Raw genomic sequence first — 57,671 nt, forward strand, 5'->3', positions numbered from 1 at the left:
GAATCCACAATGCTCTAAATTCTGATTTTTTCTTCTTTCTGTCACGGTACGCGTATAATAAACCTTTCTCATACGTGTTTTTGGCAACCGTCCAGACATTCTTTCTTGCTCCAAAGTTTCCTCTGGTCTGTTTTAAAATCTTTTTCCTGCGTGCTCTCGAAGCAACGGCATTTTTAGCTCTTGGCATACTTTTTTGTTTTTTGAATGTTAGCGTTCCAATGGAAACTTCTATTTAAGCTTAACATTCTGGTTAATAACTGTTTAATTTTAAATAATCTTACATGCAAAGCATCTCTTTCACGCCCTTTACGTTCGCGGGAGCTACAATTGCCGTATGAGTAAGATTTCTCTTTCTTTTGGTACTTTTCTTCGTCAAAATATGACTCTTAAAAGCATGTTTTCTCTTAATCTTCCCCGTAGCGGTCAAAGTAAACCTTTTTTTCGCGCTACTTACGCTCTTCATCTTTGGCATCTGTTCTAATTTTAATTGTTTTCAGAAAAATATAATCATAAAATATCGATCAAAATTATTTTTTAGGAGCAATAACCACAATCATCTTTTTTCCTTCCAATTTCGGAGTCGACTCTACCTTTCCGTAATCATCCAGTTCGCTGATAAAACGCTCTAAAAGATCGGATCCCTGATCCTTGAACAAAATAGAACGTCCTTTAAAAAACACGTATGCTCTCACTTTCGCCCCCTCTTCCAAAAAACCTTTGGCGTGCTTTAATTTAAAGTTGAAATCATGCTCATCTGTTTGCGGTCCGAACCGAATCTCTTTTATTACCACTTTAACACTTTTAGCTTTGATCTCTTTCTGCTTCTTTTTTAACTGATACAGAAACTTGCTGTAATCAATCACCCGACATACAGGTGGATCCGCATTAGGAGAAATCTCTACCAGATCGACCCCCGCAGCCTCTGCTATCGCCAAAGCTTCTTTCAAGGGATAAACTCCTGGTTCTACGTTCTCTCCAACGACTCTCACAGAGGCAGCTCTGATCTGCTCGTTTATTCTGTGTTGTGGCTTGTCATTTTGACCTCTAAAGCCCCTACTTTCCATTGTTCGTGCTATAATTAATCCTCCTTTATTAGTAATTATAGATAGAGTCCAACTGGGATTCTACCTCTTTATTTATCATTGTCGCAAACTCTTCCGGCGTCATAGATCCTTTATCTCCCTCTCCCTGTCGTCTCACGGAAACCCTGTGGTCATTCATTTCCTGTTCCCCGACAATCAACATATACGGGATCTTTTTCAACTCGTTATCACGTATCTTCCGACCAATCTTTTCGTTACGATCGTCTAAGACGGTGCGAATATCGTAATTATTTAACAAATTCAAAACATTTTGAGCATATTCGTTGTATTTTTCACTGATCGGAAGAATAACAACCTGCTCCGGAGTCAGCCATAAGGGGAATTTTCCCATGGTATGCTCGATCAAAACGGCAACGAAGCGCTCCATGCTGCCGAAAGGTGCCCGATGAATCATAACGGGACGATGTTTTTGATTATCGGCTCCGGTATACTCCAGCTCGAAACGCTCCGGCAAATTGTAATCCACCTGAATCGTTCCCAATTGCCATTTCCGGCCAATAGCATCCTTTACCATAAAGTCCAGCTTCGGACCGTAAAAAGCAGCTTCTCCCAGCTCGACAGTAGTATTCAATCCTTTCTCCTCGGCAGCCTCTATAATAGCTCGCTCGGCCTTTTCCCAGTTCTCATCCGTTCCGATATATTTCTCTTTATTATTCGGATCCCGTAAAGAGATCTGTGCTGTATAATCTTTAAAATCAAGAGCTTTGAAAATAATAAAAATAATATCGATTACCTTTTTAAATTCATCTTTCAACTGATCCGGGGTACAGAACAAATGAGCATCGTCCTGCGTAAATCCGCGTACCCGCGTCAACCCGTGCAACTCCCCGCTCTGCTCGTAACGATATACCGTACCGAATTCGGCAAAACGAACCGGAAGATCTTTATAAGAACGAGGTTTAAATTTATAAATCTCACAATGATGAGGACAGTTCATCGGCTTCAGCATAAACTCCTCTCCCTCCTGCGGAGTGGTGATTACCTGAAAACTATCTTTTCCATATTTCTGGAAATGCCCGGAAGTCTTATACAAATTTACATTACCGATATGCGGAGTAATGACTTGCTCGTATCCATACTTTTTCTGGACTTTACGCAAGAAAGCCTCCAAACGATCCCGGAGCATCGCCCCTTTCGGCAACCACATGGGCAAACCGGAACCCACGGCCTGAGAAAAAGTAAACAACTCCATCTCTTTACCTATTTTCCGGTGATCCCGTAACTTAGCCTCCTCCATCATCTGCACCCACTCCTCCAACATCTTCTGTTTCGGGAAAGTGATTCCGTATACGCGGGTCAACATCTTGTTGTGTTCGTTCCCTCTCCAGTAAGCGCCGGCAACACTGGTTAACTTAATAGCTTTTATATAAGAAGTATTGGGCAGATGCGGGCCACGACATAAATCCGTAAAATCACCCTGACGATAATAGGTGATCGTACCATCCTCCAAGTCATTAATCAATTCCACTTTATAGGTTTCATCCAAAGATGAAAAATGATCCAACGCTTCCTGCTTACTAACATCTATCCTGCAATATTCTTCGTTCTTTCTCGCTAACTCCAACATCTTTTTCTCGATTGCCACAAGATCTTTTTCCTGGATGGACACCCCCTCACCCGGATCTACATCATAGTAAAAACCGTTTTCAATAGAAGGTCCTATCCCGAATTTTATACCCGGATAGAGTTCTTGCAAAGCTTCTGCCATAAGATGTGCAGACGAGTGCCAGAAAGCATGGCGTCCTTCCTCATCATCCCACGTATTTAGCTTAATCTCGGCATCTGTCGTAATTCCCCGCATCAGGTCCCACGTGACACCATTTACGGATATTGACAATACCTCCTTAGCCAACTTCGGGCTAATCGATTTCGCTATGTCCAAACCGGTAATCCCGGATTCAAACTCTTTTACATTCCCGTCAGGAAATTTAATCTTTACCATTTACGCTTTCTTTTAGTTACTACTAATGTAATTTACAATTTGCAAAGGTAGCAAAAACCATCGGAATAACAAAAGAAAAAGCCCACCAATAAACGATCTTTATCAACAAAATCAACATGAAATAAAGCTCATATCTCTCTCCCGTTTTCTCCCGTATCCGAATCCTTAACCTCCAAACGACAAATTCTTTTTAAACGAAGTCTCAATGAACGACGGAACCGATAGAAAAAAATCACGGATAGTCACATCCAATAGTAGAATCTACATACGTTATTTTTAAACGTTCATTCAATTGTATACAAAATATTCCACTTATCCAAAGGCCGGTAAAGACAACCCGCAAAAGAATCTGATAAGAAAAAATACATGATTACTCCTGAGCATGGAGTTTATTGAACAATATGGCTAAATTGGTATAAATGGTTGTGTTCTGCACGGTAATATGAGAAGGGACTTTTATACGGGCCGGAGTAAAATTCCAGATAGCTTTTATCCCCCATGCTACCATCAGATCAGCCACACCCTGGGCACATTCGGCAGGTACCGTAATAATTCCTATAGCCACGTTACATTCGGCAGGCATTCCGCGAAATTGATCGATATGATAAATTTCAATATCATTGATCTTGGTCCCGATTTTGGAACGATCCACATCAAATGCTTTTTCTATATTCAATCCGAAATTACGCAGTCCTTTATCCTGAAGTAATGCACTTCCCAAAGAACCTACTCCGACGAGAAAAGCGTTATTGATTTTATTGAACCCTAAGAAATCTTCTAAAATACAGACAAAATTATCCACCTCGTATCCTACCCTCGTCTTGCCCGATATTCCAGTATGAGACAAATCCTTGGTTACTTGTGTTGCATCTATCTCCATATATTCGGCAATTCGCGTTGAAGAAACATATTTTTCCCCCTGTTTTTGTAAAGTCTTCACAAAAGAAAGATAAGCCGGCATTCGCCTTAATACAGGAACTGGAACTATTTTATTATCACTACTCATAAAGTGTTCAATAATTTCTACAAAGGTACATCTTTTCGCGAATCATCAGCAAAAAATCATCTTATTTCTTTTTTAACATTCCATATTCGTTCCCTTTATCCCCACATTCCAGACATCATGCTTCTCCCGTAAATAACCCTATCTCTTAAAATTTAATAGGGAGCAAAAAATAGTATCACATTAAATTTCCGATTTCATATTCTCCCTTACCGCGATTATTGTTACTTTTGCACGCTCAAATAAAAAGATTTTGTATTTATCATGAATTACAAAGAAACATTAGAATGGCTTTTTGCACAACTACCGATGTACCAAAGAGAAGGAAAAGCTGCCTATAAAGCCAATTTAGATAACACGTTAAAGTTAGATCAACATTTTGACGCCCCTCATCGCCAATTCAAAACCATACACGTGGCAGGCACGAACGGTAAAGGTTCTGTCTCGCATATGTTGGCATCTATCCTCCAGGAAGCCGGATATAAAACGGGATTATATACCTCTCCACACTTGAAAGATTTCCGCGAGCGAATCAAAATCAACGGAAAAATGATCAGCGAAGAATACGTCGTGAATTTCGTAAAGAACAACAAGGATCTGTTTGCTGAAATAAAACCCTCGTTTTTTGAAATGACCGTTGCCATGGCATTCAAATACTTTGCAGACCAAAAAGTAGACATTGCCGTCATAGAAGTCGGTTTAGGCGGACGACTCGATTCCACGAATATCATTACACCTTTGGTTTCTGTCGTTACAAATATCTCTTTCGATCACATGGCTCTTCTTGGAGACACGCTCGAGAAAATAGCCCATGAGAAAGCCGGCGTTATAAAACCTCAAATTCCGGTAATCATCGGCACCCGGGACGCCGCAACGGATTTTGTTTTCAGGAATAAAGCTGACGAATGTCTCTCGCCGATCGAATTTGCTTCCGATAACTGGAAGATCGAACGGGACGCCATAAATACCTATACTCTCTACCGCCGGAACGGTATCGTATTCAACATCCAACCGGATTTGAAAGGATTTTATCAAAGAAAAAACATTCCGACCGTTTTAGAGACCGTTTTAGTACTAAAAGAACAAGGATTATCCCTCCCGGATCGTTCCATTCACGAGGGAATTGCCCACACGATACAAAATACCGGCTTATTGGGACGCTGGCAGGAATTAAAAGAACATCCGTATACGGTATGTGACACCGGACATAATATAGACGGGTTGACCGAAGTGGTAACCCAAATAAATGCTTGCAAATACGAAAAATTGCATTTTGTCATTGGTATGGTCAACGACAAGGATGTCGACAGCGTCTTGCATATCCTACCTAAAAACGCTATATATTACTTTTGTAAAGCATCCATACCAAGGGCTATGGATGAAAATATCTTAGCTGAAAAAGCCCGGTCCATCGGACTGACAGGAGAGACTTTTCCGACCGTCGAAGCCGCATATCAAGCCGCACAAAAAGCAGCTTCTCCCCGGGATATGATTTACATCGGAGGAAGTACTTTTGTCGTTGCCGAAATCGTATAAAAAAACATCCGGTACATACCGGATGCTTTTTCTTGTACTAAAGAATCAATTGTAAATATTTGTTTCAATCACTTTTTCTTTTCTACTTTTTCCGCTTTTTCCGCTTTAAAAACAGCAATTACATTTCCGTCGTTTTTCAGACTTAACTTGTCATTTTTAATCACAAAACGATTTGTTTCGTCCAGTATTTTAAAAAAGGTTACTTCGATATCCATATTCGGACAAGCCATCTTTGTCGCTCCCATCTGGCTGAAGGTCAATTTATCTTCCTCCGTAGTGTAGGTTCCGAAAAAACGGTTACATCCAGCTTGCCCCGCAACCTTTTTCCCCGCCTTCTCAAAAGTGATACTGACCTGTTGGTCGCTATCTTTCAATTTTACCTCTTTACCGTTTAAACTTTCGGCAATCCAATTCACTCCCGTTAATGGTAAATTCTCTTTGGCCGATTTACACGAAACACTCCCCAATACTACCAGACAAAAAAACAAGATTTGTTTCATATTTTCATTTCTCTATTGTTTGGATACTTAATTAACCTTTGATTAGTTTTTATATTCATACAAATAATATGCCAAAACGGCCAACAATACATTTAAAGGTTCGTTTCATAAAAACGACGAAAAAAAGCTCTCGAAAAAAAAGTAAATCATTGCAAGAATTAACGAGACAATTACGGATAAAATTCAATAATAGGTTATATATTTGCAGGTATTTTGAAAACGTTTGTTTAACGATAGATTAATAAATAATTATCTACATATCAAAAATATAAAAGAACAATGTCCAAGGTAATAAAACTGAAAAAAGGCCTTGATATCAAGTTAAACGGAGAAGCGGAAAAAACGGTGATTCCCGTGGAAGGATGTAATCTATACGCGGTAAAGCCTACTGATTTCCGAGCGCTTACTCCCAAACTAATGGTAAAAGCAGGCAATGAAGTAAAAGCAGGTGACGTATTATTCTCGGATAAATACAGACCTGAAGTCCAGTTTACGGCTCCGGTTAGCGGTATCGTGGATACTGTAAACAGAGGAGAAAGGAGAAAATTATTAGAGATTGTCATAAAAGCGGATGCCGAAATCAGTTACAAGGATTTTGGCAAGGCGGATGTGAACAAATTAAACCGGGAGGAAATTATTTCCAAATTGCTTGAAAGTGGTATATGGCCTATGATCAAACAACGTCCTTACGACGTAATTGCAAATCCGGAAAGCACACCGAAAGCCATTTTTGTCTCCGGCTTTGATTCGGCCCCATTAGCTCCTGATTATGAGATCACCTTACAGGGGGAAAAAGAAGCGCTACAGACCGGTATCGATTGTCTGAGAAAGCTTTGCAATAAGGAGGTCAATCTCAACCTCCGCGAAGGAACTCCTTCCGATTCTATCCTCACGAAACTGAAAAACGTCGAGATCAACTATTTTAGCGGTCCTCATCCTGCAGGAAACGTAGGCGTACAAATCCATCATTTAGATCCGATCAACAAAGGAGATATCGTATGGGTTGTCAACATCATGGATGTAGCTATCATAGGCCGGTTATTTCTAACAGGTCATTTCGATGCCCGTAAAATTATAGCTTTAGTAGGTTCTGAAGTGGAAAAGCCGGCATACTATAAAACAATACTCGGAGCAAACATCGGTTGCATCGTAAAGAACAAATTAAAAAACCGGGTACATCAACGAATCATTTCCGGTAATGTCCTCACGGGATATAAAGTAAGTCCGGAATCATTTTTAGGATACTATAATCATATGGTAACCGTTATTCCGGAAGGGGACGAATATGAATTCTTAGGCTGGGCTACCCCCGGATTCAACAAATTCTCCATGTCCAAAACCTTTCCCTCTTTCTTGTTTCCAAACAAGAAGTACACGTTGAACGCAAATTACCACGGGGAAGGGAGAGCTTTTGTTGTCACCGGGCAATACGAGAAGGTATTACCAATGGACATCTTGCCGGTCTACCTGCTAAAAGCTGTTTTAGCCGAAGATTTGGATAAGATGGAACAATTGGGTATGTATGAAATTGCACCAGAAGACCTGGCTCTTTGTGAATTTGTTTGTACGTCTAAAACTCCGGTACAACAAATCGTGGAACAAGGTATCGAACTGATGATGAAAGAACTGAGTTAATTGACGATTTAGATTTTAGATTCTGGAAATCATAAATCATAAATTCAAAACAATAGAAAATGAACTTTTTACGAAATTATTTAGATAAGCAAAAGCCTAAATTCGAGGAAGGAGGCAAGCTACACAAGCTGCATTCCGTTTTCACGGGTTTCGAGTCTTTTCTTTTTGTGCCTAATCGCACAACCACTTCAGGTAGCAATATCAGGGATGCCGTTGATTTAAAAAGAACCATGATTATTGTGGTCATGGCCCTGATTCCGGCTTTATTATTCGGCATTTATAATGTAGGTTATCAACACTTTAAAGCTGTTGGTTCATTAGCAGAAACCGGATTTTTTGAACTGTTTTTCTACGGCTTATGGAGAGTTCTTCCCATGATTATTGTCTCTTACGTGGTCGGATTGGGTATAGAATTCGCAGTAGCACAAATCAGAGGGCATGAAATCAACGAAGGGTTCCTTGTGTCCGGTCTGTTAATTCCGTTAATCATGCCGGTAAATGCTCCGCTATGGATGATTGCCGTATCTACGGCTTTTGCCGTCATCATAGGAAAAGAGATATTCGGAGGAACCGGTATGAACATTTGGAATCCGGCTCTATTGGCCCGGGCTTTCTTCTTTTTCTCCTATCCTTCTATGATTTCCGGTGATAAAGTATGGATTGCAGGAATGCCTGACGGTTTTTCACAGGCGACACCATTGGCCCAAGCAGCACAGGGTATCCCTATGACAGCCGACTTCAGTACCATGTTCTGGGGATTGATTCCCGGATCTGTCGGAGAGACCTCGACTTTCTGCATCTTACTCGGCGCCATTCTGTTGATCGCAACAGGAATAGGAAGCTGGAAAATCATGTTATCCACCTTTATCGGGGGATTCTGTATGGCTTACCTGTTAAACCTAACTTTACCTGCAACAAACCCGTATGCAGCCATAGACGCAATTGATCATTTGGTAATGGGTGGTTTTGCCTTCGGTGCCGTATTCATGGCTACAGATCCGGTAACTTCAGCTCAAACCGAAAAAGGAAAATGGATTTACGGATTTATTCTCGGAGTAATGGCGATCCTTATCAGAACCTTGAATCCCGGATATCCGGAAGGAATGATGTTAGCCATTTTGTTAATGAACACGTTCGCTCCGCTTATCGACTGGTTTGTTGTACAAGGCAACATTAAACGCCGATTGAAAAGGGCAAAAGTCATGGTAGATTGATCTAATTCTAAATCAAAGAGAGATGAATAAACAAGGAAATACATACACCTTTATATATTCCATTATACTGGTTGTTATTGTTGCCGTTCTGCTGTCCGTGATAGCTCTATGGTTACAACCTACTCAAAATGAAAATATAGAGAATGAAAAGAGACAGAACATATTACGTTCCGTAAATATTACTTCTACCCCGGAAAATTCCAAAGAATTGTTCGATAAATACATTACCAGACAATTTATCGTCAATTCGAAAGGTGAAGAAGTAGCGGGAAACGCCTTTACGGTAGATCTTAGCAAGGAAGTGAAAAAATCGTGTGAGGAGAGGCAGCTTCCGGTTTACGTGGCCAATATCGATGGTGTAACCAAATATATCTTACCGTTGCAAGGTACCGGACTATGGGGACCTATTTGGGGGTATATTTCTCTAAATGCAGACAAAAATACCGTTTACGGAACTGTTTTTGACCACAAAGGTGAAACTCCCGGTCTTGGAGCAGAAATCACCCAAGATCGCTTCCGGCGCCAATTTGACGGAAAAACGATTTTTAATAACGGTAATCTGGTCTCCATACTCGTGAAAAAAGGCGGCGGAGCTACCGGCCCGCATGAAGTGGATGCCATCTCCGGAGGAACCATTACCTCCAAAGGAGTCGAGAGCATGCTTAAAAATTACTTAACCTGTTACGAACCATTCTTAAAAAAATAATTCTGATGAGCGAAAAAGAAGCATTATTTTCAGCCAAGAACCTGCAATTATTGTTAGGTCCGTTGAGTAAGAATAACCCGATCCTCGTACAGGTTTTGGGTATATGTTCTGCTCTTGCTGTTACGGCAAAATTAGAACCGGCCATTGTTATGGCACTATCTGTAACTGCCGTGACCGCCTTCTCTAACGTGATTCTTTCGCTGTTGAGAAATACCATTCCGACCCGTATTCGTATTATCGTGCAGTTGGTTGTGGTCGCAGCTTTAGTAATCATTGTGGATCAAATATTAAAAGCCTATGCTTATGATGTAAGTAAACAATTATCCGTATTTGTCGGTTTAATTATTACAAACTGTATCATCATGGGGCGGATTGAAGCATTCGCATTAGGAAATAAGCCCTGGCCTTCCCTGCTCGACGGTATCGGCAATGGCTTGGGATACGGTATCATTCTGGTTATCGTGGCCTTTTTCCGGGAATTACTCGGTTCCGGAACGCTTTTCGGTGTGAAAATTGTACCGCAGGCATTTTACGATATGGGATACATGAATAACGGTTTGATGATCCTTCCTCCGATGGCTTTGATCATCGTGGGTATTATTATATGGATCCATCGTTCCAGAAACAAAGATTTAATCGAACAGAAGTAGTTAACCAAAAGATAAAATGAAGATATGGAAAACCTTTTAAATATATTCATTCGCTCTATATTCATCGACAACATGATATTCGCGTACTTCTTGGGTATGTGTTCTTATCTGGCCGTGTCGAAAACCGTTAAGACTTCTTTCGGTTTGGGTATAGCTGTCGTTTTCGTGTTACTGATTACCGTTCCGGTAAACTATTTGCTGGATAACTATGTGCTAAAAGCCGGAGCATTAACCTGGCTATTAGGGGAGAGTGCAGCCAGCATCGATCTCAGCTTCTTGAGTTTTATCATGTTTATCGCTGTCATTGCCGCTATGGTACAATTAGTAGAGATGGTCGTTGAAAAATTCGCACCGGCTTTATACAATCAATTGGGAATATTCTTACCGTTGATTGCCGTTAACTGTGCTATCATGGGTGCATCGTTATTTATGCAGGAAAGAGGCTATGCCAACGTGGCGGAAGCCACCGCATTCGGACTGGGTTCCGGTATCGGCTGGCTGCTCGCTATCGTGGGAATCGCCGCTATCCGTGAAAAACTAAAATACTCGAATATCCCCGCTCCCTTGCGAGGTATCGGCATCACGTTTATCGTGACGGGATTAATGGCTATTTCATTTATGAGTTTCTTGGGTATCAATCTGTAAAACAATTCAGTGATTTAGAGATTGCCGATTCGGAGATTATAATCACAGAATCAAAAATCACGGAATCACTTCATCAGTAAATCTAAAATTAGTAAGATGACATTATTAGTAATAAATACAGCTATCGTCACGGCAGGAGTAATCGTGTTCCTTATCGTAACACTCATTCTCGTGGGTATGCTCCTGTTTGCCAAGGCAAAACTAACTCCCAAGGGAGAAGTGAAGGTCAGCATTAACCAAGGCGAAAAAGAGATAACAACGGATCCGGGTTCGACCTTATTGGCTACTCTCGGAAATAATAAAATATTTCTTCCTTCGGCTTGCGGAGGAAAAGGTTCTTGCGGAATGTGCCGTTGCCAAGTAGAATCAGGAGCAGGTTCTATTCTTCCCACGGAAACAGGCTTTTTCTCTTATAAACAGCAACACGACAACTGGCGCTTGGCATGTCAGGTTAAAGTAAAAGAAAATATCGAAATGAAAATTCCCGAGTCCGTATTGGGAATCAAAAAATGGGAATGCGAGGTCGTTTCCAATAACAACATTTCAACCTTCCTGAAAGAGTTCGTGGTGAAGTTACCGGAAGGAGAAACGTTAAAATTCAAATCAGGTGGATATATTCAAATAGATGTACCGGCTATCGACGTTGATTTCAAAGATATCGAAATAAGCGAAAAATACCGGGCAGATTGGGAGCGCATGAAGATGTTCGATCTGAAAATGCACAATCCGGAAGCCACTTACAGAGCCTACTCCATGGCCAACCACCCGGCTGAAGGGAACATTATCATGTTGAATATCCGTATCGCCACTCCCCCATTCGATAAGGCAATCGGTGGGTTTGCCCATGTAAACCCGGGTATATGCTCATCTTATATCTTCACTCGTAAACCGGGCGATAAAGTGACCATTTCCGGACCTTACGGAGAATTCTTCCTGCGGGATACCAATAACGAGATGATGTTTATCGGTGGAGGTGCCGGTATGGCCCCGATGCGTTCACACATCTTCAATTTATTTAAAACCATGCATACGAAACGGAAAGTAACCTTTTGGTATGGTGCCCGTGCTTTACAGGAAGCTCCTTACGTGGATCAATTCAACAAGATACAGGAAGAAAACCCGAACTTCCATTGGACCTTGGCTCTCGACAAACCGGATCCGGAAGCTGATGCGGCAGGAGTTGCTTACAAGCCGGGATTCGTACACCAGGTAATCTACGAGCAATACCTCAAAAATCATGAGAATCCGGAGGATATCGAATACTATTTGTGCGGACCTCCTATGATGATTCAGGCCGTCACCAAAATGTTATATGACTTAGGTGTTCCCGATGAAAATGTCATGTACGACAATTTCGGAGGATAAAGCCATAAAAAAGCCCTTGTTTCCAAGGGCTTTTTTCATTATCAATTATTGCGTTTATTTCAATTGTTTGTAATTGACCGCATAAAGGATGATAAAGAGTAAGGTAAAAAAACCGGAAGTAACGAAAGAGACCCAAACAAGCATCGAAAACCCGGCATAATAAGGAAGTACAAACAGGGCTAAAATCTGAGCCGCCGTATAAATATAAAATCCGACCCGCTTCAAATTAAACATAAAAATAGCCCCTATCAAACTAAATAAAGACAAAAATAAACCTGATAGATTGATGGCAGTCGCATGCATGTCCGTCACCTGCATAAGATCCATGCTCGAATTCATCCATGCTTTTAAAAAGCCGGAATCCGAACTTCCGGCACTTTGATACAACTGCTGCATTTCTACAGTAGAATTCTGAAGTTCTGCTGTAAATAGCCCTATCAAATTACTCAAAATACCCCAACCGCTTCCGATAAAAGTCAGGATACAAAGTACCAGTAAAAAAGTAGAACGTTTCGGTTTACTCGATTCAAAAGGATTTTCCATAGTATTCAAAATTAAATTTGAAATCAAATATACAAAATATTAGAATTATTTTACCATATATTTATAATTTGCATAATACATCAAAACAAAAGCGGCATTCACCAATAAACCTAATACATTATAAATAAGAAATACAGATACAAATTGTACTGTCGTGTAAACAAAAAAACCGAATTTATCCAATCGCCACATCCGATACGCCCCGTAAAGAGAAGCTCCGCTTAACACGAGAGAAATAAAAGAAGCCATCATTACAGTTTGTCCGGAAAGATACTCCCGAGGAACCATCCCGTTCATCCAAAACAATTGTTCTATATAACCGGACATCAACAGGCTCGCGAAGCTGATTAAAAGAGTAAATCCGCTTCCGATAAAGGTCAAAATACAAAGTACTGTTAGAAAAGCAGGCCTTTTCAATTCCCGACTTCCTCCACGTATATCCGCCCCACGATTCTGCCCTGTTTTCGTTAATTCGTATACTTCTTCAGAAGAAGCTCCGTCGGACAATTCTTTTTCTTCTCTCTTCATCATTTTCTTTTTATATTTCAACTTTCTTATTCCTTACGAATCTACAGGAGAAAGGGTTTTTAGGATTAAAAAAAAACTTGAAATACTTTGTTTACAACGAGTATTAATATAATTTTGGCAAAGATTTTAGAACGTCTATATATTAAAAATCTAAATAATGAAAAGAGATACGCAAATTTTTGACCTTATTGATAAGGAGTGTCAACGTCAAAAACAGGGGTTGGAATTAATAGCCTCTGAGAACTTCGTAAGTGAGCAAGTAATGCAAGCAATGGGTTCCTGTTTAACCAACAAATATGCCGAAGGTTATCCCGGAGCTCGTTATTACGGAGGGTGCCAAATTGTTGACCAGACAGAACAGTTAGCTATTGATCGCGCATGCCAATTATTTGGTGCCGAATTCGCCAACGTACAACCGCACTCGGGAGCACAAGCCAACGCGGCCGTGTTCTTCGCCTGCATGAAACCGGGAGATACGTTCTTAGGATTAGACCTGGCACACGGAGGTCACCTTTCTCATGGCTCACCTGTGAATCTTTCCGGAATCAACTACCATCCGGTAGCTTACCACGTGAAAGAGGAAACCGGTATGGTGGATTACGATGAAATGGAACAATTAGCCATCGAACACAAGCCTAAAATGATCGTATCCGGAGCATCCGCTTATTCCCGGGACTGGGATTACAAACGCATGCGGGAGATTGCTGATAAAGTAGGTGCCCTCTTAATGTGTGATATGTCTCATCCGGCCGGTCTGATCGCCAAAGGATTGTTGAACAACCCGATGGATTATTGTCATATCGTGACCACCACGACCCATAAAACACTTCGCGGTCCCCGCGGCGGTATGATCCTTCTTCCTAAAGATTTCCCAAATCCATGGGGATTGAAAACGCCTAAGGGAGAAATCAAAATGATGTCACAGGTAATCAATTTTGCCGTATTCCCGGGACAACAAGGAGGACCGCTTGAACACGTAATTGCCGCTAAAGCCGTTGCTTTCGGAGAAGCATTATCCAAAGAGTATACCAACTATGCCAAACAAATGTTAGCCAACTCCAAAGCCATGGCAAAAGCTTTCATGGACAAAGGGTACAAAGTTATCTCCGGAGGTACAGACAATCACTCCATGCTAATTGACCTGAGAACCAAATTCCCGGATTTAACCGGTAAAAAGGCCGAAAATACATTGGTATTGGCAGACATCACTATCAACAAAAATATGGTACCGTTCGATACGCGTACTCCGTTCTCCACTTCCGGTTTGCGGGTAGGTACTCCTGCCATCACAACTCGTGGTTTGAAAGAAGAGCACATGCCAATCATCGTAGACATGATCGACCGGGTATTAAGCAATGTCGATAATGCCGACGTAATTGCACAAGTAAGAAAAGAGGTAAACGCCATGATGAGCGACAGACCGATGTTCGCTTGGTAATGATCGAAATACGAATAAAAAAAGCTGCTTTTGAAGCAGCTTTTTTTATTCGTATTTTTGACAACCGGGACAATAATATATACTACCTCCCATATAATTTTCTTTCAATATCATCTCTCCACAAGACAAACAACGACTTCCCAGCGTCGCTTTCGATAAATGGGGAATATACCCTCCCGGTTTTCCGAATAAATCGGTTTCGGTATTTCTACCCCCCAAACAATACATCTCTCTCAATACCAACTTAATCGCATCAAACAATCTCTCTTTTTGCCCAAAAGATAAAGAAGAGACCTTACTTCTCGGATGGATCCTTGCGTGATACAGGATATCCTGCAATACCCCGTTTCCCAAGCCGGGAATCATCTGCTCGGTTGCCAAAAAAGCTTTAATACTCTTTTTTTCCTGCTCTTTCCCTTTAAACAACCCCATAAAATAAGATATATCGAAAGCATCCGTCATTACTTGAGGTTTATATTTTGCGCTCTCGTAATAAGGTTTTAAAGAACCCTCAAAATCTCCGGTCGGAAAACACCAGATTCCACCGTACATCCGGACAGAAGCAACAAGACAACTCTGATCTTCAAAACCAACCAACAACTGATGTTTAGCAGGAAGTTTCTCTTCCGGCCCATAATAACGGAGATTTACGCCATCCGTATATACCAAACGAACTTCTTCAGCATCTATTTCAACCATCCCCCCGTGAGCACATGCCCTTTTCAAGATTTTACCGGACAAACGCTTTTCATATTCATCCGTATCTCCATAAAAAAAAGTAAACCGATGCGGTGTATTTTTCACGATTACATCCGTAACTCGCTTTCCTTTGATCGTTCGGTTTAATTGTTCGGCTAAACACAAAGCTTCCGGAGCCTCTATCATTCTATTTTATCATTTAAAGTTTCAAATCAAAACTACAAAAGGAACTATGACCACTATTCTTCTGTTTTGTCGCAAGATATCTACTGAAAACAAATCAGATCCTCAGTCGAAATATTCGTGGGTAAAAATTTGGTAGCATCCCCTCCGTTCATGATGATATCCCGCACAATGGTCGAACTGATAAAGGTATGTTCCGGGGAGGTTAACAAGAATACAGTCTCAACGGAAGAGTCCATTGCCTTATTGATCTGTCCGACAGCCCTTTCATATTCGAAATCAGCTGCTGTTCTCAAGCCTCGAATAATAAAACCGGCTTCTATCCGGTTACAATAATCAACTGTCAAACCGGAATAACTTTCCACCTGAACCCGTTCTATATCCTTAAATACTTTCTGTATAATAGCAATACGAGTATCTATATCCAAAAATTCTCTCTTAACAGCATTGATACCGACAGCCACAATAATACGATCAAATATCTTCAATCCTCTTTTTACAATCTCCTCGTGTCCCACGGTAAAAGGATCGAACGAGCCTGGAAATACGGCAATTTTTTCCATTACAATTCATTTATGATTAAAAAATAAACCCTAATTTTCTCATTTGCACGCACATACAATACGATACATAAGCAACTTCCCCCACATGTTACAAATTAAAACTATTTTTCTGAATTAACAAAGAAATTGTTATTATTTCTCCTTGATTTCATTGAAAATTATTAGGATAAAAAAATAACTTTAGATATATTTGTGAAATAGAAAAATACAACACATAACAATTAATTCTTATAAAACATGGCACAAAAATTACTAATCAGAGATTTAACTCTTAGAGATGGTCAACAATCTGCTTTTGCGACACGAATGAAACAAGAGCAGGTAGACCGGGTATTACCTTATTACAAAGATGCAAACTTCTATGCAATGGAAGTTTGGGGGGGTGCCGTTCCCGACTCTGTAATGCGTTATTTGAATGAAAATCCTTGGGACCGTTTGGAAAAAATCAAAGCCGGTATCGGAGATGTTTCAAAATTGACCGCCTTATCCAGAGGCCGTAATCTTTTCGGTTATGCTCCATATACGGATGAAATTATCGAAGGTTTCTGTAAAGATGCTATCGAATCAGGGCTTGGAATCATGCGTATATTTGATGCATTGAATGACGTCAATAATGTAAAATCAACCATCAAATACGTAAAGAAATACGGTGGTATCGCCGACTGTGCTGTTTGTTACACTATCGATCCGAAATATCCGAAACTTAGTTTAATGGATAAATTAAAAGGGAAGAAAAATCCGGAACCGGTATTCACCAACACTTATTTTTTTAACAAAGCCAAAGAGATGGAAGCTCTCGGGGCAGATATGATCACCATCAAAGATATGAGTGGTTTGATCAACCCGGCCCGGATTGCAGAATTGATTCCATTGTTTAAACAAAATCTGAAAATTCCCGTAGATTTCCATACTCATTGTACTCCCGGATATGGTTTAGGAGCCGTATTAATGGCTATCATCAAAGGAGTCGATATTGTAGATACCAATATATGGAACTTCGCGGGAGGTCCTGCCGCTCCGGCTATCGAATTGATTTACATCTTCTGCCAAAAATTAGGTATTGAAATGGATGTAAACATGGAGGCCGTAGCCAAAATCAATAAAGAACTTTATACGATTCGTAAGGAACTGGAAGCTTTTGATGCCGTTAAGCAATTCCCGAATCCGTTCAATCCGCTCACGGACAAATTACCCGCGGAAGTGGATAAAGAGTTTGATAAGGCCATTGAAGCTGCAAAACGCAATGACGAAGAGGCATTGTTAAATGCTTGTCATGCCATTGAGGCCTATTTCAATTTTCCGAAACCGAACGAATTGGTTAAGAAAGCAGAGGTCCCCGGAGGTATGTACACCAATATGGTTGCTCAATTGAAACAATTAAATGCCATGGATATATTGGAAGATGCCATGAAGTTGATCCCGACGGTGCGCTTAGCTGCCGGTCTTCCTCCTTTGGTTACCCCCACGAGCCAAATTGTCGGGGCACAAGCTGTAAACTGTGCTTTGGATATCAAACACGGCAAACCCATGTATTCTAATGTTTCCAATCAATTCGTCGCTCTTGTTAAGGGGGAATATGGAAAAACTCCGGTTCCCGTTGATCCGGAATTCCGGCTGAAAATTGCCGGAACGCGAGAAGAAACGCCGTATGATACCTCAAAATACCAAATGCAAGAGAATCCCGTGTTAACGGAGTTCGGAGGTGTCAAATTAGCAGAAAACGAAAAAGAAGTACTTTTGCTCGAGCTCTTCCCGGCCGTAGCCAAAACATTCCTGACCAAACAAAAAGAAGCTCGTTACATGGCTACGCATAAGCAAGAAGAGGCCCAAACCGTAGTCGAGCAGAAAAAAGAAGAACCGATTACAGGGAAAGTGGTTGAAGCTCCCATGCCAGGAAGTATTTTCAAAATTCTGGTAAAACCGGGAGATATAGTAACGAAAGGACAAAATGTACTCATACTCGAAGCCATGAAAATGGAAAACAGTATTGCCACGGATTACGCCGGTAAGGTTAAACGAATCTTGACAAAAGAGGGATCAACCGTTGCGGCAGGTAGTAAATTAATCGAGATCGAGGTTTAAGCCTTCAATAAAATAATTTTGAAAAGAGTGACTTCCCTCTCGGGAAGTCACTTTTTATTACTACTTTTGCCGCAAATAAAAGGCAGCATGAATAAAACCAATAATCCCCGAAAACATACACCCCACAAGCCTCAAATTCGTCAATTTACGGTTGAAGAGGAGGCAGAACTCTTGTCCTATTTGTTTAAACAATTTCCGGAAAAGAGCAGAACGACCGTAAAATCCATTTTAAGTAACCGACAGGTTAATGTAAACGGCCAAGTAACGACACAATTCAACGAACCGTTAAAACCGGGAGATTACATTTCCATAAACATGGAAAAAGGTAGCGTTGAATTTTCCAGTCCGCACATGGACATAGTGTATGAAGATTCGGATCTTATCATTATCAATAAAAAAAGTGGCCTGCTCTCGATGGCTACTCAAAATGAAAAAAAGAAAACAGCCTACCATATCTTAAGTGACTACGTAAAATCCTGTGATCCCCAAAACCGTATATTCATCATTCACAGGTTGGATAGAGAAACCTCCGGCCTGATGATGTTCGCCAAAAATCAGCAAACTCAGGAAAGGATGCAACAACACTGGAACGAAATGCTTCTCGAACGGAAATACGTGGCTGTCATCGAAGGAGAACCGGAAAAAGCAGAAGATCAAATATCGACCTATCTTCAGGAAAATGAAGCCATGAATGTTTACACCTCCGATCGTGGAAAATGGTCTGTTACCCATTATAAAGTGATAAAATCCAATCGCCGATACTCCTTGGTCGAACTCGAATTGGAAACCGGACGCAAGAACCAGATCCGTATTCATATGGCTGAAATCGGACATCCCGTAACCGGAGACTCAAAATACGGTGCACACGGCAACCCGATTAACCGTTTGGCCTTACATGCCCGGCAATTAAAATTCATTCACCCTTCGACCGGTCAGGTCATGAATTTCAGAACGGATGTTCCGAAACGTTTCAGTCTGCTTGTAAAAAACCGCATGAGTAATTGATAAAACATCCGTTCAACCGGTAACTACGGACAAATCCGCTTCGATTACGTTACCGGCCAATATTCCGAATACTCTCGGACCTTGATGATATAAAGACCCTAAAGTGCAACTTTTCATTAAGTCTGACGATAAAAGAGAGTATGAAATTTCGGATAAAAACAATCTTAACCCGCATTAAACCGGGACCCGCCATAGCAAAAAGTATTGCGGTACTGCTCTCTTACCTGTTGGGAGCGTACATTACGGGAAGCTTCCATGAAGGATCCAGATACATGGGAGCAATGCTTGCCGCTATCTCCGGAATTGTAGTACTTCAAGACGATTTCAAAACATCCATTCACCAGGGATGGCTACGAGTCGCAGGCACATTTATCGGAAGTTGTATTGCTTACGCTTATCTTACCTGGTTCCCTTTTACCATTATAGGAATGGTGATCTCCGTACTTATACTCGATTTACTATGCATGGCGATCGGACTTCCAGACGGTAGTAAAATGGCCGCTATCACCCTGGTTGTAATCATGATCGTCTCTATCATGTCTCCGGACATTCCTCCTTTGCTAAACGGTCTGTTGAGATTCACGGAAGCAACTGTCGGGGCCCTGATTGGAATCAGTCTGGCCTGGATTTTCCAACACATACCTGCTAAAAAAAGCTCTTAATCCCGTTTATTTCTCATTTTGAATTATCTTTGTAAAAATCCTATATCCATGCATGCAGAATTATATTATCAAGATAAAATAGCAGAATCAACCCTACAGGTAAAAAAATTGAAAGTAACGCGTAACTACATTACGTGCACCAAAATTATACTCTTTTTACTCATCATCTACTTTTTATATTCCCTGTTTGCAACAGGAAATATTTTTGCCTTATGTACCGGAATTCTTTCCGTTATTCTCTTCATCTATATCAATTATGCGGAAACTAAATTATTACAAAAAATAACTTACTACACCGAATTACGTCATTGCGCAAAAACGGAGGTGGAGTATTTGGCAGGAGACATGACCCACTTATCCAGGGGCGACAACTTCAAGGATTTATCACATGCCTACTCTCATGATCTGGATCTATTCGGCGAAAACTCACTTTTTCAATCCGTCAACCGGACCGTTACTCCTAACGGAACTCAACAACTATCCGACTGGCTACGTTCTCCACTAAAATCAAAAGAAAGGTTGATTCAAAGACAGCAATCCGTTCAGGAGTTAAGCGAAGACCCGGACTGGTGTCATAGTTTCAGAGCCATCGGTGCCAGCCATAAACTGTCCGGTATCGCGGTAAAAGAGATACGGGAATGGTCCGAAGAGCGATTACAGCTCCCTACCGTAATGATCAAACTGTCCTATTGTCTTCCGATCGTGACAATAGCAGGCTGGAGCCTATGTCTGTTTTCAATTATACCCTTTTCTTTACCGCTTTTGCTATCATTTATTCAATTAACTATCGTACTCTCTTCCGTAAAAAAAATAAACCGGGTCCAACAACAACTGGATCAATTTATCCATTCATTCAGCAATCTCCACAAATTAATGCAACACGTTCGATCCAGGAAAAGACATTCGGAACGACTGAAAGAGATACATTACAAACTATACGAACAGAAATACAATGCAGAAGAAGCATTCCGTTCACTTCACAAAACGTCGGAAAGTTTTGACCAACGAGGCAATATACTGGCCACTATATTGTTAAATGGACTTTTTATGAAAGATGTTCATCTTATCCGCCGATTAACCAAATGGAAAGAAAAATATGCCTCTTCCATTCCGGAATGGTTAGAATCAACAGGAGAATTAGATGCACTCGTAAGTTTCGCAAATTACCGTTTCAACCATCCCGATTACATCTTTCCCGTTCCTGACGACGAGGTGATCTTGTGCGGAGAAGAGATCGGCCATCCGATGCTTCCGGTCTCACAGCGAGTAACCAACGATTTCCGGGTGACCCGTTTGCATGAATTCTATATTGTCACGGGAGCTAATATGGCAGGGAAGAGCACGTTTTTACGTACGATCGGTACAAACCTGATCTTGGCCAATTGCGGTTGCGTTGTATGTGCCAAAACATTCCGTTTCCAACCCATAGCAATCTTTTCAAGCATGAGAACAGCCGATAATCTGGCCGAAGGTACCTCCTATTTCCACGCGGAACTATTACGCTTGAAACAGCTGATTGAAACAGCCGAAAAAGAAGATAAGCTCTTTATCATTTTAGACGAAATTCTAAAAGGAACCAACTCGGTTGACAAATTAAACGGTTCACGCCTTTTTCTACAAAAATTACTGTCTCTCCCTATTTCCGGTTTAATCGCAACTCACGATTTAGAGTTAGGAAAATTGGCGGATACCTCCCCTCAACATTTTATCAACAACTGCTTTGAAATCACACATTCCGGGACGGAAATAGCTTACGATTACAAATTAAAACCGGGTATCAGTAAAACAATGAATGCTTCCATTCTTTTAAAGAAAATGGGACTGGTATAACTTTATCTTTGTCATTCCGTTATACCCAGAAAACGAAATGATATGAATACAATACGAATCGTAAGCATTTGCTTCATTACCCTCTTTTTATCAGGTTGCAAACCACAGAAAACAAAAGAGGAACAACAGCCGAAGCATACCACTTTTCCGGCACAAATCGAATTATCCGTACCACATTACTTCAACGGAGAGTTTTCGCTTAAACGGAATCATCCGGTTCTCGTGGATTGTGCCACAGGAAGCGAATTAACTATTACCATGGATAGTGTTGCGAAAGAGGTTATTGAAAAATACCGGAAAATTCAAAAAAATACAAATACAAGTATATTAGGAATATTCAAAGGTTTACTCTCTTCTTCAAACGATATAGAGAAAAGTCAAACATTCCAATTGACTCTGACCGATTTTATTCGCTTTGACACGGTAAACGAATGCGATCCGCAAAGAAAGATTATCGGAGAATACGTGGCATTGATTCCTAACCGCCAACAACCGACGGATAAATTTACCCTGAACCTCCATCCGGATTATACCTATACCTTCACCATATTCAACATGCTGTCCAACTCTACCCGGAAAGCAAAAGGGAACTGGTATCAGCTATCCGAAGATATGATCGCACTGGAAATAACACCCCTCACCAATTACCAGAACAAAGCATATATCAATTACAATACAAAAGAGCTTACCTTTATCAACAGCAAACGGATATATCACTATCAAGAAAAATAGATTCGTCCCGCGGGAACATATATTCGATCCGATAAATCGATCATAGCATTGATCAAAAATACTCCTTGATAATCGGAAAGATCCGCAACACGAATCTCTCTTTCGCGAACAACACCTTCCCGCAACAGACGCTGACGTTGGGTCCCGTTTAATAAAAAAGCAGAAGGAGTATAGAGACCGTCATGAGCCTGAAAAACAACATTTGAAAATGACGTGTCCGTTATCTGCCCGTGTTTCACGATCAAAATCTCATCACAATCTCCCCGAGCGTCTGACAATCGCATTAAAGCATCCCGGTCCGTAGACTTAAAGGGATAAACAATCTCGTTGTCCTCCACTAATTTCAAACTGGTTACTTTCCGAAAATGATAAGGAATAAATTCAATTTTCCGAATAGCATAATCATAAATAATCCGACACTTTATAACACCCTTCCGCAGATTTTCGGGAAGAATGAATTCATCCGGTACAAAAACAATTTTTTGTCCGAAAAAAGCGAAAGAGGTTTCTCTCATTCGAGCCGCATGGAACGAAAAATCACAAAATTCACCGTCAATCACTTTTATAGTTTCAATAAATGTTGGCATCCTGTTTACGATTAAAAAGGTAAATATACTTTTTCCAACACCTCTTCGTACTCACTCCGGCAAGAGCTGTTAATCGTTATTCCTCCCCCGCTACGAAAATAATGTTTTCCCTTCTTCTCCTCTATAAAACGAATCATAACGGCCGTATCCAGACGTTTCCCGTCGTACAGGCCAAAAACTCCCGTATAGAATCCCCGCTTCTCTCCCTCTGCACGAGATATAATACGCAACGTGGAAGGTTTGGGGGCTCCCGATATAGACCCGGCCGGCAACAAGGCAAACACGATATCTCCCAGAAAAGCTTCATAGTGATCCGGCAATGTACCCGCAATCTCCGAACTGACCTGCAAGATATCTCCGTTACTGGTATGTAAACGATCTATGTACCGGAAACGCTCCAGTCGTACTTGTTCCGACACCCGATTCAAATCGTTACGAATCAAATCCACTATCGTGTTGTGCTCCGAACGCTCTTTATAATCGGATAATATAATCTTCTCGGCAAAAGGGATAGAGGCATCAATAGTTCCTTTCATCGGATTGGAAGAGATCCTGCCCTCCTCTATCAACACGAAGCGCTCCGGGGAAAAACAAACAAAATTTTCCGGAATGCATAACCGATATAAAGCACGACTTTGATGAAATATCTCTACCAAAGACCAACAGGTTTCAACCTCCGTGGCCACCGTTAAATTCAACAAAAAAGAATCTCCACGCATCAATCCTCTCCTTACCTCTCTGAATTTACGTTCATACTCTTCAAAGTCAATCGGTTTTTTCATCAACGGCTTTTTTTCTCCATTAACCTTGACTGTTTCCACGTTAGAAACTCCCCGTACATCAAAAAGAATCTTTTGTTGTTCTAACGGGTTCTCGACAAAAAAACCGCGTGTCAATTCGAAGTCAACTCCGAAAAGAAAAGGACTTCCGGACGCACCTGCCCGATTCATTAATTCCCTGACTCTATTCGCTGATTCCATCATGCTCTTTTAGGTCTGCTCCTTTAATATGTTTCGGTAATACACGCTTTAAAGCCGGAGAATAAAAGAAATGCTTCAGGAACAAAACAGGTTCTGCGCCTTCTGCATTATAAAAACCCTCCAAATAACGATTAAATTCCTGACGACCTTCAGCCGCTTTTTCTCGTCCCGTATCGGTAATATCATAAAAACGGATCGTAACATTTCTTCGCGGTAAAAAGAATATGCCATTAGCCAAAACATAAAAAATCCCCTTCAAATAAGTCCATAAAAAGTCAGGAGACTCCCCGCTCCAAGCCCTGGACCACATACTTCCCCATAATCCCCGAATGCGTACGCCAATAATACGGGTACCCTCCGGTAATTGCCGGCACACCTGCCAAGCACTTTGTTTATTATAAATCCGTTCGTATCCTTGCCCGGCCAATTGACCCGCCGGATAAATCAACATACTATGATGATGGGCGAGAGCCTCAAGTACGTTTTTATAAAGATTGGCAACCACCTCTACCTCTTTCCGGCTTTTTTCCAGATCCGGAACAGATACAACTCCCATCAAACGAAATATCGGCTTCAGCACCCAAACTTTACAAAAAGCCTCCGTCACTAAAGGAGAAGCCTTCGTGTATCTATATAAATGGGCAAAAACCAATTGAGGATCAACCGTCGCTTGATGATTGGGCAAAAACAACTTCGTCGAAGAAGAAGTCAAAAGCTCGGTTCCTTCCAATTTCACTCTATACCTCAATGCCAACAGGTAACGATATATAGCAGCAAATACTCTTACCATTATTTCCGTATTTTTAAACTCTTAAATCTTTCCCTCACCTCTTTCACCCGCTTATACAAAACAAAAGTCATGAAAAAAGTCAGGATCGCTAAAAACAAAAATATATATTTGGTATCCCACAACATCTCCATCGTACCGAAACAGCCCGAGGCAAAAAGCATGAACAAAAAAGTAATCAGGTTGGAATAAGCCAGCATATCTCCCAGCTCTCTCCCTTTCACATTTGCCTGTATCCAAGCATCCAAAGGCACTTTATACATCCCGCTGCAGAAAGCGGCTAAAAACACCAATAAGGCAAAAGCAATTCCCTGCAGATTAAACAAGAAAATAATTGCAAAAGCAATTCCGGTCATGATCCCTCCCCAGGGGACCAGTCCAAGTTCTACTTCCCGGTGAGAAAATACACCGGCCAGATAACACCCAGCCCCTATTCCGACGGCAGCCAACGACATGACCATACCGGTTTCCGAATCACTCATACCTAACTCTCCCCGACAATAGACGATCAGAGTCATCTGAATCATCGAGCCGATAAACCAGAATACAGCCAATCCAATAATAATCAGATTCAATCCTTTAAAATCCTTTGCCCGGATATACATGTCCCGGACGAACTTAACCGGATTCAAAGTCTCATGACTCTCTTTCAACGGTTCACTCTCCCGGGCCCGAATCGTCAAACTACCGATCCACCCCAGCAAAGCAACCAGAAACAATAACCCGCACAACCCTAAAATACTCACACTCTCGGAAAGAAAAGCAGCTAATAAGGTTCCCGATAATATCCCGACAAAAGCAAACATCTCCATGGCTCCCGATCCGAAAGATATACCTTCCTCACCTCCGATATCTCGAATCAACCCGTATTTGGAAGGAGAAAAGAGCGCACTCTGTAATCCCATCAGCAAAATAGCAATCAGTACGACAGAGGTCGATGTCGTCAGTAATCCTATACCTGCCACCACCATAATCCATAGTTCGGCAAATTTCGCCCATACAACGATTTTACGCTTCTTATAAATTTTTGCCAACCGACCGGCTAAAGGGGAAAATAGCAAATAAGGTATTACTAAGGCGGCAGACGCTAAGGTAACGATCATCGATTCATACTCCTTTCCGACCCAAGCGATACATATAAAACATGCCAAAGTCTTCAGGAAGTTATCGTTTAATACTCCCAAATAGTTCGTAATAAAAAGAGATAACCAGTTTTTATTTTTACTCATAATCCGAATTTTATCGCATCGTTTTCCACCATTCTCCCCTAATTCCGGATCAAAGGTATTCAATTTTATCATTTAAACCGGTGAAAAAAACTAAAATAGACCTGTTTTCCCTATTTTTGTCCCTGCAAAGGAGAGCTTCAAACATGAAAAATATTCTGGTTATCGACAATTACGACTCATTCGTGTATAATCTGGTTCAACTCTTAAGAGAAAACGGGAAATGTAGATTCGACATCGTTCGAAACGACTGCATTGACTTCTCGCAACTAAGCCAATACGACGGTTTACTGCTTTCTCCCGGTCCGGGCATACCTTCAGAAGCCGGAGACTTGATTCGTGTTATCAAGCAATGTAAAACTACCCATTCGATTTTAGGTATATGTCTGGGTCATCAAGCCATTGCGGAAAGTTTCGGGGCAAAATTAGAACAATTACCTTTTCCCAGGCATGGACACGAAAGCCCTTTAATTATTCAGGATACGGAAGATCCGATCTATCGTAATCTTCCACCCCAGGCGATTATCGGACGTTATCACTCTTGGACGGTAACCCCTTCCTCTCTTCCTCCCACCCTAAAAGTTAGTGCCATCGATGAAGAGGGACATATCATGTCCTTCTATCACCCGACCCTTCCCATTCACGGTCTGCAATTTCATCCCGAATCCATCATTACCAACATCGGCCCTCTCCTTATAAACAATTGGATAGAATAATTATTAAAAAAACGACTCATTCATAAACCGAACACACTTAAACAAGGCATCTCCTCAAACTATTAAGCTCATATATTACACAGAATCGATACCCCCAATTATCCCTTTTGCTTTTATAAACATTTTATATTATATTCGTTTCGTTTATTTTACTAAAATAATTATATTATTCTTAATTCAAATATAACGGGATAATCGATTAAAAAAATTACTTACCAACCAAAAACAATAAAATGAAAAAAACATTATTTATTAAACAAGTTATTTTATTACTATTCATAACTTGTTGTAGTACTTCTACCTTTGCAGCTGTAGGAGATATAGTTCAATTAGTAGTATTGGTTTCTCCAAAAACAATTACACATCATGCCCAAATTACAGCAACATCCAGTAATACGAATGTATGCGAAGTAGAAAAAGACGGTAATTTAGATGTATCGGGTGAATATGAAGAGCAAAGATTCAAATTAAAAATCGTAGGAGAAGGGGAGTGCACTATTACCATAATGGTCAATAAAGACAATTACATATCACAAGAATACAAAGTTAAAGTAAAGAGTAATGACAATATTGTACAAATAACCGTCCCCTTCAGATTAAGACTGATTTCTAAATCTTTCCTTGAAAGAATCTGGGAATTTTTTATACCGGAAAAAGAGATCCCGTACAGGAAAGAATCGGATACATTTATCCCGCTATATGATCAGGTAATCATATGAATCTTCGAAAAAAGAGGTGAAAATAAATCCGGTAACAAACGACAAGAAAATGGGTATACTTGGTTCTAAAATATAAAATAAAGAGAGAATATTTCCGATTGCATATCGCTCCGCATCCCCTGATAGCTTACCTTATCTTTCAACACATGCAGTCCCAATAGTGTAAACATATCATACATTTCATGTTAAAGAATTAGACAACTAACCCATATTTCGTAAACACAACACCCTTATTATCAATCAACAACAAGAATAGCACAACTTTTGATGCAATTGTACGATAATTCAGGAACACATACACTATAGTTATAATTGCATATGATCAACTTTACTCGTATACTCAGGACAACCTTCCGTAATAAAGGATTGACATGGATCAATATTACCGGCTTAAGCCTGGGATTGGCTATAGCTCTATTTTTATTGGTATACCTCAAATTCGAGTTTTCATATGATAAACACTTCAAAGATGCGGACCGGATCTATAAAATATTGTGTGCATGGAAAGAAAGCGGACATACAGAATATTACGCGACCAACCTCGACCTTTTAGCCTCCAGATTAATGAAAGAGGTTCCGGAAGTAGAAACTGCCAGCAGATTATATAATCCTAATACACTAAATTTAAGAAACAACGAGGGAGAAAAAAACAGCGTAAAAGCATACATGGTAGATTCGACATTCCTGCAGATTTTCAATTTCAAATTTTTAAACGGACATCCGAACGGAGCACTGGACGAGCCCAACACTTGCATTATTACCCGTTCCACGGCAAATCGTTTTTTCGGCACAGAAACCGATCTTATCGGAAAAAGTTTAATAGACGATGATAATAAATCAGTACTGAAAATAGTAGCCATCATAGAAGATATACCGGCTAATACACACTTTAACTTTGATTTGATTACCAAATTACCAGCATACGATTGGTACGGTCTAGCCTATCATACCTATATCAAATTCCGTCCGGGAATAGATCAAAAAGCAGCTATCAGCAAATGCAACGCGATAAATAAAAAGTTACTAGAAACAAGATTCATCTCCAACAACTATGAGCTCGGAAGCTCAATGGAACCCTTATTGGACATTCATATCCGGACGAAAGCAGATTATGATTTAAAACGCAAAGCGGATAAAACAAATCTTACATTCATCATTCTGGTCACGCTGTTTATCTTGGCGATAGCTCTCTCCAATTTTATCTCCCTTTACATCATTCAGGGAGAAAAACGTTCCAAAGAAATCAGCATACGTAAAACAAACGGGGCGAGCCGAACCAATATTGCCTGTATGATATTCGGAGAAACCTTTATCATTACATCCATCGCTTTCCTGATTGCCATTATATTATATTTCTCTTTTTCAAGTAGGTTTGGCCTATTGCTTAATTTCAATCTGCCGGAAGAGCTAAGTATAGGTTGGTTTATGTGGGGTAATTTTATCCTACTCTTCCTGTTAGTAGGTTTTATTGCCGGCAGTTATCCGGCCTATTACCTGTCTCGCTTTAATCCCGCCGAGTTAATTTCCAAATCAACATTACGAAAATATAAATTAACCGTAACCTCTGTCGTCATACAGTTCGCTATCGCCATATTTTGTATTTCAGCCTTGCTTGTTGTTTGGCGACAACTGAATTTTATGAAAGCTATGCCCCTGGGATTTGAGACCGAGAACATATTGAAAGTAAAAATCGCCTCCCAATTATCCCAATACAACGGATTATATTCCGATCTGTTACAATACCCCGAAATAGAAAATATAGCTATTAGTCAAGAAGATCCATTGAATGGATGTAGCGAAGAAGGTATCCGAAAAATGGGACAATCCGAAAAAGAGGAATTAAGTATATGTAATAGAAGAACGGGACCCGGTTATTTCAGTCTATTCCGGATTCCGATTTTAGAAGGTCGCGATTTTATCCACGAGAATCGGACAGACTCCAAAAGCCTGATTCTGACGGAAACAGCCGTGGCAGATCTCGGATTAAAAGAACCTGTAGGACAAAATATCATTTTCAACGATCAAGTTTTCAAAATTATCGGAATAGCCAAAGACATAAAAACATCGGCCCGGGAAAAACCCGAGCGGTTAGCCTATACGGCTTACGCAACGACCTATTGGACTCTCGCGGTAAAGTTTAAACCCGGTACCTACCAGAAAACCAAAATGAATGTCAACAGCGTTCTAGAAAAATACTTTGGCAAAACACCCTATACGTTCATCCTCATGAGTGATGCTGTTCTATACCAGTACAAGCAGGATGAGATCACATCCCGCATTCTAATAAGCGGATCGATTCTGGCGATAACCTTAGCTTTACTCGGTTTATTGGCCTTAAGCGGATTTGTAACCCGCCAGAAGCGGAAAGAGATCAGTATACGCCGGGCAATGGGAGCCCAGATAAACGAGATCATATACGATCTGAACAAATACATCCTGCTTCGAATACTACCGGCATTCCCCATCGGAATTATCCTGAGTTATTTTGTTATGAGACATTGGTTACAAAATTTCGAATACTCCATTACCCTAAGCTGGTGGATTTTCGGCATTTCCCTACTACTCATGTCAATCATCGTGTTGTTGACTACATTGTATCAATGTATCCGGTCGGCAACAAGAAATCCGGTCGAAGCGCTAAAAAACGAATAACATCTTTTAATCCTCTCATGCCGACTTCCCGGATGCTGAAACGAAATCATCCATTAACTAATTTCTGGCTATAAAAAGAGGTTTGGATTGAGACTTGCTTCGATCAAAACCAAACCAGTACGTTTCAGTTTCAAAGGGCAGACGATAAAGACGCATAATTGCGGTCCACTCTCCCGACAAGACCCGGAGATCTGACGGTAAGTTTCCGTTCCAGGCTTCCAAACGTCCACCAGGCTCTTTCGTGAACGGTATACCGGAAGCGATCCAGGCCACGGATATTTCAGGCAAATAAACCGTGTAGCGCTGACGGCAAAATTCATACAACAAAGTTCCTCGTTTTTCCAGACTCAACGGTTGTTCCAATAGATCCCGTTCTTCCAGCCAAAACAGGAAATCACGTAAGAATAAGGGTTGTTCCACAATTAATTTACGCGTGACGGGTTGCCAAGCCAAAGCATTGTAAAAACCATCGATCACACGAGAAAGCAACCGTGCTTCCCTCAAATCTTCAACGGTCATGGCTGACGTTCGTAATACCTCGTAAGGAGGATCCTCAGCGTAAACGATTCCCCACTCTTCCGCTTTTTGCCGCATAACGGTCCCCGGCAACAACTTTAACAATTCCAATTGAATCTCTCCCGTGCCGAATGAAGCTAGCGTGCGAACATCCTCAAACATCTCTTTTAACGAATAAAGAGGTAATCCCGCTATTAAATCCGCATGTACCACAAGATTCGGAAGCGAAGACAAATAACGCAAGCCCTCCAATGCCAATTGCAAATTCCCGATTCGCGTACAGGCCGATAACACCTTTTCCCGTAAACTTTGTATGCCCGCTTCCAGATGCAGCAAACCATCCGGCATCTCCTTTAATAAAGACATCACGTCTTCCGACAAAAGTGCCGGGTGAATCTCCAAATGAAAATGCAGTGTCCCGGCATATTCCCGAAACAAGGACAAAAGCTCTATAGCCCGACGTGAACTGCCATTAAAGGTTCGGTCCAGTAACCGAACATCACGGACTCCTTTCGCCCGAATCAAATCCAATCGTTCCCGAATTCGCTCAACCGGTAAAATCCGAACCGGCTTTTCTCCTCCACTCACGCAAAAAGCACAGGTATTAAAACATCCGCGCGTCGTTTCTAACTGTACAAAAGGCTTACTCCAATCAAAAAAACGACTTCGCTCGGGTATGTTCAATTGTTCGAAAGCCTCGACTTTAGCTATTCCGTTATCTCGATAGATATTTTCCCGATCCAACCAGCATAAACCCGTTACACGATCCCACATAGCAGGTTGATCATAGACCGATAACCACTCGTGAAAACCGAGTTCCCCTTCTCCCCGGAACACACAATTCACAAATGGAAACTTCCTCAGATAGGCTTTATTATCTCCCAGCATCTCAGGCCCACCCAATATAACCACACAATCGGGTAACAAAGCCTTAACCCGAATAATGATTTTATGCAAAACCTCACGAGTAAATAACCAAGCAGTTGCCGCAAGCACTTGAGGATTATGACCGACTATTTCCGCCACAACACTCCCTACATTCGAATTTATTGTCGCCGAAACCTTCACCCACTCAACCTCGTTCTCCGTTCCCGTCACTTGAGCATGAATCGCAGGCAAGGCCAAAGAAGAATGTGCATAGGAAGAATTCAGATCCAACCAAAGTAATCGCATCATTTCGTTTTTATTTAAAACAAAGATAAGAAAATTTGAAAGGCAAAGCAGAATGTTCTTTACCGGATATCAGATTTTACCCGTCTCAACGATAACCTGGGATCGTCAGGTGCAATCATTCTAACAGTATCCGGAGTAATGGATTTAGCTTTCACGCCTTTCCAGTAATTGATAGAAGGTACGACTCGTCTTATGTCATTAAGAGGTATCAGTCCATATCCCACCTCTCCCGCTGCAATCTTTCCTTTATCAAACTCAAATTCCTGATTACCAACTTCTTCCATCTAATCAAATCCAACCAGAGAGGGACTCATTCCAATAATCCCCGGTTTCCAATTCTGTTGCATCAATTATTTTATCTTTTCGTTACTGTACAAAGATAGACAATCCCCAAAAAGCACGATACATTTTCCCCACAAAAAAGCCATTCGTTTTGATGAATGGCTTTTTTGATTACAAATTAAGAATCTCTCTATCTCACACAATTTTTATTTTGTTTCATACACGTGGACATCCATCTGCGGGAACGGAATATTCAGATTTTCCTGAGCAAAGGTCTTGTAGACTTTTTCGTTCATATCAAAAAATACTCCCCAATAATCGGAAGCATTCACCCACGCCCGTACCACGATGTTTACGGAACTATCTCCCAAAGAAGTGAGAGCTATAAAATAAGCAGGGGTTTTGAGCACTCGGGGATCTTCGTCCAACAACCTCCCTATTACTTCCTTAGCTTTATCATAACTATCCCCGTATGCAATTCCGAACTGCCAATCCACACGCCGAGTCTCCTCTTTGGAGTAATTTTTCATGATACCGGTAGACAGGCCCCCGTTAGGAACAATAATTATTTTATTATCTGCCGTCGTTATAATCGTATTGAAGATCTGTATTTCCTTTACCGTACCGCTTTGCCCCTGAGCTTCGATAAAATCCCCTACTTTAAAAGGTTTGAATAACAAAATCATCACCCCACCGGCAAAATTCTGTAACGTACCGCTCAATGCCATACCAATGGCAACACCGGCAGATGCAAACAAAGCTATAAATGAACTGGTTTCTATTCCCAACACTCCGATCACGATAATAATCAATAACAGATTCAACGTGATACTTACCAAACTTCTCACGAAAGAAGACAAGGAAGCCTCTACCTTTCTTTTTTCGAGGATAGTAGACAATAATCGATTCAATTTTTTGACAATCCAACGCCCTACAAGGAAAACGACTAATGCAATTAATAACTTTGATCCCAAAGATACCCCTAAATCAATCACTTTAGTTAAAAAAACATCCCATGACATAGCTGATGTCGAACCTAAAAACTCATTCATAATTTAATTTTTATTTCATTAAACTTTCCAATATTTTACAAATATACAAACCTTTATTTAAAACAACAAAATAAGATTATCGTATCATATCACCCAATTCATACTCCTTACAACTATCAAAAAAAATAACAGACAGATCATTAAACACCCCATATCGATTCTTAACAAAAGTAACGGCCTTATCCGGATCTACGATCAAGTTCCTGTATTTTACCATAATAGCTAATGATTCCCCTATTCCGGATAAAGAAGCGTAACGACACAATCGATTCGTAATTATAAAATGCCACAAAAAACCTTTTATCCTGGGAGGAAGTATCGCGTAATGTCTCAATAAATTCCAATAAAATCCCCGTGCAAAGCATTGCAAAGACTTACAGGTATATCTTTGAAAATTAACAGCCAAGAAATGATCAAAAAAGATATCCGTCAAAACTCCGGAATAACGCCCGAAATCAGGTCTCAATAATGAGACAGCTTCCCGCACCGAAGGATGCTGATCCGCGTATTGATCCATCCTACGATGTAAGGCAATACCTTCGCGCACGCGTTCCGGATACCGATCATAACTCCCTTTCACCGCATCTCCGATAAAATTTCCAAGCTGAACGTCCTTATTTTCCCCGGAAAAAAGTATATGGGCCAAATAATTCATCTATTCGTCAATTTCCATGTAACGACAAAAATTTTCCAATACTTTTCGGGAAAGCCGTTCCATACATTGGGCGGAGTGCCCGGAAACCCGATCCGTAAATAAAACATTATCCAAAGACAACAGAGAGCTTTTTAAATCTCCCATTCCGACTTGATCACACATATAAAAATTTCCGGTTCCCTTTAACCACTCCACCAAGGCCTCCTCATCGAAAGTGGGTCCTACCGAAGTATTAAAAAATATCTTTCCCTCTCCAAGAGCAGCAAACTCATCTTTTCCCAAGACAAAGGTATTTCTCGGCAAGCAAGTTCCCAAAATATCCACCTGCTGTAACAACTGGTCTAAAGGCAGATAAACCATCCCTTCCTGTTCCGCCTCCTGTTTACGATGGCGATTATGGTAATATACTTCCGCACCTAAAAACTTTAATCCCTTGGCAATCATATTTCCCGTTCGTCCCAAACCTACTATCCCGACTTTCAACCCGGTCAACTCGTAAGCCTCTTCTCTCCACCGTTGTCGCCCGAAACCGTGCAACAGTCTAACCAACTCACTAATCACGTATTCGACGACTCCTTCATCCCCATAATCACGAATTCCAGTCACGACAATTCCACGTTCCCTGGCGGCTGCAATATCGACATTAGCACTCTGTTCGCTATACAAAGTACAACACATTCCGATATAACGAATAGCAGGGCATGCTTCTATCACTTCCCGGTCAATCCGGGTATTATAGGACACCAAAACGCCCTCGGCATCACCGATTCGCTCAATAAGGATCTTATTATTCTCCGGGATATTCTTATACTCCTCGACCTGACGGACAAGTTCTCTCAAACGTTGTACAGCCCATGGTCTCAGTCCGGTAGAATCTACGATCACAATCTTCTCAAACATACTTTTTATATTAGATAAGACAAAATTACAAAAATCCTTGATGAAAGAGAATCGTTTTTAAGAATGAAATTTATTACATTTGCCCTAAACCTGCTACCAAATCATGAGACACATACTATTTATTGGATTTCTATTCATATGGGCTACTTTTTCTTCTTGCAGTACAAGTCGACAATTAGCCTCCAATAAGCAACAAACGGCACAACTGTCCCGGAAACTCGGTTTTACCGTAAGCCGGAAAGACGATTTACGTCTATTCGAAGAGGTTTCCACCTGGCTAAAAGTACCTTATCGATACGGGGGTACCACTCGGACAGGAGTCGATTGTTCCGGTTTTGTCGGAGCCGTTTATAAAAATGTATATCACAAGAAATTAGAAAGAACCGTTGCCAACATTTACCAAAAAGATTGTCGCCGTATCGGAAAACACAAACTAAAATCCGGAGATCTACTCTTTTTTACCCTTTCGAAAAAGAAAAAGAGATTAACTCATATGGGAATCTTTCTAAAAAACGGTTATTTTGCCCATGCCAGTGTATCCAAAGGTGTCATCATCAGCCATTTGAACGATCCTTATTACAAAAAAGGCTGGAAAAAATCCGGGCGAGTATGGTAATTTCTCATGTATTTTCTCTATCAACACAAAAAAAACAATGCTAAATAATGATCGGAGGTTCCTGATCTACATTCCATTCCACGTCCACCGAAAGATCAAACATCAAATTCATCTTCCATTGACCTCCGGAATCCTCCGTGTTAATAATAGCGGTCAATTTAGTTATGGTATTCTCTTTTAATACATATTTCGGAAGTCCCAATGTAATAATCTGCCCGTTATCCAAAGTGAAATGAAGAGTGAAATTGGACTGATTGTTCGCTATGGTCGGTAAAGAAACGGATGTCATTAATATACTATCCTGTACGGTAGAGAAAGTGAACGAATTACTGTCACTCACGCTAATCACCGGATTATTCAAGTATTCCCCCGTCATATTAAACGAACCGTAAGTATTCGTTGTTTCCAGTTCTATTTTTGTTACAACCTGAGGAACGTCTTTCAATGTCAAGACAAACATAGAAACTTTTCGCGCTAAGGTCAAGTCAGGAACCTCTTCAAGCGCAGCCCCCAAAACAACAGGAGATGTGATTCCATAGAACAAACGGGGAGATTGAGCTCCATCGGTAATATTTGCAATAATATTATCCATCGTATTCCCTATGGTTACTCCTTCCAATGCAGCATCTTCAAAAGCTTTACCCGATTCCTCCAACATATTTCCAACTCCAACGATCCGATAGGTTCCGACCGGCAATTCGTCCACTGTCAATGATTTTTTAGTCGTAAAACCGGCAGGAGTGTCCTCTGTACTATTTTCCAGGGCTTTCAACTGAGCTTCCGTCAGCACAAGCTTTTCATATAATCTATACGTTCCGGAACGATCCAATATAAACACCAGAACATTTAAGGATTTCACGTAAGAGGTTAACTCATCGCCCACGACAGTACCCACTCTTCCCGTAAGAGTTAATTTCAGACTACGATCCCTCTTGGGTACATAATTCGAATCGTCGTCACTACATCGGGAAAAACTCAACGTCATCAAAATCATTAACAAAAGTAGAAAAAACTGTTTCATATCTCCATCGTTTAATTCATTCCATTTTTCTTTTTATAGCGCAAAGTTCAGTCGTTTTGTTCCATAAAACCCGATTTATATATTATTCTAACAAGAAGTTTCACTACTTTTGGATATAAAACAAAAAACTACTATATGAACGGGTTATTTATAGGCTTATCCACCATAGATCTGATTTATTACGTTGAAAGAACCATACATGCCAATGAAAAAGTCAACACGAAAGAGGTATTGATATCCGGCGGCGGACCTGCCTATAATGCCGCTATCACATTTTCGGCATTAGGAAATGAAAGTCTGTTGATTAGCGGAATAGGTCCTTCTCCTCTTTCGTCTATTATTCATAAAGAACTAAAGGACTTCCGTATCTCTTGTACGGATGGCTTTAAAGATTCCTGCCAGACACTACCCGTATCCTCCATCCAAATCACTCCCGACGGGGAACGAGCCGTATTGACCAATTCCGGTCCACGTTCTCTACAATCGGAACTGCTACCCGGAAATATTCCTCCCGATACTCGCGTTTTGTTGACAGACGGACATTATTTAGAATCGGCCATACATTTTTCTCAAATAGCTTATCAACAAAAGATACCGACAATCTTAGACGGAGGAAGCTGGAAAAAAGGAATGGAAAAATTATTACCATGGATAACCGTCATCATCTGCTCCGATTCGTTTCGCATTCCTTTCGTTGCAGATAATTATGGGGAAAAAAAGACCTATTTGAACCACGCTGGACCTCAAAAAGTAGCTTTTACGCGGGGGGAAAACTCCATTCTGGCTTTCGAAGACGACCTGCAAACAGAAATTACCGTTCCCGCTCTTCCCGTTGTCGATACCTTAGGTGCAGGAGATATTTTCCATGGGGCTTTTTGTCACTACTATATCGGACATTTCAATTTTTTAGAAGCTTTGAGGCAAGCCTCCGAAATAGCCGGTCTTTCTTGCAGGTATAAAGGAACCAGAACCTGGATCGATCAATTAAAAAAATAAACAGGTCAAAACCGGATTGTTTCGACCTGTCCTCTCGATTAAATAAATAAATTCACGTTTGCCTCCTCCGCTCTTTCCAAATAAGTCGCCACTCCTCCTACATTCACCCCCTCTAACAACTCCTCCGGTCGTATCCCCATGACATCCATTGACATTTGGCAAGCAATAAACTCCACTCCGCTTTGCCGGGCCTGTTGAATTAAACTCTCCAGGGAATCGATTTTTTTGCTCTTCATAATTTTCCTCATCATCCAACTTCCCATTCCCCCCATATTCATTTTAGATAAAGAAAGCTTTTTACTACTCGAGGGAAGCATCCAACCGAACATCTTCCCAATCCAATCCTTTTCTGTTTTTCCCGGATGCTCCTTTTTGATTACGTTCAATCCCCAAAAGGTAAAGAACATCGTCACTTTACGTCCCGTCGCAGCGGCTCCATTGGCAATGACAAACGATGCAATGGCCCGGTCCAGATCGTCACTAAAAACAATTAATGTTTTATTCTCAGACAAATGTTTTTCTTTCTCTTGAGATGATTTACCTTTTTCAACAACAGCCGTGATAACACCTTTTCCCTGCTGCAAACTCACCACCTGATTTCCCGTCATTTTGGCCCATGAAACGACATCCCGGTAAAAACCATTGTCTGTCGCGGTTATCTCCATCCGCTCTCCCTCCTTCAATTGCTCGATTCCCCCTTTCAATTTCATGACAGGCCCCGGACATTGTAATCCGCAAGCATCTATCGATACTGTTTTTACCTCTTTGGCTTCGGTTTTTTCTTCCCTATTTGTCTTTATCTTCTCCTGCCCCCGACTGCATTGCTCTTGTACAGCCATCCTATAAGTTTTCAAACCCCCGTTCAAATTCATGACCCGGAAGCCTCTTTGTGAAAGAATCCGGGCAGCGATATATCCCCTGAGGCCTATCGCACAAAAAACAACAACCGGCCGATCCGGTATAATCGAATCTACCTCCTGTCTCAAATGATCCAACGGAATATTTATAGCCCCGGGAATACTCCCTAAGGCACATTCATCCGATGTACGAACATCGATCAAAATAAACTCCTCTTTCCGGGCCTCTTTTAAGTTTTGCCATTCTATGGTTTGTACTTTTCCGCTCCATAAATTATCTGCTGCAAATCCAGCCATATTTACCGGATCTTTAGCGGAAGAGAATGGCGGCGCATAAGCTTGTTCCAACTCCATCAAATCGAATACGCTACCTCCATTACGTATGACCGAAGCCAACATCTCCAGTCGTTTATCGACTCCCTCGTAACCAACGACCTGTCCTCCCAATAAACGTCCTTCTTCCGGAGAGAAATTAATTTTAATCGTTAAGGGCATAGCCCCCGGATAATATCCGGCATGGGAAGAAGCATGTACTATCACATTCTGATAAGGGATATGATTTTTTTCCAGCAATTTAGCCGAAACGCCGGTAGTGCCTACCGTCATATCAAACACCTTGGCAATAGCCGTATTAATGGCTCCTTTGTAGGGATATTGATTTCCGTACACGATATTATTAGCACATATCCTCCCTTGTTTATTCGTCGGACCGGCTAAAAAAGACAACGAGGGACGCCCTGTAACGGGACTCGGAAACTCAATAGCATCTCCGACAGCATAAATATCGGGATCGGAAGTCTGTAAATACTCGTTTACCCATATTCCTCCGGTCTCTCCAACCCTTATGCCCGCCTTTAAGGCCAATCGATGATCGGGACGTACTCCGATGGAAAGCAATACCAACTCTGTTTTCAATCTCTCCCCGCTCCTCAACGTAACAAGGATTGCCTCTCCCTCTCTTTCGAAAGAAACCACAGCCTCTTCCAGTAATAAATTCACCCCCTGATTCCTCAACTCTTGGTGAACAAATGTTGCCATCTCGTAATCTACAGGTGTCATAACCTGATTGGCCATTTCAACGATGGTCACCTCAATCCCTTGTCGCTGGAGATTTTCTGCCATTTCCAAACCGATAAAACCGGCCCCGACAACTAAAGCCCGTTTCACGGCATGTTCTTCTATAAACGTTTTTATCCGGTCCGTATCGGCTACATTACGGAGGGTAAATATACCCGGACTCCGGATACCATCCAACGGAGGACGAACCGGTTCCGCTCCCGGAGAAAGAACTAATTTATCAAAGGTTTCTTCATATTCTTTTCCGGTTTCAATATCCTTTACAATTATCCTCTTAGAAGCCGACAAAACATCCGTAACTTCGGACTTTACCCGCACATCTACCCGAAAACGGGCAGCAAAACTCTGAGGCGTTTGCACGAACAACTTGGAACGTTCGTCTATCACATCCCCGATATAATAAGGCAAACCACAATTAGCATAGGAGATATACTCCCCCTTTTCCAAAAGAATAATTTCTGCCTCTTCATCCAATCGACGCAACCGGGCTGCCGTTGATGCTCCCCCGGCAACACCCCCGATAATGACATATTTCATAAATTCCTTCTCTATCTATAATTTACAAATACTTTTCTACAATCTGTTGTAACTGGTTGGCCGGAACCACACCGTTATTACTCCACAACATCCGTCCCTGCTTAAAAAGTATTAATGTCGGCACCGATTGTATATGATAAGTATAAACAGGCTGGCGATTAGCCGGAACGTCTACATCCACCTTTATAATTGTAATCTTATCGCCCAATCGCTTTTTCAAATCCTCTAAAATAGGATGCATCATCTTACAAGGACCACACCAGGTCGCGTAAAAATCAACTAATACCAATTTGTCACCTTGAATCAACTCATTAAACTTTTCCATAACCTTATCTAATTTAAATTTATTATATCAAATACATAAACATACATTTATATGTTTAGATGAAAAAATTATTCCGAACATTTCATCATACACCGCATGGCATTCGTAATGCGGTCATCTGCCAATCGATAGTATGCATTCCGTCCCTCCCGGCGAATTAATAATATCCCTTTAGCCAACATATCCGTCAAATGATGCGAAATCAATGCCTGACTACACTCCATTCTTTCACAAATCCCAGAAACACTCAATTCGGCATTTCTGGAAAGCAAACATATGATATTCAGTCGATTCGGATGAGATACGGCTTTCAATACATAAGCCATCTTCTCCAATTCTTCCCTTGTTAAACAATGTTCCATCAGTATCTTCTTTTTATTTACCATACAAATATATAAACATACATTTGAATATACAAATAAACGCACGAAAAAATGTATGCCGATTACACCTCAATGATAGCATCTAATTGAAAATTAAGATGTTCATCGTATTTCACGTAGCCCAATTGATTACACAATAATCTTGTCCCCTCTATTTCAACTTCAGGCATATTGGCATGGGAATGTCCATATATCCAATAATCAATCGGATATTTTTTTATGAAATCCTTCAACTCCACGACAAAAGCAGGAGTTAAAGCTCCGTCTTTAAACCGAGGAGAATTACAATAATAGGTCGGAACATGATGAGAAACCACGATTCTTTTCTTTGCCGTACTTTTCTCCAATGCTTTTTTCAAAAAACACAAACACTTCTCGTGTACTTTATCATAATCGGCAGCAGCAAAAGGGCGACCGGAATAATAGATCCGTTGACAGTCCATCATACCGTATTCGACATCCCACAACAACTCTTCCGGAACGGATGACCACAAAGTGGTAAAAAAGAGTTCCGTATCTCCTATCCGCACACTCCGATTATTAATCCACTTCACATTCGAGCGAATTTCCAACGTAAAACCTTCCAGCACATTCGCCAAATCGTATCCCCCGTAAAATTCATGATTCCCCGGTACGACATATACCTGTTCATAATGTTCGGAAGCCCAATCCCAAAAAGAGTGACGATTCAAACGCCGATCCTTGATATAGCTAATATCCCCGGCTAAAACGAGTATATCTCCTCTAACAATCAAAGGGATCTCCTCCAAAAACTTTGTATTCTGATTGAATTCCAGATGCAAATCAGATGCGTATTGAATTTTTATACCCCTTTTTTTCATACTTTAAAGATATGAAAATTATTCCGTTTTTTATCCCTTTTATAAGGTCCATTTTAATAACACAATACTGATCAAAGGAAAATTTATCCTATAAAAAAACTGCTTCAAAAAGTTATTTTGAAGCAGCTCTTTTTATCCTTTTATTTAATCAACCGATAAATAAAGATCCGTCCGCATAAATCTCGACAAACATATTCAGACTTCCGGTTTTTTGTAACTCAACCCGGTATACATCATCTCCCGAGGCGTATTCTCTGAATTCGGCTCCGATCGGAGTATACCCTTCAAAAGCATTTCCTTTTAAAGTGTTAAGAACAGGCTGAGGCAGCTCCGTCAGCAACACTTTCCATTGAGTCTGGATCCACGAGTTATCCGACCCGAATATAACCTCCTTTACCCGACTCCCGTCCAAAATAGTGACAATCTTACGTCCATCGATTAAAAAATCGGAATCTATAATGACGGACTGTGGATAATCCTTCTGAATAAAACTGACGATTGTCGTCGGTAAATTCGTAGTACTGTTGTCATCGGCCTCCCGGCTCAAATTTCCTTCTTCATCATAATAAAGCGTTCTCTCTTGTTGTCCCTGTTCCACCTCTATCCGATAGGATACTGGCATATTCAACCGTTCCAACATCTCTACATCCTCTACTCGCCAAGCGGAATAGGTCCCGGATTCAAACCCGGTCTTAACGGCTGAAGGCAATTGATTATACGATAAATCCGTTTCCGTTAATAACCATTCGCCGGAATAAGAGAACCAAGCCTCACAACTTTTCCCTTCATAAGTAAAATCCGCCTGAGCGTATCCGTTATCCATTTTCCACTCCACATTAGTAGCCGTCGCGTATTTTGCCTGAAACGCCTCAATTACCTGTTTCCCGGGAGTACTTTTCCCTCCATCGTCATCGCTACAAGCCGCAAAAAAAGCGAATAACCCGATAACGATCGTCAAAATTCCATTCTTCATCATCTTCATATAGTTTATTTGATTTTCTGTCCGACGAAAGATAAAGCTGTCTGAAAAACACAAACAGCTCCTCTTTTGTCTGCCGTAATACTGTTTTCATCCTCTTTTTCTACAGCTCCATATCATTACGGCAACCACAAAGTATAACGAGAAAATCAAAAAAAAGTTTCTTCCCACGCCTCATTCCCGTAACAAACGATTCAGATAACCTGCCATAACAAAACCTTAGGATACAATCTCGAAAGAATAATGGCATTAAATATAATACCGGTTATGAGAGATCTCCATGGCTTGAGAAGGATAGATAAGTACAAAACTGTTCTCCTGAAAATACTTATTCAAATATCCGGGAATACGTCCCATGTTAGCATGATAAGAAGGCCCCTCCCGACGACTCAACACAATCCACAAATTATCATCCTTACGGGTATCCCGGAATACGATTAAAAAATCTTCCCAATCTTCAAATTCCACAAATTCGGCAGCAATAGGACGTTTGGCATAAATCTCCTTTAAAGCGGACAAGGTTTGGCCGGAAGCGTAAAACACGATCTTAGCTCCCGTATTATTAGCCACCTGCCAGATTTTCGCCACCCATAGAGTAAAACCGACCTCCTTCTCTGCTTTATCCGGGACGACAACCAAATGGCGTTTTATGGTCGCCAAAGGTTGAGCCGGCTTATAAATCAAGGTCGTCGTATGGCTTTGACTCAATAATCCTTCCGTTATTTTGCCTAAAAATGAAGTCGAAATACCCTTTTCCTTGTGTAATCCAAGTACCAGATCGGTGATATTCCTCTCCTTGATCACCCCGATGATGGCATTCACGATACTCAAATCATAGCGAATTAAATCCTGCACATGGTTATCTGCGGCAGAAGCCGTCACAACTGCCTGATTCAGAATTTTCTTAGCTTGCTTGAGTACTTTCTCGTCTGTCTCTCGGCTATCTACCACATTCAAAGCATACAAGCCGCTTTTATTCTTTTTGGACTTAATAATCGTACTCAAATTGACCAATTCATCCACGTTATGTTCATAGCTGACCGAAATCAATATTCGTTCAACCTCATCGCCATGATCCGAATCCGTTTCGGACATATCGGCCAACGCCAGATTCTGGGCTCCTTTTTGAGCAGAAAAAGAGGCCATGGTACAGGTTACCAATATCATTAAAATCGTACCGTTCAGTACACTTTCATTTAACAATCGGATAGGTTCTCCCGTATCGGTATGTCCCAATATCACGTTATACCCGACCATTACCGCGGCCAAAGTCGCCGCCGCTTGAGCATTACTCAACCCGAAAATAACCCGCCGCTGGTCCACCGACATTCGAAATGTTTTCTGGGTAAGCCATGCCGCCGCATATTTGGCGACAGTAGCCACGACAATCATCACGATACCGACCTCTATCGTTTCCCAACTATTAAAAAAGGCACGATAATTAATCAACATCCCCACTCCTATCAGAAAGAAAGGGATAAAAATAGCATTTCCGACAAATACGACCCGGTTCATCAAAGGAGAGGTTCTGGGAATCAAACGGTTCAAAGCCATTCCGGCCAGAAAAGCGCCGATAATAGACTCGATACCAGCAACCTCCGCCAAAAAGGCCCCAAAAAACACCATGACCAACACGAAAATATACTGGGATACATTATCCTCACAACGCTTAAAAAACCAACGCCCGATCCAGGGAAATACCAACATCACGAATAAACCGAACATAATAACGGAGGCTGCCAAACGATACCAAAACATATCGTCCACATTACCCGTCGACATCCCGACTATAACCGTCAACACAAGTAAAGCTAAAGTATCCGTGATCATGGTTCCCCCCACGGTCAGATTAACCGCCAGGTTTTTACTAACACCCAATTTACTGATAATAGGATAAGCTATTAACGTATGCGAAGCAAACATACTGGCTAACAAAATGGAGGTCATCCATGAAAAATTCAACACGTAAAGTCCGACTACGGTTCCCAGCGCCATTGGGATAAGAAAAGTATACATCCCGAACACCAGACTTTTCCCGCTATTCTTTTTGAAATCTTCCAAATCTATCTCCAATCCCGCCAAGAACATAATATAGAGTAACCCTGCCGTACCGGAGAGAATAATACTACTATCCCGCAATACCAAATTAAAACCGTTCGGACCGATAATCGCCCCCGCGATAATTAATCCCAAAAGATGAGGTATTCTCAATTTATTTAATAATAGCGGCGCCGCCAAAATAATAATCAAAATCAACAAAAACTTCAAAACAGGGTCTTCCAAAGGAAGTGAAAAATCCGTAATTGCCAATAATAACATATGTATCATCTTTACCTAAATATTAAATTCTTACAAACATTTACTTCCCTCAAAACCGAACGACACAAAAGTAATAAAAACCAGTTTTATAACAGACTTTTACCCGATCTATTTTTCAGGCGGAAAAAGGCTTCGGGAAACGGACATCGAGCGGAGAATCTATGTATATTTGTACCCGCATTTTGATTAAACTAATGTGTACATGAAATCCAAAGATTATCTGCGAGAAAAAATGACAAAAGACATCATTATTTCAGTATGTGTCTTCTTGTCCGGATTTTCTTGTTTTGCCCAACTTTATTATTTTCAACCGCTTCTCCCCGATCTGGCTAAAGAGTTTTCTTTAACCGCCAGCCACAGTAGTTTTGCCATATCTTTCTCCACGTTAGGAATGGTGATAGGATTATTTACCGCCATGTTTATTGCAGACCGCATTCCGAGAAAACAACTGATCAGTTGGGCACTGCTCTCCTCTTCCATTTTTTCCGTCATTTCATCTTTTTCAACATCCTTTTTTTTCCTTGTACTACTAAGTGCCGCCAAAGGTTTCCTGCTCTCCGGCGCTACTTCCGTCTCTCTGGCCTACATCTCGGAAGAAGTCTTGCCACAAAACAAAGGAAAGATCACCGGATTATACATTGCCGGAAATGCCTTGGGAGGTATGGCGGGACGAGTCATCTCTTCTTATATAAGTGAAGAATATTCCTGGAGAATCGCCTCCGTATCCATCGGTATACTATGTGCTTTTTTTGCTTTATTATTTCTGTTTTTCAGCCCCAGATCGACCAATTTTACACCTAAAAAAGAGAATTTCAAATCCCTGATCACGGAAAATCTTAAATTCATCACGATCAAAGAGCTGGTCCCGTTTTACATCATCGGTTCCCTTATGTTGGGTATATTTGTAAGTCTATATAACTATTTGGGATTTTATCTGGTAAAAGAACCTTTTAATTTCTCTCCTTATCTGATCCATTACATCTATTTGATGTACCTGTTCGGTATTTTCGGATCAGTCGCCACAGCAAAATTAACTTACTATTTCGATCCCGTTCAGGTATTGAAAACGACAATTCTGATCTCCATTCCCGGCATCGGGTTAATGTATATCACTAATTTTTGGATCGTCACGCTGGGATTAGCCATCCTTACTTTCGACTTTTTTGTCATACATGTTATCTGCAACCGTATTGTCAGCGAGTACAATGTGATGAAACGTTCCGTCACGATCTCCATTTATCTTCTGGCCTATTACCTCGGTTCCAGCTTTTGGGGATCTGCAACGGGTGTCGTACTGGACACATGGGGATGGCAATACTTCTTAGCAGGACTGGTCGTTCTATTGCTTGTCCTTTATCTTTTCGCTAAACAGGGAGAAAAAGTCATGCAAAAAAAATAGAGGCCATCCTTATGACCTCTATTCTCTATGCAGAGATTATTTAATCTCTATTTGTTTCTCTTTCTTTACCTCTTCCTCTATCTTTTTCTTCGGAATTGATATGTTCAATACACCGTGTTCTACCTTGGCTTCAATCTTGTCTCTTTCGACATTATCCGGTAATACCATTGTCTGTTGGAATTGAGTGTAAGAGAATTCGCGCCTCAGGTAACGTCCTTCTTTTTTATCTTCCTGTTCCTGTTTTTTCTCCATCGAAACGATCAACTGGTTGTCATCGTCGATTTTAATTTTAAAGTCATCTTTCGTCATACCCGGGGCCGCCACTTCCACCTTATATTCATCATCCGATTCGAAAATATTGATAGCAGGTGCGGTAACATTTGCTTTTGTCACCCATTCGTTACCAAAGAAATCATTAAAAATACCCGGTAACCAATTTTGAGATCTTCTAATAGGCATCATAATCATATCCTCCCATTATTAAGTTAAACATTCAAATTCTTTTGAATTGGGTTTTACTACGAACTCAAATTCATTAGAGGATAATTCAACTTATGTGCCAAACCCAGTATAACGGATAAAAGCTTACCCATACTGAAAAAATGTCCGCATTCATGTCATTTTTACATCTAAATGTAGACATATTGTCCATATTATCAGGAAGATAAAGTACAATTCTAATCTATTTCGTTTCTTAAACCCGTTACGTATTCAGGTACGGTTTTCAAGATAATATCCCGATCCGAGATCCGGCTACCGAAGAAATTCTTATAACGGTCGACTTCGGCCTTCACCTGATTTCCATGTGGGTATATTACGGCCTCTATTTTTGCATCAGGACGAATCATACGCGCCAACAACTGACGGATTTCAAAATCGGCAGCAGGAAGAGAATAACCGATAAAAACAATTTTTGTCGCTTCAGAAAGTTCGATAGCCGCATTCTGCCATACCAGCTTAATTTGTATATTACTCAAATTCTTTAAGTAAGTAGGTAATAATAGATTACTCCTTAATTTTATCGAACTGATCTCCCCCATCCCGTAATTCTTCCGGCAATGACGACAGTAAGCCGCCTCCATCATCTCTATCTCTTCTCCGAATCTCACGTACATCCGTTGGCACATGGGACAATGAAACCAATTCATCGAACCGTGTAATTTCAAATACTTGATATTGTACCCCCCGTAACCAATCGCCAACAAACCGGGTTTAATCGTATCATCATTCGCTTCCCAGGAACTCACGTAACAACAATAGTCCACGACACTCAACTTCTCCGGATGCCCGTTATCAATAGCCCGTTTCAGGGCATGATCGAACAGTACGTCCCAATTCGTGGTAATCAACGAAACCCGGTCTTCCCCGTCATCCATTCTTTTTTTTGCTACTCCGTTAATATACTCGGCAAATTCATCCACATAATCCCCGCAGGTTCTGTTCTTTTTAAAACTGTAATTCACCGCTGCTGCCATCAAGGCGTGGAACTCCTCTCTCAATTCGACCAAGCTCCTTGCACTATAACGACCGATAGAAAGTCCATCCCAAATACAACGATCTATGGGAGTAAATACATCCTCGAGAGCTACTTTACAATAGTGATCCTCATATATATGTAATTCCTCTTTCAAAAAGCCGATGAAATGATCTCTTGCCCGGATCAACTTTTTATTATCACCGGTAAACTTTTCATCCAGAATCGTCCGGATTATCTCGTTCTGAACCAATCCTCCCGCCTCTTTCGAAAATCCAGAGCCTAAAAAATACACCGTCTTTTCCATGTATACCCCATTTGAATTTAGACAAAAGTAATGTTTAATTGTTACATATCCATTTCGTCTTAAATAATCTCATTATACATTTTTATAACTCCGTGGAATATCACCCTTTCCTATAAAGCAAAAAAATAAGGATCAAAATAAAATATTCTGATCCTTTTGAGCCAATTTGGGGACTCGAACCCCAGACCTACGCATTACGAATGCGTTGCTCTACCAGCTGAGCTAAATTGGCAATCACGGCTGCAAATGTAGTACAAATTTTCAAACATAAAAACGATAAATCAAAAAAATTCCCGCATCATTCCTCATTTTTTAGTATGTTTGTCCCGACTTTTTAATAATCAGAAAGATGAACGATCGCAAGTTTTCAATAAAAGCCAGAATCCGTAGTTTCAGATACGCCTTCCAAGGAATTAGAACACTTATTATCCACGAACACAACGCACGTATACATCTTTTGGCAACTTTATGTGTCGTTACGGCCGGATTTTTACTGGATATTTCAAACAACGAATGGATCGCTGTCGTTTTCGCTATCGGATTGGTTTTCTCCGCAGAAGCTTTCAATTCGGCTATCGAATATTTAGCCGATCTGGTATCGCCTGACTACAACGAATTAATCCGTAAATCCAAAGATGTGGCGGCCGGAGGAGTATTATTCACCGCTATTGCCGCTGCTATTGTCGGATTACTTGTTTTCATTCCCCGATTAATCACTTTATTTTAATAAAAATGATACGCTGTCTTTTTATATCGATGATCCTGTCAGGACTCCTTTTCATACAACCCCTTCAAGCACAACGTAAAGCTATTCGCACAACAGGAGACGCCCTTTTCTTCGTCGCTCCCGTGACGGCTTTTACCATGACCTTACTCAAAAAAGACTACGAGGGCACAAAGCAATTGGTATTCTCGGGCGTTACGGCTGTCGGATTGACCTATATTCTTAAATACAGTATCAGCAAAGAACGCCCTGACAAAAGTGACGACCACTCTTTTCCGTCCGCTCATACCTCCATCTCCTTCACGGGAGCCTCTTTTCTGCAACGACGTTACGGCTGGAAATTCGGAGTTCCGGCCTATCTGCTCTCTACCTATGTGGCTTGGAGCCGGGTATACGGGAAAAAACACGATTGGTGGGATGTTCTTGCCGGAACGGCGATAGGAGTCGGTAGTACCTATATTTTCACCAAACCATTCGGCAAAACAACCGTTAGTATCACTCCCGCAATCCTGGACAAATACCCAGGTATTCATGCATCCATTACTTTTTAAACTTAAAAACTCGCACCGAAATTTCGAGCCTTTTCCAAATAATCCGTATTTCGGACTTCTCCCTTCTCCGATACGCCATAGGCATAAATCTCTCCCCGATTTTTCCACTCCATGTAGTGAATCATAATCCGGTAGGTTTCCTGAATACCCTTCAGCTCCGTTACCTCATCGGTTGCCGCAGCCAGTAATAAAGCACACTCCTTCCCTTTCAACTTAACGGGAGAACGATCGACATAATAAGAGTATAAACGATCTATAACGGCTTTCAATTGAGCAGACCAAGTAAAGAAATAAAGAGGCGATACCAAAACAAGGGCATCAGCCTGTTCTATCTCGGTAAATATTTTTTCCATATCATCCGATTGTACACAAGGTTTCCCCATGTTCCAACACATGTCACAAGCAAAACAACCGTTTATCCGGTAACAGGAAACCTTTATGATGCTAACCTCGTGTCCTTGCGCCTTGGCCCCCTCGGCAAAAGCTTCTGCCAACATATCACTATTTCCATCCATCCGGGGACTTCCTTCCAAAACTAAAATATTTTTTCCCATAACCACGAAATTAAATCCATTCCTATAATAATCTTTGATCATTTATGATCAACCCAAAACGAATATTCAAAAACTCTGCCGCTTTTCTACTCAATAACATTCTTCCCAAAAAGATCTCAAAATAATCCATAACGGCCGAGATCTTAGTATCGATTTTCAAATCGAGGATAACGGCACTTTTATCTTCGGTGAAATAGATGCTGGATTCCTCTACGGCATAATTTACCCGATCGTGAATATCGAAATTAACAAAATCCCGATTCCGGACACGGCTACGTCTCACATCTGTCTTGTCTCCCAAAATCAATGCCGCCGCAATCGGATTTACAGGAGCAGCCGTACCTTCATCATGATTGCCGATAGCACTTATTACCTGAGCGATCTCGTCCGCTTCCATACCCATTCTATCCAATAACCGAAAAGCCATCACGGCTCCGCTCTGGGCGTGATCCACCCGATTCACGATATTACCGATATCATGCATATATCCGGCGATTTTAGCCAGTTCAGCCACCCTCTCCGGATAACCCAGGGTCAACAATATCATCTCTGCCGTATTGGCCGCTTTCACCACATGAGGAAACGAGTGCTCCGTATAGCCCAATGTTATCAATACTTTATCTGCTTGAGCTATATAGCTCTTTATTCCCTCATCCTTTCTTATATCTTCATAAGTCACCAACATATTTTCTCTTCTGTTTTTTATATCTTTATAATCGCAATATCCCCAAACACAACTCAATCTCCCGCGGATCCCCGGTATGCTTACCCTCTATGTCGGAAAGCTTCACCGCGGGTAAAAATTCTGCCCGCCCTTTAGGTTTACACTCGAACAATTTTATCACCATATTTAAAGGTTTCACTCCCACGTCATTTGTCAAATAAGTACCAATCCCGTAAACATCGTGAATCCGGCCGTCCACAAACGCTTTGATCTTCTTCACCTCTTCCAGATCCAAAGCATCGCTATAAACAATTGTTTTGGTCGTCGGGTCAATCCGATGATCCCGATAGTGTTTCAATGCCTTTTCCGTAAATTCGTACGGGTTGCCGCTATCCCATCGCAAACCATCAAACAATTTGGCGTATTTGGTATTAAAATTTCGAAAAAAATCAGCCGATGTATAAGTATCCGCAAGAGCGATTCCCAAATATCCGTCATATACATCCACCCAATTAGCCATAGCGATCTCGTTAGCCGAACGATAACCGTAATGAGCTCCATGGTACATAAACCACTCGTGCGGATGTGTTCCCATCGGAGTTAAATTATATTTCATAGCAAGATACACGTTGCTGCTTCCATTAAGAAGGAGTCCCATACGTTCTTTCAATATACCGACCACCCGGTCCTGCACCTCGAAAGAGTAACGCCTCCGGGTCCCAAATTCTGAAATCTCAGCTTTTAACCGCACAAACTCCTTGGCTTTATAAATAGCATTCTTCTCTACATCCCGGGCCTCTAATCCCATCATTTTAAAATACAATTCAGAGATCATGGCCATTAACGGAACCTCCCAAAGTACGGTACGATACCATAACCCACGAATTTCCACGTTTAACTCTCCACCAGTCTGCGAAATCTCTACCTCCTTCGAGTCAAACCGGAATCCTTTTAACAGATCAAAAAAAACGGAATCAAAATAATAACATTTTGCACGCATAAAACGTTCGTCCTCTTCCGTCAGCACCAAGCTCCCCATTTGATCGACCTCTTTCCGCAAAACGGCTGCAAATCCCGGCGGAAACGATGTTTTCCCCCGATTCACAAAACGATAAACCACTTCCGCATCCGGGAACTTCTTCTGGATAGCATTCATCGTCGTGAATTTATACAAATCGTTATCTATAAAACTTTTTACAATCATATCGCCCCTACTACTCCTTTCCTTTATTCAATAACCCGATATCCTCCATCATCTTTTGGTAATACAAGGCTTTCTCTTCCACTGGTTTGGGATAGGCTCTCGAAGAAGAAGGCATCCGGTACAATCTTATCTCCCGACCCTGAAAATAAAATGCAGAAAATCCTCCTACCGGTGGTTGGTCCGTTCCCGTTAATGCTATCAAAGTATCCGTCGCTTTTTGTCCCGTGGTCACAATGGCCCTACACAACGAAAGCCTTTGCAAAATAACCTCCAAATCCACAGACTCCACCACTTCTAAAAATTTATCCGAAGCATTATCTTTATGGCGGATGACCTTCATGGCCGTATCGCTTAAAGCTATTCCTTTCTCCATTAAAAATGCCCGTATTTTCTCCTCCTGAAAGCGTTTCCCATCCTCCGTCAAAAAATAGTTTTTATCCCGAAAAAATACAATTCCCAGGATTCTCCACATATCATTCTGAAAATTCGGGTAGTAAAAGTCCATGGACCAACGGGACCGGGGCGGGGGAAAACTCCCCAACATCAACAATCTCGCCCCCTCCGGTAAGAACGGCTCTAAAGGATGAATCTCTATTGCCTTATTATTATCAATCATTTACACTTCAAAATATCTATATTTCCCAGATACAAATGTACGAAAAAAATACGAACATCATACCACCGAAATCTCCGGTATTTATCCTTTCTTATTTTACATTTTTCGCCTCTTTTACTTTTATTATTTATTGGAAAACATAGACTGTATAAAAAAGAAAACCATAATTTCATTTAAAATGGCCACAATCCAGGAACAAAAAGAACACAGTTTAGATACATTTATTAAAAATAGATGATTTAATTTTGTCAAAATAAAATATCATTATTCTTAATGACATAAATAAATAAATAAATAAATAAATAACAAGACGCTATTATTCCTTGCAATATCTAAATGTGTAACTAAAAAAGTAAAATCATGAAAACATTAAAAATCTTTTTAACACTATGCGTGTTATCGATCAGTTCTTCTTTGTTTGCTTCAGAAGGATCTGTACTTCTAAGTCTTATACCACCTGTCAATGGTAAAAACGATGTCGTGATGACCCAAATTGAAAGCCGGGAAAATTCAGAATCCAGGTGGACAATACGTGCAAAAGTATCGGGCTTTATCGGGCTTTACCAAATTAACAATCTACCTGTAGGAAAAGAATTCCAATTCCGAGTTATTTTAATCTCCAAATACGGAGCGGGAGAACCTTCTTGGCCTGAAAAATTTTATAAAATTCTAGATCCTAAATGGGGATCACTAATCATAGACATTCGTTGTAATCCTCCTGCTATGCCCAAAACATTGAATTCAGCCAACACTAAGATAACCACAAACTATTCCAACATAAACGGTATATTGAACAAGAAAACCACAAAAGTTCCCCTTAGACCTAAAGAATAAATAAAAATAATACGATAAGAAATAGGAATAATAGGAAAATCGAAACAGTAGATTGAAACAAATGTAAGTTTTCAATCTACTGTTTTTATTTCAAAAAAGACACGATCTCTATGCGATTATTGTTGCAACAAGCCGTCGGTCTCCTCCATTCTCTCTAAATTCACAAAGGTATATCCCCTGCCAGATTCCTAAATTCAACTTTCCGCTCGTAATCGGGATTGTAAGTGAAACACCGGTCATCACAGATTTGGCATGTGCCGGCATATCGTCATCCCCCTCCAATACATGACGATAATAGGGTTCCCTCTCTTTTATCAAACGATTGAATATTTGTTCCATATCTTCCCGAACATCCGGATCGGCATTTTCATTCAATGTCAGAGCCGCAGAAGTGTGTTTTATAAACAAATTCAATAAGCCAGTTTCCGGCAAAAGAGGCAAGCGACAAATAACTTCATCCGTGATCAGATGAATACCTCTCGTTTTTTCCCGAAGTTTAAACTCCATTTGTGTTACCATTTCAACCTATATTTTCCCAATCCTCCACACGAAAACCAACCCATACCCGATTTTCCCCTATTAACAAGGGGCGTTTTACCAGTTTTCCGTCAGAAGCCAAAAGTTTCAACTGCTCCTCTTCAGTCAACAGGGGTAATTTATCCTTTAATTGAAGAGCCCGGTATAATTGCCCGCTCGTATTAAAAAAACTCTTGACAGGCAATCCGCTCCGTCTTACCCACTCTTTCAATTCATCATATGCCGGATTATTCACCACGATATCTCTATCTTCATATAAAATATGATGTTGATCCAGCCATTTTTTAGCATTCCGACAGGTACTGCATTTGGGGTACTCTAAAAACAAACAGGTCATGATACTTCCATTAATATATATACTTCCATTTTCGAACGCTTACAAAAGTATACAAATATCACCGATTAAAAAAACGAGAAAAATAGAAAAGGCCGTCTTTACAAAAGATTTGCCATGCAACTATAACACTATAAATCAAAACATTACAACACTTTTTATCTTTTATGCCATACCTGTTTTTATCCAAAGTTTTCTAATTTATTCTAACGGGAAAAAAGGAAATTAATCTTTTTTAAAGAAAGAAGGCTAACCCTCTTTCCATCCCTCACGTATATGCCATAGAATTTCAATATTCTACTCCTTACGGATAGAGACTAGCATCACAAGAGGGGTATCGAATGGGATAAATTCGTTAAACTAAACTACATAAAAAAATAAAAAAGAGACGCTATGAAAAGATTACTTTTTTTATTGGCAATGGCTACATTCTTGTTTTATGATTTCAGTCTTCAAGCACAAACTAAAACAAAACAAGAGATAAAAGCAGAGAGAAAAGCACACAGACAGGCGATGAGAGCACATAATAAAATGGTTCGCCAGTTACAAAATGAAATTGCTTATCAAAACGCATTACAAGCTCTAAAGAATAATAGTTGGGCATTACAGGCAAACACCTTGTATAATAACTATGGCATGCCGATATCTGTAACCAACAACACGAACTTTATAGCAATGGACCGTAATCGAGTTTCTTTACAATTAGCCTTCAACGGTTTCAATCCCGGTCCTAACGGACTCGGAGGAATCACGGTCACCGGCTGGCCTTCCAGTATACATGAAAGAATAGATAAAAAAGGGAATGTTACTTACACGTTCAATGTTATGGGAGCCGCTATTTTCGCACAAGTTACGGTACAACTTTCATACGGGAGTAACTACGCGACGGCAACAGTAACCGGTAACACGAACGGAAGACAATTGACCTTCTCTGGCATACTACTACCTTACAGTCAATCTAATATTTTTGAAAGTGGGTTCAGTTTTTAAGTGAAAACTTTTCAACACGACTCATTTAATATTCAATTACTCAATTTTCGCACACGAAAAAACCGGGTTGGCATTAGCCACCCGGTTTTCATATTATACTCCTACAAAAATTATTTAGCAGGTTCTAACTCGACCGTGAAATGACGCATAATCGGGAACTCTTTGGTAATTACATAACCACGAGTAATAGATTCTCTTCGATCGTACACGTTTTTCAAAGCGGCAGCAATCACATCCATATGATTGTTGGTGTAAGTCCTACGCGGGATAGCCAAACGCAACAACTCTAATTTCGGATAACGGTTTTCACGGGTAACCGGATCACGGTCAGCCAAAATAGAACCGATCTCAACACCACGGATACCGGCTTCCAAATACAACTCAACCCCTAACGTCTGAGCGATAAACTCTTCCTTGGGCACATGAGTTAAGATTTTCTTGGCATCAACGAAAATGGCATGTCCACCGGCAGGACGTTGATAAGGAATTCCGTATTCATCCAATTTAGCTCCCAAATACTCTACTTGTTTAATACGGGTCTCCAAATAATCAAATTCGGTACCCTCATCCAATCCCTGAGCCAATGCATTCATATCGCGTCCGGACATTCCGCCGTAAGTGATAAAGCCTTCATTCATGATACAGAACATCTGGCATCTTTTCCATAATTCTTCGCTTTTGAAAGCAACAAATCCACCCATATTCACGATAGCGTCTTTCTTGGACGACATGGTCATGATATCGGCATACGAGAACATCTCTTTAACAATCTCTTTGATGGTCTTATTCTCGTATCCTTTCTCACGGGTCTTAATAAAATAAGCGTTTTCCGCGAAACGAGCTGAATCAATTTGCAAATTGACTCCATATTTCTTACATAAAGCGGCAACTTCCCGAATATTAGCCATAGAAACAGGTTGACCTCCTGCAGTATTATTAGTCACAGTCAACACTACTGCCGGAATTTTTTCTTTCGGGTATTTTTTCAAAACAGCTTCTAATTTAGCCGGATCCATATTTCCCTTGAACGGAATTTCCAATTGTGTATCCGCAGCTTCATCTATCGTACAATCGATAGCAAGAGCTTTACGGAATTCAATATGTCCTTTTGTCGTATCGAAATGGGAATTTCCGGGAAGTATATCCCCTTCTTTGATAATGGTAGAGTAAAGCACATTCTCGGCAGCACGTCCCTGGTGTGTAGGCAGGAAATAGTCAAAACCCAAAATGTTCTTAATTGCATTCTTCATGTTATAGTATGAACGAGCTCCGGCATAACTCTCGTCACCCAACATCAATTCTGACCATTGTTTATCGCTCATGGCTCCTGTACCGGAATCCGTCAACAAATCGATAAACACATAGTCACTTTTCAGATTAAACAAGTTATACTTAGCTTCTTTAATCCACTGTTCACGCTCTTCACGCGTACTTTTACGGATGGTTTCCACCATCTTAATTCTATACGATTCTGAAAATGGCAATTCCATAATCCTAAAATTTAAATTGGTAAATACTATAAGTTATTTTAATTTGATTTTATTACAAGATATTCGAAAATCAACTGTCGTTTCGAATAAAATGAGAAAACGAGTGAAAAATTCACACATTTACAAGAAAGGTATCCCGTTTCTTGATATTTAAGAAAAGTTGATTGATTAATATGACGCTCCTCACTTTCATGTGGACAAAATTGAGAAAATAAAAAAAAAGATCAAAATAATTTTGATCTTTTTTCCACATCTACTTTTTCTTCCGGTGAGCCATTCGTTTCGCTTTCACGTTTCTACGATTGTCGTCCGCCGTATAACTGTTCTTTTGTTTCCGCGAGTGAAAAGCCCCTCCCCCCTGTGGTTTTCCGCGTTGATAAACGATATTATTGGTTTGTACCCGCTCTTCATCCAATAAAAGTTGGGATATTTCCAGACCTTCAGGCAAATCCGCCAATTCCACCTTTTGTGCGATCAGTTCTTCTATATCGTCAAAACGTTCTTCCTCCTTCTCGGAAACAAAGCTAATCGCCGTTCCCGTTTTACCGGCACGGGCCGTTCGCCCGATACGATGTACATACTCTTCCGCGAGAGAAGGAATATCAAAATTTATAACATGTGTAATATCCTGTACGTCGATACCTCGTGCCGCCACATCGGAAGCTACCATAATCCGAGTTATTCCTTCTTTAAAAGCATTTAAGGCTTTTAACCGGGTATTCTGAGCCTTATTTGAATGAATAACACTTAATTCTTCTCTCCAGTAATCTGCCAAACGCTCCACGATACGATCCGCATTCTTTTTGGTTTCTGTAAATATCATAACCTTTTTAAAAACCTCTTTATCCGCTAATAACAGCTTCAACAAATTGATCTTTGTCATGATATTGGGCACGTCATACCGAATTTGTTCGACATGCTCTACCGGGGTAGCCTGCCGATCTACCTCCACCCTTACCGGATCATACAAAAAATCACCTGCCAATGTATTCACCGCCTCCGAAAAGGTAGCGGAAAACAACAAAGTTTGGTGTTTCTCGGGAATAACCTCCAGAATACTTTTCAATTGCGGTAAAAAGCCCAAATCCATCAATCGGTCTGCCTCGTCAATAACAACCGTCTTGATCGATTTGGTCCGAATAATACCATTATAATAGATATCCATAAATCGCCCGGGAGTTGCCACCAACAAATCCACACCTTCATACACCTTATCCTGTTGGGTACGAATA

General features: G+C 40.7%; 59 protein-coding genes and 1 tRNA gene (1 of these 60 running past the window's edge). 23 read left to right on the top strand and 37 right to left on the bottom strand.

Going from position 1 to position 57,671, the window contains the following annotated elements; all coding sequences use genetic code 11:
- The 5 genes from rplT to QZR76_RS10310 all read right to left on the bottom strand — a co-directional run.
- A partial coding sequence (gene rplT, locus QZR76_RS10290) for a 50S ribosomal protein L20 (RefSeq protein WP_294142727.1) occupies positions 1 to 187 on the bottom strand: 187 nt, incomplete at its 3' end.
- Positions 188 to 277: 90 nt separating this feature from the next.
- On the bottom strand, positions 278 to 472 hold the full coding sequence (rpmI, locus tag QZR76_RS10295) for a 50S ribosomal protein L35 (RefSeq protein WP_294142728.1): 195 nt from the start codon (positions 470 to 472) through the stop codon (positions 278 to 280).
- Between the two features lie 55 nt (positions 473 to 527).
- Positions 528 to 1,064 carry a translation initiation factor IF-3 gene (gene infC / locus QZR76_RS10300; protein WP_294142729.1) on the bottom strand — a complete coding sequence of 179 codons (537 nt, stop codon included), beginning with the start codon at positions 1,062 to 1,064 and terminating at the stop codon, positions 528 to 530.
- 28 nt (positions 1,065 to 1,092) lie between these two features.
- Complete coding sequence (gene thrS, locus QZR76_RS10305) at positions 1,093 to 3,045, bottom strand: threonine--tRNA ligase (RefSeq protein ID WP_294142730.1); 1,953 nt, start codon at positions 3,043 to 3,045, stop codon at positions 1,093 to 1,095.
- Between the two features lie 370 nt (positions 3,046 to 3,415).
- Positions 3,416 to 4,051: a redox-sensing transcriptional repressor Rex gene (locus tag QZR76_RS10310; protein WP_294142731.1), complete on the bottom strand. Its 636-nt coding sequence runs from the start codon at positions 4,049 to 4,051 to the stop codon at positions 3,416 to 3,418.
- Between the two features lie 261 nt (positions 4,052 to 4,312).
- On the opposite strand from QZR76_RS10310, the gene QZR76_RS10315 reads away from it, so the two are divergent.
- Positions 4,313 to 5,584, top strand: coding sequence for a folylpolyglutamate synthase/dihydrofolate synthase family protein (locus QZR76_RS10315; protein WP_294142732.1), 1,272 nt, complete (start codon positions 4,313 to 4,315; stop codon positions 5,582 to 5,584).
- Between the two features lie 68 nt (positions 5,585 to 5,652).
- Here QZR76_RS10315 and QZR76_RS10320 read toward each other — a convergent pair whose 3' ends face one another.
- The gene (locus QZR76_RS10320) at positions 5,653 to 6,084 is read right to left on the bottom strand and encodes an META domain-containing protein (protein ID WP_294142733.1); all 432 of its coding nucleotides are present in this window, start codon (positions 6,082 to 6,084) and stop codon (positions 5,653 to 5,655) included.
- Between the two features lie 279 nt (positions 6,085 to 6,363).
- On the opposite strand from QZR76_RS10320, the gene QZR76_RS10325 reads away from it, so the two are divergent.
- The 6 genes from QZR76_RS10325 to nqrF all read left to right on the top strand — a co-directional run bounded on the left by QZR76_RS10325 (position 6,364) and on the right by nqrF (position 12,299).
- Positions 6,364 to 7,719 (top strand): Na(+)-translocating NADH-quinone reductase subunit A, encoded by a 1,356-nt coding sequence (locus tag QZR76_RS10325; protein ID WP_294142734.1) that lies wholly within the window; start codon positions 6,364 to 6,366, stop codon positions 7,717 to 7,719.
- Between the two features lie 59 nt (positions 7,720 to 7,778).
- Complete coding sequence (locus QZR76_RS10330; protein WP_294142735.1) at positions 7,779 to 8,933, top strand: NADH:ubiquinone reductase (Na(+)-transporting) subunit B; 1,155 nt, start codon at positions 7,779 to 7,781, stop codon at positions 8,931 to 8,933.
- A 22-nt stretch (positions 8,934 to 8,955) separates the two neighbouring features.
- Positions 8,956 to 9,639, top strand: a complete 684-nt coding sequence (gene nqrC / locus QZR76_RS10335) for an NADH:ubiquinone reductase (Na(+)-transporting) subunit C (RefSeq protein WP_294142736.1) — start codon at positions 8,956 to 8,958, stop codon at positions 9,637 to 9,639.
- 5 nt (positions 9,640 to 9,644) lie between these two features.
- Entirely contained in the window at positions 9,645 to 10,289 is a 645-nt protein-coding gene (locus tag QZR76_RS10340; RefSeq protein ID WP_294142737.1) for an NADH:ubiquinone reductase (Na(+)-transporting) subunit D, read from the top strand.
- A 24-nt stretch (positions 10,290 to 10,313) separates the two neighbouring features.
- A complete protein-coding gene (gene nqrE, locus QZR76_RS10345; RefSeq protein WP_294142738.1) occupies positions 10,314 to 10,934 on the top strand; it encodes an NADH:ubiquinone reductase (Na(+)-transporting) subunit E in 621 nt (206 codons plus the stop codon).
- 96 nt (positions 10,935 to 11,030) lie between these two features.
- Positions 11,031 to 12,299, top strand: coding sequence for an NADH:ubiquinone reductase (Na(+)-transporting) subunit F (nqrF, locus tag QZR76_RS10350; RefSeq protein WP_294142739.1), 1,269 nt, complete (start codon positions 11,031 to 11,033; stop codon positions 12,297 to 12,299).
- A 54-nt stretch (positions 12,300 to 12,353) separates the two neighbouring features.
- Here nqrF and QZR76_RS10355 read toward each other — a convergent pair whose 3' ends face one another.
- Together QZR76_RS10355 and QZR76_RS10360 are read right to left on the bottom strand one after the other, a co-directional pair.
- Positions 12,354 to 12,842 (bottom strand): hypothetical protein, encoded by a 489-nt coding sequence (locus QZR76_RS10355; protein WP_294142740.1) that lies wholly within the window; start codon positions 12,840 to 12,842, stop codon positions 12,354 to 12,356.
- 45 nt (positions 12,843 to 12,887) lie between these two features.
- Entirely contained in the window at positions 12,888 to 13,373 is a 486-nt protein-coding gene (locus QZR76_RS10360) for a hypothetical protein (RefSeq protein WP_294142741.1), read from the bottom strand.
- Positions 13,374 to 13,527: 154 nt separating this feature from the next.
- Between QZR76_RS10360 and glyA the strand changes: the two genes are divergently transcribed.
- On the top strand, positions 13,528 to 14,808 hold the full coding sequence (glyA, locus tag QZR76_RS10365) for a serine hydroxymethyltransferase (protein WP_294142742.1): 1,281 nt from the start codon (positions 13,528 to 13,530) through the stop codon (positions 14,806 to 14,808).
- A gap of 45 nt (positions 14,809 to 14,853) precedes the next feature.
- Here glyA and QZR76_RS10370 read toward each other — a convergent pair whose 3' ends face one another.
- Positions 14,854 to 15,693, bottom strand: a complete 840-nt coding sequence (locus QZR76_RS10370) for an endonuclease VIII (RefSeq protein ID WP_294142743.1) — start codon at positions 15,691 to 15,693, stop codon at positions 14,854 to 14,856.
- Positions 15,694 to 15,773: 80 nt separating this feature from the next.
- Positions 15,774 to 16,253, bottom strand: coding sequence for a pantetheine-phosphate adenylyltransferase (coaD, locus tag QZR76_RS10375; RefSeq protein WP_294142744.1), 480 nt, complete (start codon positions 16,251 to 16,253; stop codon positions 15,774 to 15,776).
- Between the two features lie 237 nt (positions 16,254 to 16,490).
- On the opposite strand from coaD, the gene QZR76_RS10380 reads away from it, so the two are divergent.
- The 5 genes from QZR76_RS10380 to QZR76_RS10400 all read left to right on the top strand — a co-directional run bounded on the left by QZR76_RS10380 (position 16,491) and on the right by QZR76_RS10400 (position 22,564).
- Complete coding sequence (locus QZR76_RS10380; protein ID WP_294142745.1) at positions 16,491 to 18,335, top strand: biotin/lipoyl-containing protein; 1,845 nt, start codon at positions 16,491 to 16,493, stop codon at positions 18,333 to 18,335.
- 87 nt (positions 18,336 to 18,422) lie between these two features.
- Positions 18,423 to 19,340 carry an RluA family pseudouridine synthase gene (locus QZR76_RS10385; RefSeq protein ID WP_294142746.1) on the top strand — a complete coding sequence of 306 codons (918 nt, stop codon included), beginning with the start codon at positions 18,423 to 18,425 and terminating at the stop codon, positions 19,338 to 19,340.
- 140 nt (positions 19,341 to 19,480) lie between these two features.
- Positions 19,481 to 20,002 (top strand): FUSC family protein, encoded by a 522-nt coding sequence (locus QZR76_RS10390; RefSeq protein WP_294142747.1) that lies wholly within the window; start codon positions 19,481 to 19,483, stop codon positions 20,000 to 20,002.
- A 48-nt stretch (positions 20,003 to 20,050) separates the two neighbouring features.
- A complete protein-coding gene (locus tag QZR76_RS10395) occupies positions 20,051 to 21,832 on the top strand; it encodes a DNA mismatch repair protein MutS (RefSeq protein WP_294142748.1) in 1,782 nt (593 codons plus the stop codon).
- Positions 21,833 to 21,874: 42 nt separating this feature from the next.
- Entirely contained in the window at positions 21,875 to 22,564 is a 690-nt protein-coding gene (locus QZR76_RS10400) for a hypothetical protein (protein WP_294142749.1), read from the top strand.
- Here the strand turns inward: QZR76_RS10400 and QZR76_RS10405 are convergent.
- From QZR76_RS10405 to QZR76_RS10420, 4 genes are read right to left on the bottom strand one after another with little or no spacing between them, the layout of a single operon-like run.
- Complete coding sequence (locus QZR76_RS10405; protein WP_294142750.1) at positions 22,552 to 23,151, bottom strand: aminotransferase class IV; 600 nt, start codon at positions 23,149 to 23,151, stop codon at positions 22,552 to 22,554. The genes QZR76_RS10400 and QZR76_RS10405 overlap by 13 nt on opposite strands.
- A gap of 11 nt (positions 23,152 to 23,162) precedes the next feature.
- Entirely contained in the window at positions 23,163 to 24,131 is a 969-nt protein-coding gene (locus QZR76_RS10410) for an aminodeoxychorismate synthase component I (protein WP_294142784.1), read from the bottom strand.
- Entirely contained in the window at positions 24,115 to 24,921 is an 807-nt protein-coding gene (locus QZR76_RS10415) for a 1-acyl-sn-glycerol-3-phosphate acyltransferase (RefSeq protein WP_294142751.1), read from the bottom strand. Before QZR76_RS10415 ends, QZR76_RS10410 begins: the two co-directional genes overlap by 17 nt.
- The gene (locus QZR76_RS10420; RefSeq protein WP_294142752.1) at positions 24,921 to 26,147 is read right to left on the bottom strand and encodes an MFS transporter; all 1,227 of its coding nucleotides are present in this window, start codon (positions 26,145 to 26,147) and stop codon (positions 24,921 to 24,923) included. Before QZR76_RS10420 ends, QZR76_RS10415 begins: the two co-directional genes overlap by 1 nt.
- A 143-nt stretch (positions 26,148 to 26,290) precedes the next feature.
- Here QZR76_RS10420 and QZR76_RS10425 point away from each other — a divergent pair, with 143 nt between their 5' ends.
- The 3 genes from QZR76_RS10425 (at position 26,291) to QZR76_RS10435 (ending at position 30,231) form a co-directional block, all read left to right on the top strand.
- Complete coding sequence (locus QZR76_RS10425; RefSeq protein ID WP_294142753.1) at positions 26,291 to 26,860, top strand: aminodeoxychorismate/anthranilate synthase component II; 570 nt, start codon at positions 26,291 to 26,293, stop codon at positions 26,858 to 26,860.
- A 233-nt stretch (positions 26,861 to 27,093) separates the two neighbouring features.
- Positions 27,094 to 27,579, top strand: coding sequence for a hypothetical protein (locus tag QZR76_RS10430; protein ID WP_294142754.1), 486 nt, complete (start codon positions 27,094 to 27,096; stop codon positions 27,577 to 27,579).
- A 318-nt stretch (positions 27,580 to 27,897) separates the two neighbouring features.
- Positions 27,898 to 30,231 (top strand): ABC transporter permease, encoded by a 2,334-nt coding sequence (locus tag QZR76_RS10435; protein WP_294142755.1) that lies wholly within the window; start codon positions 27,898 to 27,900, stop codon positions 30,229 to 30,231.
- A 57-nt stretch (positions 30,232 to 30,288) separates the two neighbouring features.
- On the opposite strand, the gene QZR76_RS10440 is transcribed toward QZR76_RS10435, so the two are convergent.
- The 5 genes from QZR76_RS10440 to QZR76_RS10460 all read right to left on the bottom strand — a co-directional run bounded on the left by QZR76_RS10440 (position 30,289) and on the right by QZR76_RS10460 (position 34,809).
- Positions 30,289 to 31,920 (bottom strand): DUF4080 domain-containing protein, encoded by a 1,632-nt coding sequence (locus QZR76_RS10440; protein ID WP_294142785.1) that lies wholly within the window; start codon positions 31,918 to 31,920, stop codon positions 30,289 to 30,291.
- A 59-nt stretch (positions 31,921 to 31,979) separates the two neighbouring features.
- On the bottom strand, positions 31,980 to 32,204 hold the full coding sequence (locus QZR76_RS10445) for a hypothetical protein (RefSeq protein WP_294142756.1): 225 nt from the start codon (positions 32,202 to 32,204) through the stop codon (positions 31,980 to 31,982).
- Between the two features lie 204 nt (positions 32,205 to 32,408).
- Complete coding sequence (locus QZR76_RS10450; protein WP_294142757.1) at positions 32,409 to 33,254, bottom strand: mechanosensitive ion channel domain-containing protein; 846 nt, start codon at positions 33,252 to 33,254, stop codon at positions 32,409 to 32,411.
- A 76-nt stretch (positions 33,255 to 33,330) separates the two neighbouring features.
- Positions 33,331 to 33,909 (bottom strand): ACP phosphodiesterase, encoded by a 579-nt coding sequence (locus QZR76_RS10455; protein ID WP_294142758.1) that lies wholly within the window; start codon positions 33,907 to 33,909, stop codon positions 33,331 to 33,333.
- On the bottom strand, positions 33,910 to 34,809 hold the full coding sequence (locus QZR76_RS10460; protein ID WP_294142759.1) for an NAD(P)-dependent oxidoreductase: 900 nt from the start codon (positions 34,807 to 34,809) through the stop codon (positions 33,910 to 33,912).
- A 103-nt stretch (positions 34,810 to 34,912) separates the two neighbouring features.
- Between QZR76_RS10460 and QZR76_RS10465 the strand changes: the two genes are divergently transcribed.
- Positions 34,913 to 35,425, top strand: a complete 513-nt coding sequence (locus QZR76_RS10465) for an NlpC/P60 family protein (RefSeq protein ID WP_294142760.1) — start codon at positions 34,913 to 34,915, stop codon at positions 35,423 to 35,425.
- A 40-nt stretch (positions 35,426 to 35,465) separates the two neighbouring features.
- Here QZR76_RS10465 and QZR76_RS10470 read toward each other — a convergent pair whose 3' ends face one another.
- The gene (locus tag QZR76_RS10470; protein WP_294142761.1) at positions 35,466 to 36,446 is read right to left on the bottom strand and encodes a FimB/Mfa2 family fimbrial subunit; all 981 of its coding nucleotides are present in this window, start codon (positions 36,444 to 36,446) and stop codon (positions 35,466 to 35,468) included.
- Positions 36,447 to 36,581: 135 nt separating this feature from the next.
- Here QZR76_RS10470 and QZR76_RS10475 point away from each other — a divergent pair, with 135 nt between their 5' ends.
- Positions 36,582 to 37,442 (top strand): PfkB family carbohydrate kinase, encoded by an 861-nt coding sequence (locus tag QZR76_RS10475; RefSeq protein ID WP_294142762.1) that lies wholly within the window; start codon positions 36,582 to 36,584, stop codon positions 37,440 to 37,442.
- A gap of 38 nt (positions 37,443 to 37,480) precedes the next feature.
- Here the strand turns inward: QZR76_RS10475 and QZR76_RS10480 are convergent, their stop codons facing one another.
- The 6 genes from QZR76_RS10480 to QZR76_RS10505 form a co-directional block, all read right to left on the bottom strand.
- Positions 37,481 to 39,913 carry a DsrE/DsrF/DrsH-like family protein gene (locus QZR76_RS10480; protein WP_294142763.1) on the bottom strand — a complete coding sequence of 811 codons (2,433 nt, stop codon included), beginning with the start codon at positions 39,911 to 39,913 and terminating at the stop codon, positions 37,481 to 37,483.
- 22 nt (positions 39,914 to 39,935) lie between these two features.
- Positions 39,936 to 40,238: a thioredoxin gene (gene trxA / locus QZR76_RS10485; protein WP_294142764.1), complete on the bottom strand. Its 303-nt coding sequence runs from the start codon at positions 40,236 to 40,238 to the stop codon at positions 39,936 to 39,938.
- A gap of 68 nt (positions 40,239 to 40,306) precedes the next feature.
- Positions 40,307 to 40,600 (bottom strand): metalloregulator ArsR/SmtB family transcription factor, encoded by a 294-nt coding sequence (locus tag QZR76_RS10490; RefSeq protein WP_294142765.1) that lies wholly within the window; start codon positions 40,598 to 40,600, stop codon positions 40,307 to 40,309.
- Positions 40,601 to 40,683: 83 nt separating this feature from the next.
- Complete coding sequence (locus QZR76_RS10495) at positions 40,684 to 41,463, bottom strand: metallophosphoesterase (protein ID WP_294142766.1); 780 nt, start codon at positions 41,461 to 41,463, stop codon at positions 40,684 to 40,686.
- Between the two features lie 148 nt (positions 41,464 to 41,611).
- The gene (locus QZR76_RS10500; RefSeq protein ID WP_294142767.1) at positions 41,612 to 42,439 is read right to left on the bottom strand and encodes a PepSY-like domain-containing protein; all 828 of its coding nucleotides are present in this window, start codon (positions 42,437 to 42,439) and stop codon (positions 41,612 to 41,614) included.
- Between the two features lie 252 nt (positions 42,440 to 42,691).
- Positions 42,692 to 44,761, bottom strand: a complete 2,070-nt coding sequence (locus QZR76_RS10505) for a cation:proton antiporter (protein WP_294142786.1) — start codon at positions 44,759 to 44,761, stop codon at positions 42,692 to 42,694.
- 202 nt (positions 44,762 to 44,963) lie between these two features.
- Here QZR76_RS10505 and QZR76_RS10510 point away from each other — a divergent pair, with 202 nt between their 5' ends.
- A complete protein-coding gene (locus QZR76_RS10510; protein ID WP_294142768.1) occupies positions 44,964 to 46,160 on the top strand; it encodes an MFS transporter in 1,197 nt (398 codons plus the stop codon).
- Between the two features lie 36 nt (positions 46,161 to 46,196).
- Here QZR76_RS10510 and QZR76_RS10515 read toward each other — a convergent pair whose 3' ends face one another.
- From QZR76_RS10515 to QZR76_RS10525, 3 genes are all read right to left on the bottom strand, one after another.
- Positions 46,197 to 46,622 (bottom strand): Hsp20/alpha crystallin family protein, encoded by a 426-nt coding sequence (locus tag QZR76_RS10515; RefSeq protein ID WP_294142787.1) that lies wholly within the window; start codon positions 46,620 to 46,622, stop codon positions 46,197 to 46,199.
- Positions 46,623 to 46,837: 215 nt separating this feature from the next.
- Positions 46,838 to 47,941, bottom strand: coding sequence for a hypothetical protein (locus tag QZR76_RS10520; protein WP_294142769.1), 1,104 nt, complete (start codon positions 47,939 to 47,941; stop codon positions 46,838 to 46,840).
- A 159-nt stretch (positions 47,942 to 48,100) separates the two neighbouring features.
- A tRNA-Thr gene (locus QZR76_RS10525) sits at positions 48,101 to 48,173 on the bottom strand.
- A gap of 117 nt (positions 48,174 to 48,290) precedes the next feature.
- On the opposite strand from QZR76_RS10525, the gene QZR76_RS10530 reads away from it, so the two are divergent.
- The gene (locus QZR76_RS10530) at positions 48,291 to 48,668 is read left to right on the top strand and encodes a diacylglycerol kinase family protein (protein ID WP_294142770.1); all 378 of its coding nucleotides are present in this window, start codon (positions 48,291 to 48,293) and stop codon (positions 48,666 to 48,668) included.
- 29 nt (positions 48,669 to 48,697) lie between these two features.
- Positions 48,698 to 49,216: a phosphatase PAP2 family protein gene (locus tag QZR76_RS10535; protein ID WP_294142788.1), complete on the top strand. Its 519-nt coding sequence runs from the start codon at positions 48,698 to 48,700 to the stop codon at positions 49,214 to 49,216.
- Between the two features lie 2 nt (positions 49,217 to 49,218).
- Here the strand turns inward: QZR76_RS10535 and QZR76_RS10540 are convergent, their stop codons facing one another.
- The 4 genes from QZR76_RS10540 to QZR76_RS10555 are packed head-to-tail and all read right to left on the bottom strand — an operon-like array spanning position 49,219 to position 52,254.
- Complete coding sequence (locus tag QZR76_RS10540; protein WP_294142771.1) at positions 49,219 to 49,770, bottom strand: flavodoxin family protein; 552 nt, start codon at positions 49,768 to 49,770, stop codon at positions 49,219 to 49,221.
- Between the two features lie 22 nt (positions 49,771 to 49,792).
- The gene (locus QZR76_RS10545) at positions 49,793 to 50,455 is read right to left on the bottom strand and encodes an HD domain-containing protein (protein ID WP_294142772.1); all 663 of its coding nucleotides are present in this window, start codon (positions 50,453 to 50,455) and stop codon (positions 49,793 to 49,795) included.
- A 25-nt stretch (positions 50,456 to 50,480) separates the two neighbouring features.
- Positions 50,481 to 51,638 carry a nicotinate phosphoribosyltransferase gene (pncB, locus tag QZR76_RS10550; protein WP_294142773.1) on the bottom strand — a complete coding sequence of 386 codons (1,158 nt, stop codon included), beginning with the start codon at positions 51,636 to 51,638 and terminating at the stop codon, positions 50,481 to 50,483.
- Positions 51,639 to 51,648: 10 nt separating this feature from the next.
- The gene (locus QZR76_RS10555) at positions 51,649 to 52,254 is read right to left on the bottom strand and encodes a uracil-DNA glycosylase family protein (RefSeq protein ID WP_294142774.1); all 606 of its coding nucleotides are present in this window, start codon (positions 52,252 to 52,254) and stop codon (positions 51,649 to 51,651) included.
- A gap of 360 nt (positions 52,255 to 52,614) precedes the next feature.
- Between QZR76_RS10555 and QZR76_RS10560 the strand changes: the two genes are divergently transcribed.
- Complete coding sequence (locus QZR76_RS10560) at positions 52,615 to 53,088, top strand: hypothetical protein (RefSeq protein WP_294142775.1); 474 nt, start codon at positions 52,615 to 52,617, stop codon at positions 53,086 to 53,088.
- Between the two features lie 108 nt (positions 53,089 to 53,196).
- On the opposite strand, the gene QZR76_RS10565 is transcribed toward QZR76_RS10560, so the two are convergent.
- On the bottom strand, positions 53,197 to 53,607 hold the full coding sequence (locus QZR76_RS10565; protein ID WP_294142776.1) for a secondary thiamine-phosphate synthase enzyme YjbQ: 411 nt from the start codon (positions 53,605 to 53,607) through the stop codon (positions 53,197 to 53,199).
- A gap of 1 nt (position 53,608) precedes the next feature.
- Positions 53,609 to 53,962: an arsenate reductase family protein gene (locus tag QZR76_RS10570; RefSeq protein ID WP_294142777.1), complete on the bottom strand. Its 354-nt coding sequence runs from the start codon at positions 53,960 to 53,962 to the stop codon at positions 53,609 to 53,611.
- Positions 53,963 to 54,352: 390 nt separating this feature from the next.
- Between QZR76_RS10570 and QZR76_RS10575 the strand changes: the two genes are divergently transcribed.
- The gene (locus QZR76_RS10575) at positions 54,353 to 54,949 is read left to right on the top strand and encodes a DUF4251 domain-containing protein (RefSeq protein ID WP_294142778.1); all 597 of its coding nucleotides are present in this window, start codon (positions 54,353 to 54,355) and stop codon (positions 54,947 to 54,949) included.
- A gap of 110 nt (positions 54,950 to 55,059) precedes the next feature.
- Here the strand turns inward: QZR76_RS10575 and QZR76_RS10580 are convergent, their stop codons facing one another.
- Both QZR76_RS10580 and QZR76_RS10585 read right to left on the bottom strand, forming a co-directional pair.
- On the bottom strand, positions 55,060 to 56,439 hold the full coding sequence (locus QZR76_RS10580) for a tryptophanase (protein WP_294142779.1): 1,380 nt from the start codon (positions 56,437 to 56,439) through the stop codon (positions 55,060 to 55,062).
- Between the two features lie 253 nt (positions 56,440 to 56,692).
- Positions 56,693 to 57,671, bottom strand: the 3' portion of a protein-coding gene (locus QZR76_RS10585; protein ID WP_294142780.1) for a DEAD/DEAH box helicase. Its footprint extends 326 nt past the window's final position; the window shows 979 of its 1,305 coding nt (coding positions 327–1,305); its start codon lies beyond the right edge, outside the window; the stop codon is at positions 56,693 to 56,695.

This window comes from uncultured Sanguibacteroides sp. (assembly GCF_900543425.1).
In the GTDB taxonomy this organism is placed as follows: domain Bacteria; phylum Bacteroidota; class Bacteroidia; order Bacteroidales; family Marinifilaceae; genus Gabonibacter.

Bases quoted from the DNA above. Each gene is read 5' to 3' on its own strand.
- rpmI (WP_294142728.1), bottom strand. From the start codon at position 472: ATGCCAAAGATGAAGAGCGTAAGTAGCGCGAAAAAAAGGTTTACTTTG.
- infC (WP_294142729.1), bottom strand. From the start codon at position 1,064: ATGGAAAGTAGGGGCTTTAGAGGTCAAAATGACAAGCCACAACACAGA.
- thrS (WP_294142730.1), bottom strand. From the start codon at position 3,045: ATGGTAAAGATTAAATTTCCTGACGGGAATGTAAAAGAGTTTGAATCC.
- QZR76_RS10310 (WP_294142731.1), bottom strand. From the start codon at position 4,051: ATGAGTAGTGATAATAAAATAGTTCCAGTTCCTGTATTAAGGCGAATG.
- QZR76_RS10315 (WP_294142732.1), top strand. From the start codon at position 4,313: ATGAATTACAAAGAAACATTAGAATGGCTTTTTGCACAACTACCGATG.
- QZR76_RS10320 (WP_294142733.1), bottom strand. From the start codon at position 6,084: ATGAAACAAATCTTGTTTTTTTGTCTGGTAGTATTGGGGAGTGTTTCG.
- QZR76_RS10325 (WP_294142734.1), top strand. From the start codon at position 6,364: ATGTCCAAGGTAATAAAACTGAAAAAAGGCCTTGATATCAAGTTAAAC.
- QZR76_RS10330 (WP_294142735.1), top strand. From the start codon at position 7,779: ATGAACTTTTTACGAAATTATTTAGATAAGCAAAAGCCTAAATTCGAG.
- nqrC (WP_294142736.1), top strand. From the start codon at position 8,956: ATGAATAAACAAGGAAATACATACACCTTTATATATTCCATTATACTG.
- QZR76_RS10340 (WP_294142737.1), top strand. From the start codon at position 9,645: ATGAGCGAAAAAGAAGCATTATTTTCAGCCAAGAACCTGCAATTATTG.
- nqrE (WP_294142738.1), top strand. From the start codon at position 10,314: ATGGAAAACCTTTTAAATATATTCATTCGCTCTATATTCATCGACAAC.
- nqrF (WP_294142739.1), top strand. From the start codon at position 11,031: ATGACATTATTAGTAATAAATACAGCTATCGTCACGGCAGGAGTAATC.
- QZR76_RS10355 (WP_294142740.1), bottom strand. From the start codon at position 12,842: ATGGAAAATCCTTTTGAATCGAGTAAACCGAAACGTTCTACTTTTTTA.
- QZR76_RS10360 (WP_294142741.1), bottom strand. From the start codon at position 13,373: ATGATGAAGAGAGAAGAAAAAGAATTGTCCGACGGAGCTTCTTCTGAA.
- glyA (WP_294142742.1), top strand. From the start codon at position 13,528: ATGAAAAGAGATACGCAAATTTTTGACCTTATTGATAAGGAGTGTCAA.
- QZR76_RS10370 (WP_294142743.1), bottom strand. From the start codon at position 15,693: ATGATAGAGGCTCCGGAAGCTTTGTGTTTAGCCGAACAATTAAACCGA.
- coaD (WP_294142744.1), bottom strand. From the start codon at position 16,253: ATGGAAAAAATTGCCGTATTTCCAGGCTCGTTCGATCCTTTTACCGTG.
- QZR76_RS10380 (WP_294142745.1), top strand. From the start codon at position 16,491: ATGGCACAAAAATTACTAATCAGAGATTTAACTCTTAGAGATGGTCAA.
- QZR76_RS10385 (WP_294142746.1), top strand. From the start codon at position 18,423: ATGAATAAAACCAATAATCCCCGAAAACATACACCCCACAAGCCTCAA.
- QZR76_RS10390 (WP_294142747.1), top strand. From the start codon at position 19,481: ATGAAATTTCGGATAAAAACAATCTTAACCCGCATTAAACCGGGACCC.
- QZR76_RS10395 (WP_294142748.1), top strand. From the start codon at position 20,051: ATGCATGCAGAATTATATTATCAAGATAAAATAGCAGAATCAACCCTA.
- QZR76_RS10400 (WP_294142749.1), top strand. From the start codon at position 21,875: ATGAATACAATACGAATCGTAAGCATTTGCTTCATTACCCTCTTTTTA.
- QZR76_RS10405 (WP_294142750.1), bottom strand. From the start codon at position 23,151: ATGCCAACATTTATTGAAACTATAAAAGTGATTGACGGTGAATTTTGT.
- QZR76_RS10410 (WP_294142784.1), bottom strand. From the start codon at position 24,131: ATGGAATCAGCGAATAGAGTCAGGGAATTAATGAATCGGGCAGGTGCG.
- QZR76_RS10415 (WP_294142751.1), bottom strand. From the start codon at position 24,921: ATGGTAAGAGTATTTGCTGCTATATATCGTTACCTGTTGGCATTGAGG.
- QZR76_RS10420 (WP_294142752.1), bottom strand. From the start codon at position 26,147: ATGAGTAAAAATAAAAACTGGTTATCTCTTTTTATTACGAACTATTTG.
- QZR76_RS10425 (WP_294142753.1), top strand. From the start codon at position 26,291: ATGAAAAATATTCTGGTTATCGACAATTACGACTCATTCGTGTATAAT.
- QZR76_RS10430 (WP_294142754.1), top strand. From the start codon at position 27,094: ATGAAAAAAACATTATTTATTAAACAAGTTATTTTATTACTATTCATA.
- QZR76_RS10435 (WP_294142755.1), top strand. From the start codon at position 27,898: ATGATCAACTTTACTCGTATACTCAGGACAACCTTCCGTAATAAAGGA.
- QZR76_RS10440 (WP_294142785.1), bottom strand. From the start codon at position 31,920: ATGCGATTACTTTGGTTGGATCTGAATTCTTCCTATGCACATTCTTCT.
- QZR76_RS10445 (WP_294142756.1), bottom strand. From the start codon at position 32,204: ATGGAAGAAGTTGGTAATCAGGAATTTGAGTTTGATAAAGGAAAGATT.
- QZR76_RS10450 (WP_294142757.1), bottom strand. From the start codon at position 33,254: ATGAATGAGTTTTTAGGTTCGACATCAGCTATGTCATGGGATGTTTTT.
- QZR76_RS10455 (WP_294142758.1), bottom strand. From the start codon at position 33,909: ATGAATTATTTGGCCCATATACTTTTTTCCGGGGAAAATAAGGACGTT.
- QZR76_RS10460 (WP_294142759.1), bottom strand. From the start codon at position 34,809: ATGTTTGAGAAGATTGTGATCGTAGATTCTACCGGACTGAGACCATGG.
- QZR76_RS10465 (WP_294142760.1), top strand. From the start codon at position 34,913: ATGAGACACATACTATTTATTGGATTTCTATTCATATGGGCTACTTTT.
- QZR76_RS10470 (WP_294142761.1), bottom strand. From the start codon at position 36,446: ATGAAACAGTTTTTTCTACTTTTGTTAATGATTTTGATGACGTTGAGT.
- QZR76_RS10475 (WP_294142762.1), top strand. From the start codon at position 36,582: ATGAACGGGTTATTTATAGGCTTATCCACCATAGATCTGATTTATTAC.
- QZR76_RS10480 (WP_294142763.1), bottom strand. From the start codon at position 39,913: ATGAAATATGTCATTATCGGGGGTGTTGCCGGGGGAGCATCAACGGCA.
- trxA (WP_294142764.1), bottom strand. From the start codon at position 40,238: ATGGAAAAGTTTAATGAGTTGATTCAAGGTGACAAATTGGTATTAGTT.
- QZR76_RS10490 (WP_294142765.1), bottom strand. From the start codon at position 40,600: ATGGAACATTGTTTAACAAGGGAAGAATTGGAGAAGATGGCTTATGTA.
- QZR76_RS10495 (WP_294142766.1), bottom strand. From the start codon at position 41,463: ATGAAAAAAAGGGGTATAAAAATTCAATACGCATCTGATTTGCATCTG.
- QZR76_RS10500 (WP_294142767.1), bottom strand. From the start codon at position 42,439: ATGATGAAGAATGGAATTTTGACGATCGTTATCGGGTTATTCGCTTTT.
- QZR76_RS10505 (WP_294142786.1), bottom strand. From the start codon at position 44,761: ATGTTATTATTGGCAATTACGGATTTTTCACTTCCTTTGGAAGACCCT.
- QZR76_RS10510 (WP_294142768.1), top strand. From the start codon at position 44,964: ATGAAATCCAAAGATTATCTGCGAGAAAAAATGACAAAAGACATCATT.
- QZR76_RS10515 (WP_294142787.1), bottom strand. From the start codon at position 46,622: ATGATGCCTATTAGAAGATCTCAAAATTGGTTACCGGGTATTTTTAAT.
- QZR76_RS10520 (WP_294142769.1), bottom strand. From the start codon at position 47,941: ATGGAAAAGACGGTGTATTTTTTAGGCTCTGGATTTTCGAAAGAGGCG.
- QZR76_RS10530 (WP_294142770.1), top strand. From the start codon at position 48,291: ATGAACGATCGCAAGTTTTCAATAAAAGCCAGAATCCGTAGTTTCAGA.
- QZR76_RS10535 (WP_294142788.1), top strand. From the start codon at position 48,698: ATGATCCTGTCAGGACTCCTTTTCATACAACCCCTTCAAGCACAACGT.
- QZR76_RS10540 (WP_294142771.1), bottom strand. From the start codon at position 49,770: ATGGGAAAAAATATTTTAGTTTTGGAAGGAAGTCCCCGGATGGATGGA.
- QZR76_RS10545 (WP_294142772.1), bottom strand. From the start codon at position 50,455: ATGTTGGTGACTTATGAAGATATAAGAAAGGATGAGGGAATAAAGAGC.
- pncB (WP_294142773.1), bottom strand. From the start codon at position 51,638: ATGATTGTAAAAAGTTTTATAGATAACGATTTGTATAAATTCACGACG.
- QZR76_RS10555 (WP_294142774.1), bottom strand. From the start codon at position 52,254: ATGATTGATAATAATAAGGCAATAGAGATTCATCCTTTAGAGCCGTTC.
- QZR76_RS10560 (WP_294142775.1), top strand. From the start codon at position 52,615: ATGAAAACATTAAAAATCTTTTTAACACTATGCGTGTTATCGATCAGT.
- QZR76_RS10565 (WP_294142776.1), bottom strand. From the start codon at position 53,607: ATGGTAACACAAATGGAGTTTAAACTTCGGGAAAAAACGAGAGGTATT.
- QZR76_RS10570 (WP_294142777.1), bottom strand. From the start codon at position 53,962: ATGACCTGTTTGTTTTTAGAGTACCCCAAATGCAGTACCTGTCGGAAT.
- QZR76_RS10575 (WP_294142778.1), top strand. From the start codon at position 54,353: ATGAAAAGATTACTTTTTTTATTGGCAATGGCTACATTCTTGTTTTAT.
- QZR76_RS10580 (WP_294142779.1), bottom strand. From the start codon at position 56,439: ATGGAATTGCCATTTTCAGAATCGTATAGAATTAAGATGGTGGAAACC.